Consider the following 55121-nt stretch of genomic DNA (forward strand, 5'->3'; position numbering starts at 1 on the left):
CCCTCCCAGATGTGCTCGGCACGCTGGGACAGGCAGAAGACCGCACCGCGCGGCGTCTGCAGCACCTTGCCCGCACCGCAGATCAGCTGCCGGGTGACCAGGAACGGGATGAGGACGTCGGCGAGCCGGCCGAACTCGCCGTGCCGCGACACGAGGTAGTTCTCGTGGCAGCCGTAGGAGTTGCCGGCCGAGTCGGTGTTGTTCTTGAAGAGGTAGATCTCGCCGGCGATGCCCTCGTCGTGCAGACGCTTCTCCGCGTCGACGAGGAGGCCTTCCAGGATCCGCTCACCGGCCCGGTCGTGGGCGACCAGATCGGTGACGGAGTCACACTCGGGGGTGGCGTACTCAGGGTGGGAACCGACATCGAGGTAGAGGCGTGCGCCGTTGCGGAGGAACACGTTGCTGCTGCGCCCCCAGGACACCACTCGGCGGAACAGGTAGCGGGCCACCTCGTCGGGCGACAGCCGCCGCTGCCCCCGATAGGTGCACGTGACTCCGTACTCGGTCTCGAGGCCGAAAATTCGCCGTTCCATGACGAAACACTACCGGCCTGAACCGGGTCAGCGGCAGTCACATCACGCGCTTTCCTCAGCACACTGTGTCCACCGGCCGGATGATCCGGTTCGGGGCACCGTCCACCCGCGACCTCCGGGCGGCCGGTACCCTCCCGGGATGATCGATGCCGGGAACGTGGTCGAACGCTTCAATGCCGCATGGGAACAGGGCGATCTGGCGGCGGTGACCGCCTGCCTGGCCACGGACGTGACCTACTCCCCCAGCGCATGGGACGGCCCGGCGGTCACCGTGCACGGGCGCGAGGCGGTCGCCGCGGTCTTCGCCGGGCAGCTCGGGCCCGGGGACGGCCCGGCCCTGGGCGCCGTCCACGTCGCCGGGGACCGGGTCGGCTGCGAGTGGCAGTGGCCGCCGGCCGCGGACGGCACGACACTGCGAGGCCTGGACGTCTACCTCGTCCGGGACGGTCTGATCGTCGCCAAGGACGTCTTCAGCAAGGTCGTCGCGCGATAGCGGGCGACCCGGGCTCGCACCCCGGGCCCGGGTCGCCCCGCGATCACTACTCGGTGTCCTCCGACGCGGCCGAGATGGTCGGCTTCGCCTCGGCCGGCGCGGGCGGAGCCGCGTCGACGTCGCCCAGATCGGCCTCGGGCACCGACTCGTGGCCCAGCAGAGTGGTCAACGCCGGCCCGGCGAGCCGGCGGAACGCCCGGCCCGGCCGGCGGCGGTCGAGCACGGCCACCTCGAGCTGCTTCGGGGTCAGCGTGCGGGTCTGCCCGTTCTCCCCGCCGACGCTGCCCAGTGCCTCGGCCGCCAGGGTGAGCGCCGAGGTCAGCTCCGCCGACGCGTCGTGCCGGTCACGCAGGACGCCGGCGATCGCCTCGGCCTGGCCACCCATCGCCATGAACCCCGGCTCGTCCATCACCGAGCCGTCGTAGGTGATGCGGTACAGCTCGTCGGCCTCGGGCGAGGCGCCGACCTGCGCCACGCAGATCTCCACCTCGTACGGCTTCTGCGTCTCCGAGAAGATCGCACCGAGCGTCTGTGTGTAGGTGTTGGCGAGCGCCCGCGCCGTCACGTCGCGACGGTCGTAGCTCAGGCCGACCATGTCGGCCATCCGGACGCCGCCGCGCCGCAGAGCCTCGAACTCGTTGTACCGCCCGACGGCGGCGAACGCGATCTTGTCGTAGATCTCGCTGATCTTGCGAAGGGTGGTGATGTTCTCGGCGACGAGCAGGATGCCGCCCTCGTACGTCAGCACCACGGCCGACCGGCCGCGGGCGATCCCCTTGCGGGCGTACTCGGAGCGGTCCCGCTGGACCTGCTCCGGTGATGCGTAGAACTGCATGGCCACGGTGGCTACTCCTTCTCCAGAGATACGGATCGAACAGAGATGCGGACCAAGCGGATCAACCGCCCGGGTTCTCCGTGCGACCCGCGACGACCCGCTCGGCCACCGTGGTGATCTCTTCGTCGCTCAGCCGGTGCGTGCCGGCCGCCGTCGCGGTCATCACCACCGGATAGATCTTGCGGATGACGTCCGGCCCGCCGGTCGCGGTGTCGTCGTCGGCCGCGTCGTAGAGCGCCTCCACGGCCAGGGTGATCGCGTCTTCGGTGCTCACGCCGGGCCGGTACCGCTTCTTCAGCGCCGACTTGGCGAACAGCGAGCCGGAGCCGATCGCCTCGTAGCCGGTCTCCTCGTAGAGGCCGCCGGCCACGTCGAAGCTGAAGATCCGGCCGGCGCGGGTCACGTCGCCCGGGGTCAGGTCGAAACCGGCGAAGAGCGGGACCACGGCCAGGCCCTGCATCGCCGCGCCCAGGTTGCCGCGCACCATCGACGCCAGACGGTTCGCCTTGCCGTCCAGCGAGAGCATCGCGCCCTCGATCTTCTCGTAGTGCTCGAGCTCGACCTGGAACAGGCGGATCAGCTCGATGCCGATGCCGGCCGTCCCGGCGATGCCGATCAGCGAGTACGCGTCGGCGGGGTGGACCTTCTTGATGTCCCGGCTGGCGATGAGGTTCCCCATGGTCGCCCGGCGGTCACCGGCCATCACCACGCCCTCGGCCGTCGCGATCGCGATGATCGTGGTGCCGTGCGGGGCGATGTCCGCGGAGAGCCCGGGCGGAAGCGGCCGGCGGCCCGGAAGCAGTTCCGGGGCGGCCTGGCTCAGGAACTGCGTGAAGGAGGACGTCCCCGTGCTGGTGAAGAAATCCGGTAGACGCCCGGATGGATCGAAGCCCGTCGCCACGTGGTTCCTTTCAGGTACGTGCAGTTGACGCACAATATCCCGCCACACCCTGCGGGTGCGATCAACGCCATCGACATGTGTTGAGGAAACGGCGGACGCCGCCATCGCGGCGGCGCCCGATCATTCAAAAACGGACAAAGCTCTCACTGGCCGCCTTTTTGGACGTACCCCCGGACAAACTCCTCGGCGTTTTCCTCAAGGACCGAGTCGATCTCGTCCAGCAGGTCGTCGACGTCTTCAGTGATCTCCGCGTGCCTTTCGGCGACCTCGGGATTGGCCTCGACGGTGACGTCCTCGGTTTCCTGGTCGCTGCGGCCCTTCTCGCTCTGCGACTGACCACCGGTGTCTCGGGTTGCCATGGATGTCCCCCTTCTCAGCCACCCGACGTCCTGCAACATCGGGTACGGAAAACCTACCTCGCGCCTGTGACAAAACACCCCGCCGGTACGGGTGTTTTCTCATCGACTGGTGATCACCTCAAGCAGGTCCTTCGCGCTCTCGCAGGTGTCGAAGAGCGCGCCGACATGCTTGCGGGTGCCACGTTCCGGCTCCATCATCGGCACCCGGACCAGCGACTCCCGGCCGATATCGAAGATCACCGAGTCCCAGCTCGCCGCGACCACTTCGGAGGCGTACTGCGCCAGGCAGCGGCCACGGAAGTACGCGCGGGTGTCCTCCGGAGGCTCGTACATCGCGCGCTGGGTCAGCTCGGGGTCGAGCAGGGTCTTCATCGACCCGCGTGCGACCAGACGGTGGTAGAGGCCCTTCTCGGGGCGCACATCGGAGTACTGGAGGTCGACGAGCTGGAGTTTCGGCGAGGACCAGCCGAGGTTCTCCCGCTCGCGGTAGCCCTCCAGCAGCCGCAGTTTCGCGACCCAGTCGAGGGTGTCGGAGCAGAGCATCGGGTCGCGGCCGAGCTTGTCGAGCACGTCCTCCCAGCGGTTCAGGACGTCGACGGTCTGCTCGTCGGCGTCGACACCCAGACGGTCGTCGACGAACTGGCGGGCCCGTTCGTAGTACGCCCACTGCAGATCCAGGGCCGTGAGCCGGCGGCCGTCACGCAGCCGCATCAGGTGCGCCAGGGTCGGGTCGTGGCTGACGGCCCGCAGCTCGGAGACCGGGTCGGCGATGCCCAGCTCGCCGGTGAACACCTTCTCCTCGATCATGTTGAGGATCAGGGCGGTGGTGCCCACCTTGAGATAGGTGGAGATCTCGGAGAGGTTCGCGTCGCCGATGATGACGTGCAGGCGGCGGTACTTGTCGGCGTCGGCGTGCGGCTCGTCGCGGGTGTTGATGATCGGTCGCTTGAGAGTCGTCTCCAGTCCGACCTCGACCTCGAAGAAGTCGGCACGCGAGGAGATCTGGAAACCGGCGCCACTGCCGTCCTGCCCGATGCCGACACGGCCGGCGCCGCAGAAGATCTGCCGGGTGACGAAGAACGGCGTCAGGTGGGCGACGATGTCGGCGAACGCGGTCTGGCGCCGCATCAGATAGTTCTCGTGTGCGCCGTACGACGCGCCCTTGTTGTCGGTGTTGTTCTTGTAGAGCTGGATGCGGTGCGCGCCGGGAATGGTGGCGGCCCGCCGTGACGCCTCGGCCATGACACGCTCGCCGGCCTTGTCCCACTTGACGATGTCGAGCGGGTTGGTGACCTCGGGAGTGCTGTACTCCGGGTGGGCGTGGTCGACGTAGAGCCGGGCGCCGTTGGTCAGTATCACGTTGGCCAGGCCGAGGTCCTCGTCGGCGAGGGCTTCGGCGGGGTCGTAGGCCGCGCCGGAATAGGTGAACCCGCGCGCGTCGCGCAGGGGGGACTCCTCTTCGTAGTCCCAGCGCGCGCGGCCGTTGCGGTTGAGCTCGGGGCGGGCGCCATAGGCGTTGACCACCTGGGAGGACGTGACCATCGGATTGGCGCCGGGCTGGCCGGGCACCGAAATGCCGTACTCGACCTCGGTCCCCATAATCCGTCGAACGCTCATGCGACCACCCTGTCCGCCACGAAGCTACGCCTGCTCATGCATCGAGCCTAGACGCTCTCATATCGCTTTCCGAAGCGCGCAGTACGCGCGTCCATACCTTCCGTGGCGATTTCGATCACCGTGAGGCGGCGGCCGAGCGCCTGCCCGGGCAGTTCGACGAGGCGGTGACCGGCCCAGGCTGCGCCGAGTGCGCCGGCCGTGAAGGCGACCGCGATGAGCAGCGGCTGGTCGAAGAGCCGGTTCATCACAGCGAGTACCGGAATGTGAAGCAGATAGAGCGAATAGCTGACTGTCCCGAGCCATCCGAGGACGGCCGGCACACGCCGGTCCCGGAGCACGAACGCGATCGCGAACGTCCCCGCGACGGCCGCCGCCACTCCCGGTTCGAGATGGACCGCGACTCCGGCGCACACCAGGGCGAGACTCATCGCCGCGACCGGGCGCCCGATCTGCCGGTGCTGCAGCCGGTAGATCACGGTCCCGGCGAACAGAACCGCGAGCATCTGGACGGCCTGCGCCGATGACGCGCTGGTCACCTGATCGCTGGCATGGCCGTTGAGAAGCGGCAGGGCGGTCGCGCAGATCCCGCCGGCCGCGGCCGCCAGCACCAGACGCCTCCGGCCAGTGAGGTACGCGCAGAGCCCGCCGGCCAGAAGCACCAGGACCGCCACCGCCGTGATCCGGCGCTGCCCCGCTCCCGCGCCGAACAGGTCCCCCGGCAGCGCCGCCCCGGCGCCGAGCGCGGCAGCCGTGAGCCCGGCCGCCCACCAGGCGCTGACACGGTGCCGTCGCCAGGCGAACAGCCCCGCCACGATCAGGTAGAAGACCATCTCGAAGGACAGGGTCCAGAAGGGCCGGAGAACCCCGCGGGTGCCGGTCAGATCCTGCAACATGGTGAGGTGCCCGGCGATCGTGGCCGTCGTCTCCGCGCCGAGCTGCCCGGGCAGGCGCACCACCCCGGCCGCGCCGAGAGCGAGCCCGGCCACGACGGCGAGGAGATAGGCGGGGTAGATCCGGAAGATCCGCCCGATCCAGAACCGGCGCAGCGAACCGTGCCGCTCCAGGCTCATCGGAATGACGTAGCCGCTGACCAGGAAGAACAGCAGGACGCCGTACTTTCCCAGGTCGAAGATCTCGAAGAGGCGCAGGTGCCGCTCGGAGCCGAGGACGACGGGACTGAGGTGGAACACGGCGACGGTGACCGCGGCCCAGCCGCGTAGTGCGTCGAGCCAGGCGAGACGGGTCATAACCGATGAACGAGGGCGGGGCCGGAGGGTTTCCCCTCCGGCCCCGCCCCGTGGCGATTACAGGTACTGGCCGGTGTTGCTGGCGGTCTCGATGGACCGGCCGGCCTCGGCGCCCTTGCCACCGGAGACGAGCGTGCGGATGTAGACGATCCGCTCGCCCTTCTTGCCGGAGATGCGCGCCCAGTCGTCGGGGTTGGTGGTGTTCGGCAGGTCCTCGTTCTCCCGGAACTCGTCGACGCAGCTGTCGAGCAGATGCTGCAGCCGGAGGCCCTTCTTGCCGGAGGTGAGGAACTCCTTGATCGCCATCTTCTTGCCGCGGTCGACGATGTTCTGGATCATCGCGCCGGAGTTGAAGTCCTTGAAGTACAGGACCTCCTTGTCACCGTTGGCGTAGGTGACCTCCAGGAAGCGGTTCTCCTCGGTCTCCGTGTACATCCGCAGGACGACCGCCTCGATCATGGCGGCGACCGTGGCGTCCCGGTTGCCGCCGTGCTCGGTGAGGTCGTCCCCACTGAGCGGCAGTTCCGAGAGGATGTACTTGGCGAAGATGTCCTTCGCCGCCTCAGCGTCCGGGCGCTCGATCTTGATCTTCACATCGAGACGGCCGGGGCGCAGGATGGCCGGGTCGATCATGTCTTCCCGGTTGGAGGCGCCGATGACGATCACGTTCTCCAGGCCCTCGACACCGTCGATCTCGCTGAGAAGCTGCGGGACGATGGTGTTCTCGACATCGCTGGAGACGCCGGAACCACGGGTCCGGAAGATCGAGTCCATCTCGTCGAAGAACACGATCACCGGGGTGCCCTCGCCGGCCTTCTCACGGGCCCGCTGGAAGACCAGGCGGATGTGCCGCTCGGTCTCGCCCACGTACTTGTTCAGCAGCTCCGGACCCTTGATGTTGAGGAAGTAGCTGGTGTGCTTCTCCTCACCACGCCGCTCGGCGATCTTCTTGGCCAGTGAGTTGGCCACCGCCTTCGCGATCAGGGTCTTGCCGCAGCCGGGCGGGCCGTAGAGCAGGATGCCCTTCGGCGGCCGCAACTGGTGCTCCCGGAACAGGTCGGCGTGCAGGAACGGCAGCTCGACCGCGTCGCGGATCTGCTCGATCTGCGAGTGCAGGCCACCGATGTCGGAGTAGTCGACGTCGGGGACCTCCTCGAGGACGAGTTCCTCGACCTCGCTCTTCGGAATCCGCTCATAGGCGTACGCCGAGCGCGGCTCGATCATCAGCGAGTCGCCGGCGCGCAGCTTGGTGATATCGAGCGAGTCGGCGAGGAAGACGATGCGTTCCTCGTCGGAGTGCGACATCACCAGTGCCCGGTCGCGGGGACCGCCGGACGGGTTGTCCAGGATCTCCTTGAGCAGGACCACCTCGCCGGTGCGCTCGAACCCGAACGCGTCGACGACGTTGAGCGCGTCGTTCAGCAGGACCTCCTGGCCCCGCTGAAGCTCGTCGGCCGCGAGCGACGGTGAGACCGCCACCCGCAGCTTGCGGCCGCCGGTGAACACGTCCACCGTGCCGTCCTCGTGCGCTGACAGGAAAACGCCGTAGCCGCTGGGCGGCTGGGCGAGCCGGTCAATCTCTTCCTTGAGAGTGACGATCTGGGCGCGGGCTTCCTTGAGGGTCGCCACGAGCCGCTCGTTGTTCTCGGTCACTCGGGAGAGCTGCGCCTGCGTTGCCGCGAGCCGTTCCTCGAGCTGCCGGACGTGTCGGGGGCTCTCGGTCAACTTCCTCCGCACCAGAGCGAGTTCCTCTTGCAGGAACGCGACCTGACTCGAGAGATCGTTGGCCTCTTTCTCCCATCGTGCGGCGCGGGAGTCCGCTTCGTCGCTACGTGCCACGTCCCACCTCCCCGGGGGGCTCGAACGTCTTGGTTCAACACTAGCCGTTCAGAAACCGTTTTTGACCCATGCAACACCCTCGTCACCGACTCTTGATCGATTGGTGCGACCGCACCTGAGCCGGTCGGACAGAGTTCCGGTACCGTCGGGCCTCACCGGTTGTGGGAGGTAGACGTGTCCGCTGACACTGATGAGCTGCGGGTCTGGATCGATCAGGACCTGTGCACCGGTGACGGACTCTGCGTTCAGTACGCCCCGGAAGTGTTCGAACTGGACATCGACGGCTTGGCGTACGTGAAAGACGACACCGGCGAGTTGCTCCAGGCGCCCGGGGTCCGGGCCGGTGTGCCGGCGCGGCTGTTGCTGGAGGTCATCGATTCGGCCAAGGAGTGCCCCGGCGACTGTATCCACGTCGTGCGGGTGGCCGACGACGTGGAGGTCGCCGGCCCCGACGCGCTGGAGTGAGCTCCGCCCGGCGGCGAGGCGGGCGCCGCCCGCGGGAGTGAGCTCCGCCCGGCGGCGATGCGGGGCGCCTCCGCCGGCGCTGGAGTGAAGGTGAATGAATTACAGGGTGGGGCGCCCGACCAGCGACGCCACCACCCGGGAGAACTCCTCCAGCCGGGCGATCTGCCCCGCCCCGCCGTCGTCCAGCGTCTTGCCGAACCGCAGCGCGTCGTGCCGCAGCGGGGCCCGGCCCTCGTCCTCGCCCACACCGGGCGGGGGCACCGCGTCGTCGACCGAACTGAGCAGCAGATAGACGTCGATACTGTCGACCCGGGCCTGCCCGTTCGACGTGCGGGTGAGCCGCCGACGGCAGCCCACCTCGGTGACCGTGGACAGCGGCACCACCCGCAACGACGACGTCATCGCGCCGACCGGGCCGTCGCCGGGCGCCACGTCCTCGCCGTGCCACAGCACCAGGCGGCTGCCGTCACAGACCACGACCTCCTGCCACACCCCGTTCACCTCGTTGACGAAGCGCTCCAGGGTGAAGCACAGCACCTGCGCGCCGCGCAGCACGCCGAAGAGGGCCTCCAGGGCCACCTCGGGGTCGCGCAGGTAGGCACGGGCCGCGGAGTCCAGGTCAGGATAGGGCGACCAGTCCGGAAAGACCGCCGGCATCTCGTTGCTGCCACCGAACGGTGGAGAACTCATCGCGCCACTCCTGTCGTCCCGATCGGAAACCCATCGAAACCTATCGGACCCGGTCGGGACGGTCACTCACCGGTCTGCTCCTCGCGCTGTGCCGCCAGGGCGGCCAGCGTCGCCTTGCGGGCCGCGTACGCCTCGGCGCCCTTGCTCGGTTTGCGGCGCCGCGGCGGCGCGGTGACGCCGGGGGCGAGCTTGCGCGCCGACACCAGGAACGCGGTGTGCGCGATCATGCGGTGGTCCGGCCGGACCGCCAGCCCGTCGGCGTGCCAGTCGCGCACCAGCGACTCCCAGGCCCGCGGCTCGGTCCAGCCGCCCCGCTCACGCAGCGCCTCGACCAGCTCGGACAACTGCGGAGTGGTCGCCACATAACCGACGAAGACGCCGCCCGGGATGAGCGACTTCTCGACCATGTCGAGAGCCTCCCACGGGGTCAGCATGTCCAGGACGATCCGGTCGAAGCCGGTGATGTCGTTGTCGGCCACGTCACCGTTGTGCAGATGCCAGGCCGGGTGCGGGCCACCGAAGAACGCCTCCACGTTCTTCCGGGCGATCGCCGCGAAGTCGTCGCGCAGCTCATAGCTGTGGACCTCGCCGGAACTGCCGACGGCCCGCAGCAGCGAGCAGGTCAGCGCGCCCGAACCGGCACCGGCCTCGAGGACCTTCGCGCCGGGGAAGACGTCGCCCATCGCGACGATCTGCGCCGCGTCCTTCGGGTAGATCACCTGCGCGCCGCGCGGCATCGACAGCACGTAGTCGCTGAGCAGCGGGCGCAACGCGAGGTACGCGGTGCCGCTGGCCGCGGTGATGACGCTGCCGTCGGGCAGGCCGATCAGCTCGTCGTGCGACATCGCGCCGCGGTGCGTGTGGAACGCCTTGCCGGGTTCCAGCACGATCGTGTGCATCCGCCCTTTCGGGTCGGTGAGCTGAACGCGGTCGCCCGCCCGGAACGGTCCGCGGTGCGCGGGCACCGAGTCGTCGACGACGGTGGCTGGGGTTGTGGTCACTGATCTTCTCTCAGGAGTGCTGATTTCGGCTCGCCCGCCGCGGTTCCAGCACGGCGGCCACGTCGGCGACCCGCAGGACGCCCACGACATCCTCGCCTGCGGTCACCAGGTACTGCGCACCCGGGTGGGCCTGCAGGGCGCGGATCACCTGCTCACCGGTCAGTCCGAGCGGCAGCGTGGTCAGCGCGTCACGGGACCGGGCCACGCTCTCCACGCTCACCCAGGGCCGCCGGTCGACCGGAACGCGCTCGGCGGCGACCGGATCGACCAGCGCGGTGAGGCTACCCGCCGAGTCCGCGACCGCCAGCACCACGTCCGGCCGTGGGTCCTCGGCGCGGCGCCGCTGCGCCTCACCCAGCGGCGTGCCGGCGGGCACCGCCAGCAGCGGCCGGACCAGTGTGCCCAGGTCGACCATCGGAAACCGCCCGGTCATCCGCCCCAGCCGGATCGACTGGCCCGCGCCCTGCCACAGGGTCAGCGCCACCAGCAGCACGAAGACCAGCCCCAGCACGGTGATCAGGCCCGCCTGATGGAGCACCACGGTCACCGCCGTGGTGACCAGCGCCAGCACCCGGCCGGACCAGCCGGCCACCACCGTCGCCCGGTTCCGGTCCTTCAGCACCGCCCAGAGCAGCGCCCGCAGCGCCCGGCCACCGTCCAGCGGCAGCCCCGGCAGCACGTTGAAGAGGGCCACCAGCACGTTGCTCAGCGCCAGCTGGAAGGCGATCTCCCCGGCCACGGTGCGGTCCGGCAGCAGCCAGGCGGCCACCGTCGCGATCCCGCCGAGCAGCAGCGACACCGCCGGCCCGGCCAGCGAGACCAGGGCGTCCACCCGCGGGACCGGAGCGTCACGGTCCATCTCGGTCCAGCCGCTGAGCAGTTCCAGAGTGATCCGGCGCACGCCGATGCCGAACCGGCGGGCGGTCAGCGCGTGCCCCAGCTCATGCAACAGCACCGAGCCGACCAGACAGACCACGAAACCCAGGCCGACGACGTACGCCCAGGGCTGCGCCAACCCGAGCTCGGCGCGGGCATAGTTGCCGTAGACCACCGTGACCAGCACCGCGAGCAGCAGCATCGAGGCGTTCGCATGCACCGGAATGCCGGCGACGTGCCCCACCGGCCGCCCGAACCCCGGCGACGGTGACGGCTGCGGACCCCCGGACGGGCCCCGCGGTGCTCGGCTCTGCTCCACGCGATCGATGCTACGGACACGCCCGCACCGGACCCACCCCGCATTTTTCGTCGTACCTCTGGCCTAGCCTCTGTGACATGACGGCGTTCTCTCCCACGGCGGCCCAGCCGGTCTCCCCGCCTCCACAGCCCGGCGACCCGGCCCCCGGCGACGCCCCCGACCCGGGGCCCGGCCGGAGCCGGCGCCCGGAGACCCCGGCCGGGCCGTCGCTGTCGCCCTCACGGGCCGCCGACTTCAAGACCTGCCCGCTGCTGTTCCGCTTCCGCACCGTCGACAAGCTGCCCGAGACGCCGTCGGCCGACCAGGTCCGCGGCACGCTGGTGCACGCCGTCCTGGAGCGCCTGTTCGACCTGCCGGCCGCCGAGCGCACGCCGGAGTCCGCGGCCGCCCTGGTCGCCCCCGAGTGGGACCGGCTGATCACCGCCGAGCCGGCCCTGGCCGTTCTGTTCAACGGCGAGCCACCAGCTCAGGACCGCCCGGCCCCGGCCCCTCGGCGGGCCGACTCCGGCGCGATGCGTGATCCCGCCGCGGTCGAGGCCGAGATCGACGCGACCGGGCAGGCCGCCCTCATCGACGTTCCGGCCGGCGAGGAAGAGGCCGCCCGGATCGCCGCTTTCCTCGCCGGAGCCACCGACCTGCTGGCTGGCTACTTCGCGGTGGAGGACCCGCGCCGCCTGCAGCCCGCCGAGCGGGAGACCCTGATCTCCACGACGATCGGCGACGAGCTGTTGCTGCGCGGTTACATCGACCGGCTCGACGTCTCCCCCGCCGGCGACCTCCGGGTGGTCGACTACAAGACCGGCGGCGCGCCCCGCGAGGCGTTCGAGGGCCGGGCGCTGTTCCAGCTCAAGTTCTACGCCCTGGTGCTGTGGCGTGCCCGGGGCGTCGTCCCCCGAGCCTTGCGCCTGCTCTATCTGAAGGACGCCGAGGCCCTCGACTACAGCCCCGACCCGGGCGAGCTGGAGCGCTTCGAGCGCACCCTGATCGCCCTGTCCCACGCGATCGAGCGCGCCAAACGCGATCGCGACTTCCGCCCGAAACCGAGCCGTCTCTGCGGCTGGTGCAGCCACCAGAGCCTGTGCCCCGAGTTCGGCGGCACCCCGCCGCCCTTCCCCGAGAGCGCCCCGGCCGTCGATGTCACCGCCGACCAGGAGCCCGACCGGGTCGGCACCGTCCTCCGGGACGGTCCCCTTGGCTGACGCCCCGCACCGCACCGGCGCCTCCGGCGGACGTCAGCGGGCCGGCTTCGCTCGCAGGCGGCGGGCCGCGCGGTGACCAGGCCCCTGCGCGTGCTGGTCGCGGACGCCGCTCCGCTTCAGCGTGCCGGCCTCCGGGCGGTCCTCGGCTCCGCGCCACCGGAGATCGTCGTCGCCGGGGAGGCCGGTGACGGGGTGGAAGCGGTCGACCTGGCACGACGGCTGCTCCCCGACGTGCTGATCACCGAGGTCGCGCTTCCCCGGGTGGACGGCCTGGCCGTGACCCGGGCGGTCACCGAGGCACGGCTGGCGGTCCGGGTGCTGGTCATGACCGAGCGCGACACCGACGACGAGGTGGTGGCCGCCATCGCCGCCGGAGCCGCCGGTTATCTCTGCAAGGACGCGCCACACGACGATCTGATCGCCGCCGTCCGCGCCGTCGCGGTGGGCGGCGCCGTCATCGCCCCCGCGGTGCTGGCCCGGGTCCTGACCCGTCTCGCCAGTGTGCTGCCGCCGGTCGCCGACGGCACACCGATCTCCCGGCTCAAGCCGCTGACCGGCCGCGAACGCGAGGTTCTGGTGCATGTGGCGCGCGGCCGCACCAACAGCGAGATCGCCGCGATCCTCGGCGTCAGCGAGACCACGGTGAAGACCCACGTCGGCCACGTCCTGACCAAGTTGCGCCTGCGCGACCGGACCCAGGCGGTCGTCCTCGCCTACGAGACGGGCCTGGTCCGCCCCGGCGTCTGAGCCCCTTGCGGCTTCGGCATCTGGCACGGGCGCCGAAGCCGGACCGCGGGGGCGCTGGGAACAGCGGCGTCCCCGCGGCGTCGGCCGGATCAGCCGTGCCGGGATCGCAGGAGGCCGGCCAGGTACTCGAGATCCACCCCGGTCAGCGTGGACCGCAGGTGCACCCCGTCGACCGGCTCCAGCGCGAGCTCGGCAGGCACCGCGAGCACCCGCGCCCCGGCGGCGAACGCGCTGGCCACCCCACTGGGCGAGTCCTCGATCGCCACACAGGACGAGATCGGCACACCGAGGAGGGCGGCCGCGGTCCGGTACGGCTCGGGGTCGGGTTTGGGCCGCTCCACCTCGTCGCCGCAGACCACCACGTCGAAGTTCTCGGCGCCGAGGGTCTTGAGCGCCACCTCGACCAGCCGCCGCCCGGTCGAGGTCACGAGCGCCGTCGGAATGCCCGCCGCCCGGACCGCGAGCAGCAGTTCCATCGCTCCGGGCCGCCACACCAGGCCCTCGGAGAACAGCTCCTGCACCCGCGTGGTCAGCCACTCCACGTCCGGCGCCTCGGGCCGGCCGGGCTGGCCGAGGTCGTCGCGGAAGAGCCGCATGCTGGTGGCCATGCTGGTGCCCACCATGGCCAGGCGGGCGGTGTCGGAGAGGACGCCACCGGCGTGGACGGCGAGCTCGGCCAGGGCGATGCCCCAGACCCGCTCGCTGTCGACCAGCGTCCCGTCCATGTCGAAGAGCACGGCGGCAGGATTCACCGTGCCATTCTGGGACGCCCCCAGCCCCTCACCGCACCGAATGTGACGGTGCCCTCAGCGCCCACCGGTTACCGGAGACGGCTTCCTCAGAGTCCACAGGGCGTCAAGGACTGTTCATAGCCGTCGGCGAACGCCTGAAAGCGCTGCGCGGGCGAGCCGTGTGCGCCGGGCGCGAACCACGGCTGGCCGGGATCGTCACCGACCGCCACCAGGCCGTCGGCCAGTTCCTGGGTGTCGCCGTCGTCCATCCGCAAGGCGCCGTCGCGGGCCTGGTCACCGATGAACGCGCCGGCCATGCAGTCGGCTTGCAGTTCCTGCTCGATGGTGAACTCCTTGCGGATGCCGAGCCGAGCCTGGATGCCGTGCGCGTACTCATGGCCGAGCAGGTAGTAGACGAAGGAGTCACCGATCTGCTGGAACGCGGCGAAAGCCCAGTTGACGTCGTAGGCGATGAAGTCCCCGGCCGAGCAGTAGACGGCGTTGTTGCGCGGCAACGGCTGTCCGCCGCAGCTCACCTCGCCGTCCCGCTCGTACGGTATGACCTGCTGAACGGGCTGGAACCCGGAACCGAGCCGCGACGCCCAGTACCGCTCGGCGACGTTCTGTGAGGCGCGCATGTCCCGGGCGAACTCCTCGGGCGTGTCGGTGCCCTCCGGTCCCTGGTCGGTGGATCGGCTGGCGGCCGGTGTCACGGAGCGTCCCGGTCCGGCCTGTTGCTGCTGTCGCACGGGCAGGCAAGCGCCCGCCAGAAGAACGGCTGAGAGGGCGGCGAGAAGGGCCGGGAGCGGTGCTGGTCGAGAGCGCATACGGGCCTCCAGGACGGGGCTTCCACGTTAGACCCGATCGACCAAGATCAACGGAGTCAGGGACTTCCCTGAGAGGTCCCTGGGTGCCACCCCCAGGGAAATCTCCGCGTCGGCCTCCCCCGCCGGACGGAGGCCGGACACCGGATCCACCGAAACACTGAGCCGGACGGAAGACAACACCACAGGGGGAGACGGACAGTGGCAGCGACGAATACCGGCGGGCCGGTGGCGGCGCGGGCGGACGGCATCTGGAAGGTCTACGGCTCCGGCGAGGCACGGGTGGTGGCGCTACGGGGGGTCAGCGCCGAGTTCGGCCGGGGCCGGTTCACCGCCATCATGGGGCCGTCCGGCAGTGGCAAGTCGACGCTGATGCACTGCCTCGCCGGCCTGGACACGGTCGACGAGGGCGCCGTGCACGTCGGCGGCACCGAGATCAGCACCCTGAAGGACAAGGCACTGACCCGCCTGCGCCGGGACCGGGTCGGGTTCATCTTCCAGCAGTTCAACCTGCTGCCGACGCTGAGCGCGGCGGAGAACATCAAACTGCCGCTGGACATCGCCGGCCGCAAGGCGGATCCGCAGTGGTGGGACACGGTGATCGACACGGTGGGCCTGCGGGATCGCCTCGGTCACCGGCCCAGCCAGCTCTCCGGCGGCCAGCAGCAGCGGGTGGCGTGCGCGCGGGCGCTGATGGGCCGCCCCGACGTGATCTTCGCGGACGAGCCGACCGGCAACCTGGACTCCCGCTCCGGCGCCGAGGTCCTGTCGTTCCTGCGGTCCAGCGTGCGCGAGCACGGCCAGACCATCGTGATGGTCACCCACGATCCGGTGGCGGCGAGCTACGCCGACCGGGTGGTGTTCCTCGCCGACGGCTCCATCGTCGACGAACTGGCGAACCCGACCGCCGACACCGTTCTGGACACGATGAAGCGCCTCGACCCGCGTACCGACCCGGTGATGCTCTGATGCTGCGCGCCACGCTGAAGAGCCTGCTGGCCCGTAAGTTGCGGCTGGTCCTGTCGGGGCTGGCGGTCATTCTCGGGGTGATGTTCGTGTCCGGCGCGCTGGTGCTCACCGACACCCTGAACCGCACCTTCGACTCGATCTTCGCGGACGCCTATTCGGCGACCGACGTCTCGATCGCCGCCAAACCCAAGGTCGCGGTCGCCGAGTTCGACGGCGAGGAGGTTCCCTCGCCGCTTCCGGCCTCCGTGGTCGAGACCGTCAAGAGCCAGCCGGGGGTACGCTCCGCGACCGGCCGTGTCGACGCCGACGGGGCCCGCGTGATCGCCGCCGACGGCAAGGTCCTGACGTCGTTCGGCCCGCCACGGATCGGCACGAACTGGACCGGCACCGACGAGATCATGGAGATGCGGTCCGGCCGCGGTCCGGAGGCACCCGGCGAGATCGCCATGAACGCCACCACCGCCGAACTCGCCGGCTTCCGGGTCGGTGACCGAGTGTCCGTACTCACCCTCCAGCCGAAACGCGAGTTCACGCTGGTCGGCGTCTGGGGTTACACCGGCGGCAGGGACAGCGTCAGCGGTGTCCAGGAGGTCGCCTTCACCACCCCGGTGGCCCAGGAGCTGATGCTCGGCGCCAAGGACGTGTTCAGTTCGGTGACGGTCCGCACCGCTGACGGCGTCACGCCGGAGCAGCTGCGCGACCGGCTGGCACCGGTCGTCGGCGACGGCTACGAGGTGAAGACCGGCACTCAGCTCGCCGACGAGAACGCGGCCGGCCTCAAGGAGGGCATCGGCTTCTTCAACCAGATCCTGCTCGGCTTCGCCGGGGTGGCCCTGTTCGTCGGCATCTTCCTGATCCTGAACACGTTCTCGATCGTGGTCGCCCAGCGCACCCGGGAACTGGCCCTGCTCCGCGCGATGGGCGCCAGCCGCCGCCAGGTGATCAACTCGGTGCTCGTGGAGGCGGTCGTGGTCGGGCTGATCGCCTCGGTCCTCGGCCTGGCCGCCGGCGTCGGCGCGGGCGCCGGGCTGGGCGCCCTGTTCAGCAGGATGGGCGGCGGCATGGACCTGGCGCCGATCGGGGTACCGCTTCCCGCCGTGATCAGCGCGTTCACGGTCGGCATCGTGGTCACGGTGCTCGCCGCGGTGCTGCCCGCGCTGCGCGCCTCGCGGATCGCTCCGGTCGCCGCCATGCAGGAGGTGACCATCACGGACCGTCCGCTCACGAAGCTCACCGTCGCGGGTTCGGCGGTGACGGCTGTGGGCGCCACGACACTCGGCCTCGGCCTGTTCGCCGACGCGGGCGACGCCACACTGTGGCTGATCCTCGGCGGCGTGCTCGTCACGTTCATCGGGGTGGCGCTGCTCACCCCGCTGATCAGCCGCCCGGTGGTGTCCCTGCTCGGCCGGCTGTTCTCCTGGTCGGTGCCGGGACGTCTGGGCCGGCTCAACTCCGGCCGCAACCCGCGCCGGACAGCCATCACCGCGGCCGCCCTCATGGTCGGCATCGCCCTGGTCACCGGCGTCACCGTGGTGATGGACTCGGCGAAGAGCAGCCTGCAGGCCGAGGCGGCCCGCATCCTGAAGGCCCAGATCATGATCAGTGGCGATCAGGGCGGCGCCCGGCCGCCGACCTATGACCCGGCGGTTCTGGACGAGGCCGCCGCGATCCCCGGCGTCCGTGCCGCCGCCGGCCTCTACAACGACGTGGTCGCGATCGGCGCCGACAGCGACTACGTGGCCGCGGCCGAGGACCTCTCCGTGCTGGCCGAGGCCTACGGCACCACCGCCGCCAAGCTCACCGCCGACCAGATCGCCGTCAGCGAGCCGGAGGCGAGCGAGCGCGGCTGGAAGACCGGCACGCCGGTCACGATCCAGACCTCGCGGGGCGAGCCGCACACGTACACCGTGGCCCAGGTGTTCCCGGAGAACGGCCTTCCCAAAAACATCATCCTGCCGGCCGAGGCGATCAAGAGTTTCGGCATCGCGCAGCCGGTCCTCGGTTTCATCCGCCTCGACGAGGGTGTCACCGTCGCCTCGGTGCTTCCGCAGGTCAAGGCGCTGCTGGCGGACAGTCCCGAGGTCACCGCCACCGACCAGCAGACCTTCGTCGACGACCAGGCGGCCGTCTTCGACGACCTCATCGTGATGATCCAGATCCTGCTGGGCCTGGCCATCCTCATCGCCATCCTGGGCGTGATCAACACTCTCGCCCTGTCGGTCCTGGAGCGCACCCGCGAACTCGGCCTCCTCCGGGCCGTGGGCCTGGGCCGGGCCCAGACCATGCGCATGATCACCGTCGAGGCCGTGGTGATCGCCGTCTTCGGCGCGCTCCTCGGCGTCGCGGTCGGCGCGGGCATGGGCAGCGCGGTGGCCCACGCTCTGGAGAACGACGGCATCACGCAGATCGTCCTGCCCTGGTCCCGGATGGCCACCTACCTGGTGCTGGCCGCCCTGGTCGGCGTGGTGGCGGCCGTCCTGCCGGCGATCCGGGCCGCCCGCCTGAACGTCCTGAACGCCATCGCCCACGACTGACCCCACACGACGGCGTCCCTCCCGACCCGCGACTGCGGGCCCGCCGACGGGCGGCTCCGGCTTCGGCCGGGGCCGCCCGTTCCGTCGGCCCGCACGCACATGCCGCCCACTCCCACTTTCCGGCCCTGCCCGCCTCCTGCCCTGCCCGCCTCCTGCCGAGCTTGCTGCCGGCACGGCCCACCCAGGTCTTCCCCGGCTTGCTTCCGGCACAGCCCATCTCCTGCACCGCCGCTTCCGGCCGCGCGCACCTCCGGCACCACCCGCTTCCGGCCCAGCCCACTTCGTGCACCGCCCGCATTCGGGTCCCACGTACTTCAGCACCGCCCGCAACCCGCCCGGCCCGGCTTTCCGGCACCGTCCAGGCCCTGCACCGCCGCTTCCGGTCCCCCGGACTTCAGCACCGCCCACATCCCGCCCGGCCCACATCCCGCCCGGCCCGCATCCCGCCCGGCCCGCATCCGGCACCGGCCGGTTCCCCCGCCGTTCCCGCCGCGAGGGGAATGTCCGTCTACGAGCGCTCGGTGGCCGAGCCGACCTTGACTGGCTGGTCGTCGGTGCTGTCCCGAGCAGGGTGAGGCGGCACTCACGGCCGGCCGGCAGAACCGGCCAAGATCGCCCCAGTCCGTTACTCCTCTTCCGTGATCGCGGCCGCCATCGCCGGCTGTTGATCTGCTGACCGTGCGAGTTCGCGGTCAAAACGGGAGGCACTTCCGGGCTACGGCCGGTCGGCAGGACTTCGGCCGAGCCGTAGCGGGGACCCGTTCTCGCGTCTGGAAGGCACGTCCGGATACGGCCGGTTGGCAGGAGCACGGCCAAGCCGTAGCGGGGACCTGTTTCGCGTCTGAGAGGCACGTGTGGGCTACGGCCGGCGTGTGAGGACGGCGGTGGTCGTCGCTTGGGCGTGTCATCACGGTCGTGTCACCGGCTGCGCGTCGATTCATTCCTGACCGCTGCCCCGGGCAAGCCCGCCGGGATCCTGGGGATGCGGTCGGATCGTCGCGGTGCGTGTCCTCGGCGGCGGGGCGGGGTGGGCGGGAAGTGGGCAGCAGCCCGGTGGTCGCGCCGCGGTCTCGAGGCGGCTGGGCCTCGCGCGGATGACACGGGAGGTGTGGTTCGGCGGGGCGGCTTGGCTCGTACAAGACAGGGGTTGGAATAGGCCGGAAACCGGGAGCCCCCCACCCGCCCGGACCGACGCCTACGCCAGGCGTTCAGCCCGGCCGGAGCGAGAGGTCCGCAGAGGCGAGATCAGGAGCCGCGGCCGCCCACAAGGACCGCAGCTCCACGCCGCGGCGGGCAGGAGCCGCGGCCCTCGTGGGCGTCGGCTTCCCTCTCGGCGGGGAACGGGCTCTGGGTCAGGGCCAGGCGGGCCAGGCCACCCTCGAGCCGAAGAGGTCGGAGCTCGAAGAGAGCCGAAGAGGTCGGAGCTCGAAGACGTCGGAGCGGCCGCGAAGATCAGCCCGGCGATCTCCAGGACTTCGAGGTGGCGGGAGCTCGCCGGAAGGCTGATGGCGAGCGGCCCGGGCACCTGTCACACCTTGCTGGGGACGCGCCGGTGCAATTCGGCGAGGAGGACTTCCGGTCCCGGCGACATCAGGCCGACATCGATGATGTACGCGACCTCGCCGCCGCGGCGGCGGACCCGTGGTGGGCCGCCGGGTCCGGGGAGGACGGCGGCGTAGTCCTCGGCCACGGGGGTGATCACCAGCTCGGTGAACGGTCCGCGGCCACGCAGGGCGACCGCGGCGATGCCGGACCAGGGCAGGTGGACGGGGCGGCGGCCGGTGGCGGCGAAGTCGAGGCCGTGCACGGAGGTGTGCAGCCAGCCCAACCGGCGCCAGACGGTCAGCAGCGCCAGGGCGGCCAGGACCGCGGGGACGATCAGCGCGAACTCGGCGTGGATCACGATGTCGGCGGCCCGCGGGCGGTAGCCGGCGGCCGTCCTGATCAGCAGAGTGAGCAGCAGCATCGGCAGCCAGGTGGCGGCCAGGACCCACAGGGCGGTCACGTAGAACATCCCGCGCGCCTGGAAGAAGCTGACGGTGTCGTCAGTGGGTCCGAGCACCTGGTCCACATGGTCGGCCATATGCAGATTATGCCCCGGCATTTCAGGATCATCTGGACATCACGGGTAGTGAGCGCGGTTGATGCCCCGGGGCCCCCGGCGCGGCCGCCGGGTACGTTCCCGCACCCGCACGTAGGCTGTGTGCCATGACTGAGTTCGACGGCCTTCCGCTGCTCCGCTCCCCCGTGGCCATCGCCGCCTTCGAGGGCTGGAACGATGCTGCGGACGCTTCGACCGCGGCCGTGGAACACCTCGAGCAGGTCTGGGAGGCCCGCGAGGTCACCAGCATCGACCCTGAGGACTTCTACGACTTCCAGGTCAGCCGGCCCACCATCACCATGGCCGAGGGCGAGACACGGAAGATCGAGTGGCCGACCACGCGGTTCATGGTGGCCAGCCCGCCCGGCTCCGACCGTGACGTGGTGCTGATCCGCGGCATCGAGCCGAGCATGCGGTGGCGCACCTTCTGCGAATCGGTGCTGGAGATCTGCCACAGCCTCGAGGTCAACCGGATCGTGCTGCTCGGGGCCCTGCTCGCCGACGTGCCCTACACACGCCCGCTGCCGATCAGCGGCACCGCCACCGACCGCGAGACCGCCGAGAAGTACAAGGTCGTGCCGACCCGTTACGACGGTCCGACCGGCATCGTCGGCGTGCTGCAGGAAGCAGCCGGCCGCGCCGAGCTGGACGCGCTGTCGTTCTGGGTGCACGTGCCGCACTACGCCAACAACCCGCCCTGCCCGAAGGCGACGTTGTCGCTGCTCAGCCGCATCGAGGACGTCCTCGACCTGCCGGTGCCGATGGCTGACCTGGCCGAGCAGACCGATGACTGGGAGAAGCGGGTCCGAGCCGCCGCCGAGCAGGACGCGGAACTCGGGGAGTATGTGCGGGAGCTGGAGGAACGGGTCGGCGACGCGGGGATTCAGCCGCTGACCGGCGACGAGATCGCCAGCGAGTTCGAGAAGTACCTGCGACGGCGGGGCGGGTCGGCCGGCCCGACGGCCGGCTCCTGGTGAGACGCGCGTGAGGTGGGCGCCCTCAGCGGGGCGCCCACCTGCGCCACTCAGGAAGACTTGCCCATCGCCAGAACGCTTTCCTGGAAACCGGTCCACTCATCAGGTGTGAACACCAACGCCGGCCACTCCAGGTTCTTGCTGTCACGCAATTGAATGGTGCCGTCGATCTGCGCCACCTCGACACAGGCGCCGGCCGCACAGAAGGAACTGCGTCTCCACGTCTTTGTGGTCTCTGCCATCTCGAACCTCTCTCGCACCCAGTCAGGAACCCTTGTCCTGATCTCGGCCGGACGACGCCCTGGCGATTCGCGCGCGAAGATCATAGGCCCGCGACAGGATGAGCGCCCGGCTCGCTTCCTCGTCGAGCGACTGCAGCCAGTACCGCTCGAAAACCTCGTGGTGATACACCACCTCCGGGACGTCTTCGACCAGTTCATCCCGGATGTACGACTCCCTGTACAGCACCGCGTCGTCCGGATCGGCCCCCAGGTGCAGCACCATGAACGCTCCGAACGTGCCGATCAGCGCACCCTGGTCCATGGGGAGCACGTGCACATGGACGTTCGGCCGGAGGGACACCTCGGCCAGGTCGTCGAACTGGTCGGCGGCGATGGCCATGTCACCGACGACCCGCAACAGCGCCGCCTCGTCGAGCAGCAGGTAGTAATCGGGCGCACCGGCGCGATCGATCACCCGCTCGCGCCGGGCCATCCGCACCTCGCGGCGCACCGTGCGCCGTTCCTCGCTCAGATTGAGTTCGGCGCTGGCGAGCGTGGCGTCCGCGAAGGCCGCCGTCTGGAAAGTCCCGGGGATCAGGGTCGGCTGGTACTCGCGGATGGCTCGCGCCGCCAACTCGAACTGGAGAAGTTGCAGCAGGCCGGAGGGCAGGTGATCCCGGTGTTCGGGAGCCGTCCAGTAGCGTTCGCGGCGGGAGACACGGGCGTCCTCGACCAGCGCGGCGATCCGCTCCTCATCGGAGATCTGGTAGATGTCCACGAGCACGACCCGCAGGTCGGTCGGTGAGATGGTGACCTCGCCCAGCTCGATGCGCTGCACCTTGGAGAGCGACCACCCGAGCTTCTTGGCGACCTCGCTCTGGCTCAGCCCGGTGCGCTCACGGGCCGCGCGCAACGCCAGTCGCACCCGCCGTCGCGAGACAGCGGGCAGGTCGTCGCGCGCAGCCGACATCCGAGCCTCACTAAACGCTTAAATGCCGCCAATCGCCCTTGACAGCGACATCGCTGAGTGCCGCAACGCTCACGGCCTGCCGAAGAATACCGCAAGCCGCGCGCCGGTCACTCGATCAGGGCTCCCCGTACTCGAAGGAACGGACCAGACCCCGGCAGAACTCCGCGAACTCCCGCTCGTCGCGGGATGAGAAGACCTCGACGATCTCGCCCCGGTAGCCGGCCCGCAGCTGCCACCAGCGACCACCCCTCGGCCGCAGGCAGAACATGGCGCCGACCCCCAGCGCCGCCGACGTCACCGCGGTCAGCAGCATCGAGGCGGGACCTACGACGGGAACCGCGATAACCGCCGCGACCAGGGCCGACACTCCCGCGACATGCCGGCCGGCGTCAGCGGCGTCCGCATCGAAGCGGACGATGTGGACGTCGCTCATCTCGGCCACCAGGTACAGCCGGCGGTGCTCCTTCGCAACCTCGACGACGTGGTGCGTGATGAGGGCCCGTGGGCCTCGATAGAAGACTGGCAACTTCCACCCCTCCCCTCGCCTGACACGTCGGAGGAGGCGGCTCTCCTCCTCCCGGGACGAGAGGGCCGGGGACGCGGCCGCTAGCTCCTGCTCGCCGCGTTTTGGGGGCCTCGCATCCCTTAACGTCGATTCAGTATGGGGCTAACCGCCCATGACCGCCAGGCTGCAGAAAGCCTTGTAGCTGATAGGCGAATTCACTCATGGCTTTCACCGCGTGTCGAAGCGGCTGACCCGTCACTCCGTGCCGCATCCTAGGAACCTAGCTGGAAGGAGCCGGTCATGAGCATCAATCCGGGCGCCGCCGAGTTCCCGCATCGGCAGATCGCGTCCCAGCTGCGGGAACGCATCCGGCGCGGCGACTGGCAGCCGGGCGAGCGGCTGCCGTCCATCCCCGCCATGGCGGAGATGTTCGGCGTGGCCAAACAGACCGTGCAACGCACCGTCGACCAGCTGCGGGTCGAGGGCGTCCTGATCACCAAACCCGGTTCCGGTACGTACGTCCGCGGCACCCGCCGCCGCCTGAACCGTCTCTCCCGTGGCCGGTACGGCGCGCACCGCGGCTACCACGCCGACCTGGCCGCCCGCTACCGGCAGCAGCTCACCGGCGTCGGCCGGGAAGCCGCACCGCCCGAGGTCGCCGACGCGTTCGGCGTCCGAGACGGCACCGAGATGCTGGTCAGGCGGCATGTGGTGCGCACCGACGAGGCCACCGTCGAACTCGGCGCCTCATGGTTCCGGGTGACCGACGCGACCGGCACCCCGCTGGAACGCATGGAAGCGTTCGGCCGGCCGCTCTACCAGGAGGCCGAGGAGGTGCTGGGCCGCCGATACACGTCGGCCACCGACACCATCAGCGCCCGGCAGCCGAGTCGCGAGGAAGCCGAGATCCTGCAGATCCGGCCGGACACCCCGGTGCTGCATCTGCTGCACGTCGCCTTCGACGAGACCCGCAAGCCGATCGAAGTGGCGCAGGCGACCTGGCCGGGGCCGATGACCACCCTGACCGAGGAGTACCGGATCCCGGCGCCCGCCCCGGAACCCGACCCGGATCCGGGGCTCGCGCTGGCCTGACACCGCCTCTGGCGTCGCCTGTCAGCTACCCAGCAGATTGATCAGGGTGGCGGTGAACCGGTCCGGGTCCTCGGCCATCGGCCGGTGGCCCGCCTCCGGGAAGGTGACCAGGCGCTTGTCCGGCGACCGCAGGGCGGAATACCAGGTCGTGAACTCCACGGCCAGGCCGCGCATCTCGCGCCCGCCCTGCACGAAGTAGGCCGGAATCGCCAGGGCCGGGACCTCCCGGTGCAGGTCGGTGTCCTGCATCCGGGGATACAGGGCGGCCCAGGTGTCCAGCATCGCCGTCATGGTGTGCGCCTTCTGCAGCAGCGTCAGCTCCTCGGCGTCCAGGTCGAACGGCGGATCCGGCAGGCCGTACGCCCGCGTGGCATAGAGATGGAACGGCTCATAGGAGTAGACGTCACTCCACGGCGGCGGCCCCTGCGCCTCCAACTGCCGCACCACGTCGCCGCGGCCGTCGGCCCGCGCCCAGGCCAGAATGTCGGTGTAGAAGATCCGGTCACTCGCCCGCAGGTTCACCGCCTGCCCGGTGCCGACATAGGCGCGGTAACGCTCCGGATGCCGGTGCGCGGCCAGGGTCGCCGGAATCGAGCCGCCGGAATGCCCCACCAGCACGATCCGGTCCTGATCGAACCGCTCCCGGAGATGGTCGGTGACGGCGAGCACATCGGCGATCTCGGTCTCCAGGCTGATGGCCGGGTGGCCGCCGAGCGCCGGATAGGACGCTCCCCCACCCCGCCGGTCCAAGGTGGCCACGACGAAACGGTCCTCCAAGCCGGGCAGGCGGCGCATCGTCGAAGTCTCCGAACCACCGGGCGGGCCCGGTACGTAGAGCAGCACCGGCAGGCGGGCGTCCCGGCCACGGATCATCAGGGCGAGGTCGCCGGCCCGTGTCAGCTCGGCGACACCGCCCGGAATCGGCTCGGTCCGGGCCGGCACCGCGACAGCCACCGTGATCACGACCGTCACGAAGGCCGCGAAGTCGGTCACGATCCGGCCGCTGACCCGTTTCCACCGGCTGCGGCCCGGGCGGCGATGGGCGTAGGCGGCGCCGACCGCCATCGGGAGCAGAGACAACAGGCCGTGCATGCCACGGCCGGTGACCAGCACCAACACTCCCATCGCACTGAGGCGCGGCAGGTCGGCGGACGGGCCGGGAACGCTCATTCTGGTCAGTTCGAGGGCAATGGCGTACGCGAGCGGGGCGCCGGCGATCGCCCACCGGGAGCGGGCCGCCCGGCCCGCCAGAACGCCGACGCCAGCACTGATCGCGATCGACCAGAGCGCTTCCGCACCGGTGAGCGGGCCGCGCGGCGTCCAGAGGCCGGCAGCCACACCCCAGGCCGCCGCGACGAGAAGAGCGCCGCCGATCCGGGCGGCGGGGTGAATCCGGGCAAGTGCAGTCATGCCGGAGAGCATCGACCGCGAACCGGCCCGTCCACAGCGGCCGGTGGCATGGCTCCGGCCCATACTTTGGTAGGTCCCGAACCGTCGACGGATCCCCCTAGTCTTGCGGGCATGCTGTTCGCGCTCCTGGTGCCCGACCCCAGCGCCCGCCGGGCCGCGACCCGGAACCGGCTCGCCGACACCGTCGCGATCGGGCTGGCCCTGACCTACGGGCCGGTGATGATGCTGCTGGGCGACGCCACCCGGCCCGGCCCGGCGATCCCCTGGCAGGCCGACCTGGCACTGGGGGTCGCCGGCGCGTTCGCCCTGCTCGCCCGCCGACGGCACCCGCTGGAAGTCACCCTCGCGCTGCTGCCGCTCGGGGCGATCTCGGTGACCTCCACCGGCCCGATCATCGTGGCGCTCTTCACCGTGGCGATCCGGCGGCGACCGGCGCTCCTGCTGGTGCTCGGCGCGATCAACATCGGCACCGGCGGCGTCTACTACCTGCTGCACGACCACCCGTCCTCCGGCATCTGGATGGACCTCCTGGTGCGCACGGTGGTCACCGCGGCGGCGTTGGGCTGGGGCCTGTTCGTGCAGGCGTACCGGCGGCTCACCACGTCGCTGCGCGACCACGCGACCCGGCTGGAAGCCGAACAGGAGTTGCGCGAGGACCGCGCCCGGCTCACCGAGCGAGCTCGCATCGCCCGCGAGATGCACGACGTCCTGGCCCACCGGATGTCCCTGATCAGCCTGCACGCCGGGGCCCTCGAAGTGCGCCTCGACGCCTCGCCGGAAGAACTCGCGACCGCCGCCGGGGCCATCCGGAGCAGCGCCCACGAGGCGCTGGAGGAACTGCGCTCGGTGATCGGTGTGCCGAGCGGGCGGCCGGAGCCGCCACAGCCCGGCCTGGCCGACATGGCCGGACTGATCGGCAGCGCCCGGGCCGCCGGCATGACGATCGACTACACCGACGACCTGCCACCGGACGGGCCACCCGCCCAACTCGGCCGGACCGCGTACCGCATCGTCCAGGAAGGGCTGACGAACGCCCGCCGGCACGGATCAGAGGCGGCCGCATCCGTGCGCTTGGCGGGCGAGGCCGGTCAGGTCCTGCGCATCACCGTCATCAACCCCCTTTCCGGTACGCCCAAAGCCCAGTCCCCCGCCTCCGCCTCCGTCCCTGGCTCTGGCTCTGGCTCCGTCCCTGGCTCTGGCTCTGACCTCGGCGTAGGCCTTGGCTCCCGTCCGGGCCCGGTTTCCGGTCCCGGCCTTGGAGTTCGCCCGGATCGCAGTTCCGGCCCTGGAGCAGTTCTCGACCGTGGCTCCGGTCCCGGCGGCGGCCTCGGTCTGGTCGGCATCCGGGAGAGGGTGGCTCTTGCCGGCGGCCGCGTCACCCACGGTGCCGGTGACCGCGAATTTCGTCTGGAGGCCGAGCTGCCGTGGCCGAAGTGAGGACAACCCCATCACCCGGCAGCGGTCCGTGTCTCGGCGCGGCCGGGAGTGAACGGCCGATTCGGCTAGCGATCGTGGACGATGACCCGCTGGTCCGGGCCGGCTTGCGGATCCTGGTCGGCGGCTCGCCGGACATCGAGGTGGTCGCCGAGGCCGGCGACGGCGCCGAGGCCATCTCGGTCGCCGACGCGCACTGGCCGGACGTCATCCTGATGGACATCCGGATGCCACGGGTCGACGGGCTCGTGGCCACCCGCCGCATCCGCAGCAGAGCGGGCGCACCGCAGGTGGTCGTGCTCACCACGTTCGACGCCGACGAATACGTCCTCGAGGCGCTGCGGGGCGGGGCCAGCGGATTCCTGCTCAAGGACACACCGCCACGGGAGATCCTGGCGGCAGTGCGTTCGGTCGCGTCCGGAGCGGCCACCCTCTCCCCCACCGTCATCCGCCGCCTGATCGACCACGTCGCCGACCCGGAGGCCGGCACCCGGCGAGCCCATGCCCGGACCCGGCTGACCGCCCTCACCGACCGGGAACGCGAGGTGGCGGTCCTCGTCGGCCAAGGAAGTTCCAACGCCGAGATCGGCGCTGAACTCGGGATGGGCCTGCCCACAGTCAAAGGCCACGTCTCGCGGCTGTTGAGCAAACTCGCCCTGAACAACCGCGTCCAGATCGCCATCCTCGTCCACGACGCCGAACTGGTGTGACCGCCCTCCGGTCGAACTGACCGCGCCCGAGCAGCAAACCCGGCCGAGCAATGCTCAGCCTTCCGCAAGATCAGTCGAACGGTGAGGAGCGGGCCTCAAATCTCAGAACACGGGTGCGACGCGAATGCCCTGAGCAGACAATGGGTGCGGTGTGGGCAGCACTGCCGAAACCGGCGTGACGGCACCACCGGTCTGACGGAACCAACCGGAAGCCGCACTGCCGGGCCGAGGACGGCTACAGCCTCGGGTCGGAAGTTCGCGAGCCGACCTGGAGGCGACGCCGACCTGGAGGCGACGCCGACCTGACAAGTCCCAGAACACAAGGGACGCCGGAGGGCAACGCACCCCCGGAACGCACGGCACGCCGCGAACGCAAGGCAAGCACGGCACGCGACACACGCTCGGAAGGGCAACACACACGCGGAACGCAACGCGCGGAACGCCTGCTCGGACCGCCGCGCACGCCGGAACGCCAGGTTGGTCCGGAAAGGACGCTGATGTGGCAGGCCAGGCCGGGGGCAGAAGGCTACACCGGCTCGGAAGGCGACCCGGCCCAGAAAAGACTGAGGCCCGGGGCGCCAACAGGCGCCTCGGGCATCAGTCAGTGATTACAGCGGACCCTTGCGGGCCTGGCTACAACCCGGCTCAGAGGATGTCGATCGGGCTGTCGATCAGACCGACGTTGACGAGGCCGTTCTGGTTGATGGCCTTGTAGGAGTTGACGTCCCCACCGTAGCCGTAGCCGCCGCCGTAGCCGCCACCGTAGCCGTAGCCACTGACCGGGACAACCGCGACGGGCGCGTAGTGGTCGTAGCCGTAGCCGGCGACGTAGCCGTTCCCCTTGCACTTGCCGTCGGCGGCCTGGGCGGGCGCAGCCATGGCGAGCGTGGCGCCGGTGGCCAGGAAGAGACCGCCGAGGTACAGAGCCGTGCGACGCATGATGTTTCCTTTCAAACGGTTGGATTGCTTGGGGAAAATTCTGGACTGCCGACACCCGTTTCGCGGGGATTTGACCGAATAAAACGCCCTCTTTCATCATTTCGTGGTTTAGGAGGCGAAAAACGGAAAATCGGGCTAAGGTCTCGCGGGGCATTGCGGCCTAGCCTCGAAAAGGGCCGCCGGAAACGCGAGAATGAGCCCTCGAACGCGAAAAACCCCGCCCGGAACACCGGGCGGGGGCATCGCGAAATGGGTTACAAACGCACTCCGAGCAGGGCATCCACTGTCCGCACCATCAGCTCGGGGGCCGACGTGTCGTCTCCGGCACCGATCAGGGCCGCATCGGCCCACGCGTCGACAAGTGCCAGCGCACCCGGCGTGTCGAGGTCGTCGGCGAGCGCCTCACGCACCGCGCCGAGCAGACCCGCACCGGACGGGCCGGACGCGACGGCCGCCGCCTCGCGCCAGCGGGCCAGCCGCTGCTGACCGGTCTTGAGCACCTCATCCGTCCAGTCGCGGTCGGTGCGGTAGTGGCCGGAGAGCAGGCCCAGCCGCAGCGCCATCGGGTCGACGCCGTCGCCGCGCAGGCGCGACACGAACACCAGGTTGCCCCGGGACTTCGACATCTTCGCGCCGTTCAGCCCGATCATCCCGGCGTGCACGTAGTGCGCGGCGAACGGCTCCGCCCCGGTCAGCACCTCGGCGTGCGCGGCCGAGCACTCGTGATGCGGGTAGAGCAGATCGTTGCCGCCGCCCTGCACGTCGATGGTGTCGCCGAGCAGGCCGAGCGCGATGGCGGCGCACTCGATGTGCCAGCCGGGACGGCCGGGGCCGAGGTCGCCGCCGTCCCACACCGGCTCGCCCTCGCGGGCGCCACGCCACAGCAGCGGGTCCAGCGGGTCGCGCTTGCCCTCGCGGTCCGGGTCGCCGCCGCGCTCGGCGGACAGGACGAGCATCTCCTCCCGCGACAGGTGCGACTCGTAGCCGAACCTCGGCGCGGCGCTCAGGGAGAAGTAGACGTCGCCGGTGCCGTCCTCGAGACGGTAGGCGGCGCCCCGGGACACGAGTTCCTGAACGTGGGTGACGATCGCCGGGATGGACTCGACGGCGCCGACGTAGTGGGCCGGCGGGATGATCCGCAGCGCCTCCATGTCCTCACGGAACAGGGCGGTCTCGCGCATCGCCAGGACGATCCAGTCCTCGCCGTCGCGTGCGGCGCGCTCCAGCAGCGGGTCGTCGATGTCGGTCACGTTCTGCACGTAACGCACGTCCAGCCCGGTGTCGCGCCACATCCGGTTGACCAGGTCGAAAGTGATCATCGTGGCGGCGTGCCCGAGGTGGGTCGCGTCGTACGGAGTGATCCCGCAGACATACATAGAGGCGCTGCCGGCAGGGGTGCTGGGCTGCGCCGACTCCCGTGCCGTGTCGTAGAGCCGCAGCGGCGATCGCTCGAGCGAGCCCGGCAAAGTGGGTACGTCGTGACCGGTCCAAGCATCCATGCACCGGAGCCTAACCAGCGCCCCCGGAAGCAGTCGGCGGAGCGTGAGCTAAACCTCTAGATCGGCGGCCAGGGAATAGCCGGCCAGTCCGTCGGCGGCTGCGGGAACCGCCCGGCCCGCAGGAGCCGTTTGACCCGGAGCGCGACGTGTTGCACCTCGGAAACGGTCAGGTGCTCTTCCAGCGAGGCGCCGAGCGGCCCGCCGAGGAGCGAGCCGAGCCGGTCGAGCACCTCGACGGCGTCCTCCGGCAACGGCTTGCCGGTCCAGCCCCACAGGACCGTCCGCAGCTTGTTCTCCACGTGGAAGCTCACGCCGTGGTCGACGCCGTGCACGCCGCCGGTGGACGGGTAGAGCACGTGCGCGCCCTTGCGGTCGGCGTTGTTGATGACCGCGTCGAAGATCGCGAGGCGGGCCAGGCGCGGGTCGTCGGCGTGGGCCAGCGCGAACGCGTCGCCGTCGTCGTCACGGGCGGCGGCGACGGGAAACCAGCCGGCCGGCACGTCGTAGGCCGGGACGAACCCGATCAGCGCGGGCACCTCGGCCGGCTCGTCGATCCAGAGTTGCAGCGCGCCGGGACCGAGCGGCCCGTCCCGCAGGACGGTGGGTGGCACCACGTCCCACCCGGTGGCCTGGGACACCAGATAGGCGGAGATCTCACGCCCGGCCAGTGTGCCGTCCGGGAAGTCCCACAGCGGTCGCTCGCCCCGGACCGGTTTGTAGACGCAGCGGCGAGTCAGCCCATCCAGACTGATCTCGGCGCGCAGGGTGGTGTTGGAGGCGTCGGTGAGACGCCCCTCGATCTCGATCCGGCCCCGCTCCAGCAGTGCGAGCGCGTCAGCCTCGGCCAGCACGGAGGTGGGCTCCGCCGTCACCGGTGGTAACCGTTGTGCCGGGGACAGAGATGGCCGGCCGGGTCGAGCGGCTGGCCGCAGAGCGGGCACGGTGGCCGCCCGGCGGCGACCACCCGCCGAGCACGGTCGATGAACGCGCGGGTCGCCTCGGGGGTCAGCCGCACCCGCAGCCGGTCGAGATCGTCGTCGGGCTCGTCGTCATCATCGTCGTCGTCGGGCTCGTCGTCATCGTCGTCGTCCTCGTCGAGCGGGTCACCGATCAGGTCGGGTTCCGGCTCGCCGGCCTCGATCGCCTCGATGACGACCGTGCCGGTGTCCACGTCGAAGGCCAGGCCCAGGGTGCCGACCCGGAACTCCTCGTCGACCGGAGTGTCGAGAGGCTCGTTGTCGTGCACCGGCAGCAGGGTCTCCTCCGGCAGCGCGACACCGAACCGCTTGCTCGCCTCGAGCAGGAGCTCTTCAAGCTTCTCGGCGAGCAGCGACACCTGGACCTTCTCCAGCGCGACGCTGATCACCCGACCGCCGCCGCGGGCCTGGAGGAAGAAAGTGCGGTCCCCCGGCTCGCCCACCGTTCCGGCGACGAACCGCTCCGGCGGCTCGAAGGCATGCACTTGGTGGGTCATGGAGACAACCCTAGCCATCCGCGCCGACAACCGCGCGGGCCACCGTACCGGGTTCGCCGAGGGCGCAAAGGGGTACACCCAGCGGCGATGCACCGATCACGGAGCGTTGTCAGACGCCCCCTCCAGCGCCTCCGCCGACGGCCGCGTCACTCTCTTCGGACTTCTCCCGGCCGTCGATTTTGCGGGGTACGAGCGAGCCCAGCTCCCCCGTCTCGTTGACACGGACCACGAACGGCCGCGTGGAGGTGTACCTGATGACCGTGATCGATGCCGGGTCGGCCACGATCCGCTGGAACTGGTCCAGGTGCAGACCGAGCGCGTCGGCCACGATGGCCTTGATCACATCACCGTGGCTGCACGCCAGCCAGATCGACTCCGGCCCGTGCTCGGCGGTCACCTTGGCGTCCCACGCGCGGATGGTGGACACCGCGCGGGCCGACATGTCGGCCATCGCCTCGCCGTTGGGGAAGACCACGGCACTCGGGTGGTGCTGGACGACCGGCCAGAGCGGGTCCGTGGAGAGCTCCTTGAGCGGCCGGCCCTCCCAGTCGCCGTACCCGCACTCGATCAGGCCGTCGTCGATGACCGGCTCGGACTCCGGCAGGGCCAGCTCGACGGTCTGCCGGCAGCGGATCAGCGGGCTGCTGACGACGGTGGCGAGCGGGAGCTCCCGCAGCCGGCCGGCGGCCCGGGCGGCCTGGGCGCGGCCGGTGTCGTCGAGTTCGACCGGCAGCCGGCCGGCGAGTTCACCGGTCGCGTTCGCGGTGGTGCGGCCGTGCCGGAGCAGCAGGACGGTGGCCACTAGTTCGCCACACCGGATTCGGCGTACGCCTCGGCGACGACCCGGAGCGTGTCGAGGCCGCTCTTCAGATCGCCGACATACGGGCTGACCGACAGGGTCCCGACGCCGGCCGCCGCGTACTCCCGCAGGCGCTTGATCACGTTCTCCTTCGTACCGAGGATGGAGGTCCGCTCGATGAACTCCCGCGGCACCGCCGCGGCCGCCTCGGCCGGCCGCCGGCTCAGGTAGAGGTCCTGCACAACCTTCGCCTCGTCGGCGTAGCCCATGCGGACCGCGAGGGCGTTGTAGAAGTTCTGCTCCCGGCTGCCCATGCCGCCGACGTAGAGCGCCGCGTAGGGCCGGACCACGTCGGCGCAGGCCGAGAGGTCGTCGCCGAGCACCACCGGCACCGAGGCGACCACGTCGAACCCGGTCAGGTCGCGCCCGGTCCGGGCCCGGCCGGCCTCGATGTGCCGCAGATGGTCGGCCGCGGCGTCGGGGGCGAAGAAGATGGCGAGCCAGCCGTCGGCGATCTCGCCGGTCAGTTCCAGGTTCTTCGGGCCGACCGCGGCCAGGTAGACCGGGAGGTCGGTGCGGAGCGGGTGGAATCCCAGCTTGATCGCCTTGCCGGCGCCACCGGGCAGCGGCAGCTCGTAGTGCTCGCCCTGGTAGGACACCGGCTGCCGGGCGAGCGCCATCCGGACGATGTCGACATACTCCCGGGTGCGGGCCAGGGGCTTGGCGAACCGGACCCCGTGCCAGCCCTCGGAGACCTGCGGGCCGGAGACGCCGAGCCCGAGCCGGAACCGGCCGCCGGAGAGCGTGTCCAGGGTGGCGGCGGTCATCGCGGTCATCGCCGGGGTGCGGGCCGGGATCTGCATGACCGCGGCTCCGAGGTCGATCTTCTCGGTCTGGCCGGCGATCCACGCGAGCATGCTGACCGTGTCCGAGCCGTACGCCTCGGCGGCCCAGACCACGGAATAACCGAGGCGATCGGCCTCCCGTGCCATCGCCAGATGGTCGGCGGGTGTGCTCCACGCCGTCTGATAGCCGAGGTTTAGTCCGAGCCGCACGTGCCTGTCCCCCTCAGATCTTGGGTGTCAGCAGCAAGCCTACTGATCGGCGACAGCGGCGTTTCGGTCCGGTAACCGACCCAGCCGGGTGAGGCCTGAGCATTTCGCGGGACAGGCACTCTGAATAAGGTTCACTCATGCATCAGCGACCGCTCGGCCGAAGCGGGCTAGCGGTTTCGCGGCTCGCTCTCGGCACCATGACCTGGGGCCGGGACACCGACCCCGACGACGCGGCGGATCAGCTGAAGATCTTCCTGGAGGCGGGCGGCACACTGATCGACACCGCCGACGTGTACGGCGACGGCGACGCCGAGGCGGTGATCGGCTCCCTGCTCGACCATCTGGTCCCGCGCGACGAGATCGTCATCGCCACCAAGGCGGGCCTCACCCCGCACCGGTACCGCCCGCGCGACGCCTCCCGGGGCAATCTGCTGCGCTCGCTGGACGCGTCGCTGCGTCGGCTCGGCACCGACTACGTCGACCTGTGGCAGATCCACGGCTATGACGCGCAGACCCCGTTCGAGGAGACTCTGGCCGCCCTCGACCACGCGGTGGCCAGCGGCCGGGTTCGTTACGCCGGGGTGTCCAACTTCGCGGCCTGGCAGACCGCGCGGGCCGCGACCTGGCAGTCGGCGTACCCCGGCCGGGCGCCGATCGTGGCCGCCCAGATGGAGTACTCGCTGCTGGAGCGCGGCATCGAGCGGGAGATCCTGCCGGCCGCCGCGGCCCTCGGGTTCGGGGTGCTGGCCTGGTCGCCGCTGGGCCGTGGCGTGCTCACCGGCAAGTACCGCAACGGCCGGCCGCTCGACTCCCGGGCGGCGACCGAGCACATGGGCGCGTTCGTCCGCGACTATCTGGAGCCGCGCAGCTCCAGCATCGTGGAGTCGGTGGTGACCGCGGCGGCCGGCCTGGGCGTCTCGCCGCTGGAGGTGGCGCTGGCCTGGATCCGGGACCGGCCCGGGGTGGCCGCCCCGATCCTGGGCGCCCGCACGTCCGGGCAGTTGCAGGGCGCGTTGCGCAGCGAGCAGCTCACCCTGCCCGCGGAGATCGCGATGGCTCTGGAGGACGTGTCGGCGATCGAGGTCGGCTATCCGGAACGCGAGGGGACCGGGCACCCGCACTCCTACTACGGATGAGGCGGGCGCTGGGTCCCCTGTTCTCCGCCGCCACCTACCGGCGGGTGGTGTTCCTGCTGCTGGGCGGGGTGCTGCTGCTGCCATACACGCTGGGTGCGGGGTTGCTGGCGCAGACGGTCGCCGAGGACGCGCCGAACCGGGGCGGAGCGCTGGCGGTCATCCTGTTCGCCGCGCTGATCGCCGCGGTTCCACCGTTCCTCGGCGGCACCCGGGAGCTGGAGATCGTCGCGGCCCGGGCGCTGCTCGGCGCCGATCTGCCCGGCCCCGGGCCCGCGGGGCCGCTCGCGCTGGAGACCCGGCTGCGGAGCGCGATCTGGTTCGGTCTGCACCTGGTCGGCGGAGGGTTGATCGGCGTGCTCGGCGCGGTCGCGATCCCGGTGGCCGCGATCGCCTTCGCCGAACGGCTGGGCCTGAGCGAGGGCGCCCTCACCGGCCTGGAGCTGGGCCCGCTACGGTCGGCCGGGCCGTGGTGGTGGGCGCTGATCGGACTGGCCCTGCTGGCCGGCACGCTCTACGCCGCGGCCGGCCTGGGCCGGCTCGCCGCCACGATGGCGCCGGTGCTGCTCGGACCGTCCCCGGCCGAACGGCTCGCCGCGGTCGCCGAGCGCGAACGCCGGCTGGCCGAACGCAACCGGCTGGCCCGTGAGCTGCACGACTCGGTCGGCCATGCGCTGACCGTGATGACCCTGCAGGCCGGCGCGGCCCGGGCGGTGTTCGGCGCCGACCCCGATTTCGCCCGGCAGGCGCTGTCCGCGATCGAGGAGACCGGCCGGGCCGCCGCCGCCGAACTGGACACGGTGCTGGGCGTGCTGCGCGACGACCCCGACGGCGCGGACGGCCGGCGGCCCGCGCCCACACTCGCCGACCTGGGCCGGCTGCTCGCCTCCGGGACGGTGGACGCCGACGTCGGCCCGGTCGGCGTGCCGCCGCCGGTCTCCCGGGAGGCGTTCCGCATCGTGCAGGAGTCACTGACCAACGCGGCCCGGCACGGCGCCGGGCCGGCCACGTTACGCATCCGTCAGGAGGACGACCTGGTGATCGAGGTGACGAACCCGCGAGCGGGCGACGCCGTGAGGCGCGGCGGCGGCCACGGCATCGAGGGGATGCGGGAACGGGTCCGGCTCCTCGGCGGCGAACTGACCGCGGGACCCGACGGCGACCGCTGGCGGGTCGTCGCCCGGCTGCCGGCGGCGGATCCCCGATGACCTCGGTGCTGATCGCCGACGACGACGCGCTGGTGCGGGCCGGGCTGCGGGCGATCCTCGGCGCGGAACCCGGCCTCACCGTCGCCGGTGAGGCCGCCGACGGCGCCGAGGTGCTTCCGGCCGCCCTGCGCCTGCGGCCGGACGTGGTGCTGATGGACGTGCGGATGCCCCGGATGGACGGCATCCAGGCCACCCGGCTGCTGCTCGAACGATTCGCCGAACCGCCCCGGGTGCTGGTGGTGACGACCTTCGCCAACGACGAGTACGTCTACGAGGCGCTGCGCGCCGGTGCGAGCGGCTTCCTGCTCAAACGGGCCCGCCCGGAGCAGATCGCCGACGCGGTACGGGTGGTCGCGCGCGGCGACTCGCTGCTGTTCCCGGAGGCGGTGCGGCGACTGGCCGCGGCGTACGGCCCGCCGGACGGCCGGGTCGGCGCGGCCCGGCTGACCGCGCGCGAGGGCGAGGTGCTGACCCTGATGGCCGAGGGCCTGTCGAACGCCGAGATCGCCGAGCGGCTGGTGCTCGGCGTGCAGACGGTCAAGACGCACGTGGCGGCGATTCTCGGCAAGCTGGGCGTACGCGACCGTACCCAGGCGGTGGTGGCGGCCTACCGCTCCGGATTCGTCTCCCTCTGAGGAGGGAGCGGGACCACTCGCGATGGGGATCCGTCCGCGCGCCGCCTCGGCGAGGGTCGATGTATGACCCAGACAGCACAGAGAGCGGCGGCCGGATGGGCCGCCGGCTACGGCACCCTCGCCCTGGTGTGGGCGGTGACCGGCCGGGGCTACCCGTACGGACCGGCCGCGCCGCACAACGACGCGAGCGTGCTCCGGGCGGTGCCCGCCGACGTGGGCGCCCCGGTCTTCGCGGCGGTGCTGCTGACCGCCGCGGTCGCGCTGATCGCCCTCGGCCCGGGTGGCCCGCGCCGGCCTCTGGAGAGAATCCTGACCGGCTACCTGTGGGTGGTGGCGGCCGCGCTGCTGCTGGTGGTGCCGGACGTCCGGCTACTGACGGTGGCCGGCTACCTGCCGGTCATCATCGGTGGACTGCCGTTCGGGTGGCCGCCGATCGACTACGGCGACGTGTTCACCTGGACGCTCGCGAACGAGGCGCTGGCCGTCGCCGGCGGTGTGCTGATCGCCCGGGCGGTGCTGCGCCGGCAGCGGCACTCGTCCGGCGCGTGTGTGGATTGCGGCCGCACCGGCGACCCGTCCGGCTGGACCGCCCCGGCGGCGGCCGCCCGGTGGGGGCGGGCCGCCGCCTGGACCGCCGCGGTCATCCCGGCGCTGTACGCGGCGGTCCGCCTGGCCTGGGCGGCCGGTTACCCGCTCGGGATCACACCGGAGTTCCTCGCCGAGATGCGGCGCACCGGCCTCGTCTGGGCGGGCGCCGGGCTCGGCGTGTTCGCGCTGGCCGGCGCGGTCCTGACGCTGGGCCTCACGCAGCGCTGGGGCGAGCGGTTCCCGCGCTGGATGCCGTGGCTGGGCGGCCGCACGGTGCCGATCAGGCTGGCTACCGTCCCGGCGGCGGTGGTGGCCGTGTTCGTCTGGTCGGCGTCGGTGTCGCTCTACACCGGGGACGGCTCGGAGGCGCTGTTGCGTGGCACGGACCTGCTGTCCCGGCTGCCGATGCTGTTGTGGCCGCTGTGGAGCGTGGCGCTGGGAGCCGCCGCCTACGGTTACCACCTGCGCCGCCGCCCACCCTGTGAGCAGTGCGGAAATGCGACCGGCGCCACCGGGAAGGGTCTGGTGCACCGCCACCGGCCGAGCGCATATTAGATCGCATGGACTACGAATACGCGCCGCTCCGGTTGCCTTCGAATGTCGATCGTCTGACCGCGGCGGCGCAGCTCGCCATTGCGGCCGAGTTCTCCGGGTGGGAGCTGGCCAAGGTCCAGCTCTTCGCCGACGGCACGCGGAAGGTCATGCTCCGCCGTCGCCGCCAGACGACCCCCCAGCCCGGCCTCAGTTACTGAGAAGGCCCGCCCGCTCGCAGCGGACGGGCCTTTCCGATCTCAGTGCTCGACGGCCCTCAGTGGCTGTGGCCCGCGTGGTCGTGGTGGTCGTGGTCGTCCTCGTCGGGCAGGAACGGGTGCTCGTCGAGACGGCCGACCAGCAGGTCGGTCTCGACCGGCGCGAACGGCCCCGAGCCGTCGGCGTCGTCGAAGGCCTCCAGGTCGAGCGCCTCGGCGACCTCGGTCACCGTGAGCAGGCCGTCGAGCGGCTCCAGCTCGGGCACGTCCAGCGAGGCCAGCGAACCGTCACCGGCCTGCAGGAGCTCCAGCACGGCTTCGCCGACCGACTCCACCGGACCGGCGTCCTCCTCCTCCGGCACGGAGGCGCGCCGGGCGGCCTCGGCGACCCGCAGCAGCGCGGACACGCTCGGCACGCGGTAGTCACGGCGCTGCCGGACCGACACCACCTGCGGGTACGGGTCGGCGCCCGCACCGGCCGCGCCCTCGGTGAGCTGGCCGAACCGGCGGTCCGTCTCGTCCGCGTCGATCGACTCGACGTCCCACGGTGTGACCTCACCGAAGGCGTCGAGCAGCTTCTCGTCGTACGCGAAGGAGGCGTTGTTGAGATCGACGTACGCCTGCCAGACGTCGTCGTCGTCGATGCGGCCCGCAGCCGTCTTGACGGCAGCGAGGTGCGCCCGCGCCGCCTCGATCACCCGTTCGAGGGCGACATCGAGATCGGCGTTCTGGTCGGTCATTGGATGGGGGTCCTTCCGATTTCAGCTGTTTCGGAGCAAACGATCGAGCACGCGCACGCCGAACTTTAGTCCCTCCACCGGAACTCTCTCGTCGATGCCGTGGAAGAGCGCACTGAAGTTGAGGTCGGGCGGGAGGCGCAGTGGCGCGAAGCCGAAACACCGGATGCCGAGCGTCGCGAAGGCCTTGGCGTCGGTGCCACCGGACATCAGGTACGGCACGGTACGCGCTCCCGGATCCTCGGCGCGCAGCGCGGCCCCCATCGCGTCGACGAGGTCGCCGTCGAAGGCGGTCTCCACGGCGGACTGCTGGTGCATGTGCTCGATCTCGATGTCCGGCCCGATCACGTCGCGCAGTTCCCGCAGGAACGCGTCGGCGTGTCCGGGCAGGGTGCGGCAGTCGATGGTGGCCGACGCCCGGCCGGGGATGACGTTGTCCTTGTAACCGGCTTCCAGACGGGTCGGGTTCGCGGTGTTGCGCAGGGTCGCCCCGATCACGTTGGCGATCGGACCCAGTTTGGCCACCGCGAGCTCCGGCTGGTCCGGGTCCAACTCGATCTCCAGGGCGTCGCTGACCTGCTCCAGGAAGGCGCGCACGGTGGGGGTCACGATGGTCGGGAAACGGTGCCGGCCGACCCGGGCGACGGCCTCGGCCAGCGCGGTGACCGCGTTGTCGTCGTGGATGAAGGAGCCGTGCCCGGGCCGCCCGGTCGCGTGCAGGCGCAGCCAGTCGAGGCCCTTCTCGGCGGTCTGCACCAGATAGAGGCGCAGGTCGTCGTTGACGGTGTACGAGTACCCGCCGACCTCACCGATCGCCTCGGTGCACCCCTCGAACTCGCTCGCGTGGTTGGTGACCAGCCACTGGGAGCCGTACTCCATGCCGGCTTCCTCGTCGGCGGTGTACGCCAGGACGATGTCACGCGGCGGGGTGTAGCCGACGCGCTTCCACTCCCGGACGACGGCGAGGACCATCGCGTCGAAGTCCTTCATGTCGACCGCGCCGCGGCCCCACAGGTAGCCGTCCTTCTCCTCGCCGGCGAACGGCGGCACCGACCACTCGCTCGCGTCGGCCGGCACCACGTCGAGGTGGCCGTGCACGAGCAGCGCGCCCCGGGAGCGGTCGGCGCCGGGGATCCGGGCGATCAGGTTGGCCCGTTTCGGCGCCGACTCGAGCAGCTTCGACTCGACGCCGACCTCGGCCAGTTTCTCCGCGACGTACTCGGCGGCGGCCCGCTCGCCCACGGTGGTCCGCGGGTCCCCGGTGTTGGTGGTGTCGATGCGGAGCAGGTCGCGGCACAGGCCGACGACCTCGCCCTCGGCGGTCGTCTTCATCCGCCCTTCTTATCAGGGAGACGTGACGTGCCGTCAGCCGCTCGGCCGGTGGCGGCCGGGGCAGGCGGACGGAGAAGGGGCCGCCGGGGCGCCCGGGGTTTGCGCGGAAAGCCCTGAGGGGTACCAGCGGGCCGTGTCTGATGTGAATCTTCCCCCGCTTCCCGCGGTCGGCGGCGAGACGCCCGGCCGCAGCATCGTCGACCTGATCGCCCAGCAGCACCGGGAGTTGCTGGGCCTGACCGACCGGCTCGCCGAGGCCCCGGACGACCCGGACGTCGCCTCGGTCCTGGTGGCCACGCTGTCCCGGCACCTGTGCGCCGAGGAGCAGTACCTCTACCCGGCGATCCGGACCGCGGTGCCCGGCGGCGAGCAGATCGCCGATCGGGAGCTCGCCGAGGATCAGGCGATCCTGGAGCGGCTACGTGATCTTGAACGCACCGGCTCCGGCCGGGGCGACCTCGCCGAGGCCGTGCGCCGGCATGTCGCGGCGGACGCCGAGGAGTTGCTGCCGCTGTTGGAGCAGATGGTTCCGGCCGAGGATCTGGTGCGGCTGGGCAACCGCTTCGCGACCGCCGAAGAGGCGGCGCCGACCAGGCCACATCCGGCGACGCCGTCGACGCCGCCGTGGAACAAGGTGGTGGATCCGATCGTCGGCGTGGCCGACAAGTTTCGGGATGTGATCTCCTCGCGCACCACATACGTGAGCGATCTGTAACTAAATGCAGGTTACGGCCGGTAAGCGCCGTGTGTCCTGTTCGTTCATACGTTTGTCACAGGTTACCGATCATTCCACGGCTCGCGCACTAGCGTTCGATCCCTTTCTAGTCCTAACGTCACGCTATGAACCTCGAGCTGCGGCATCTGAAGGTGGTCTGCGCCATCGCGGAGACCGGCAGCGTGACCAAGGCCGCGTCACAACTCGGCCTTGCCCAGCCGGCGCTCACCGCACAACTCCAGCGGATCGAGCGCACTCTGGGTGGCCCGCTGTTCGACCGTGACCGCCGGGGCGCGCGCCCCACAGCCCTGGGAGAGCTGGTGCTGTCCCGCGCCAGAGTGCTGCTGCCCGCGATGAAGGGCCTCCAGGACGAGGCGGCCAGGCTGGCCGCCGGCGGCGATCACGAGACGTTGACCAGGTACCGGATCGGCGCGGTCGGCGGACCGGTCGTCGCCCACATGGTGCACCGCCTGTCGGCTGCCCAGCCGGACGCGCAGATCTCCACCCACGCGTCCTACTACATCTCCGAGCTGGCCGGCATGGTGCTGGCCGGCAAGCTGGACTTCGCCCAGGTCGGCGTCTGCGGTGACGCCCTGCCCTCGGCGGAGTACGGCCTGGTCTGGCAGACCATCGGGATGGACGCCGTCTGTGTGCTGCTCCCCGACGACCACCCACAGGCCAAGAACGTCTCGGTCGACCTGGCCGAGATGTCCGACGAGCAGTGGGTCGCCGGCGCCGGCGGCGGCGGTTTAGGCGACAGCTTCGCCCCCGCCAGCGCCCCGGCCGGCGTCGCCCCGCGCCGGGTGCTGGAGACGGACGTGCGCAACTGCGTCGACATGGTCGAGCTGGGCCTCGCCATCGGCCTGTGCCAGCCGACGTTCCGGCCGCCGGTCGGGCTCGTCAGCCGCCCGCTGCGCGGTGCCCCGCTGCGCTGGCGGCTGGTGCTGGGCTGGCATCCGGAGTCACAGGCGTCCCGCAGCGCGCCCAAGCTGATGGACCACGCGCAAGAGGTCTACCAGGAGATCCTGGCCCGCAACGAGCCCTACATGCAGTGGATGCGCACCGACCAGATCGGCGGGAGCAGCCACCTCGCCGCGGCCTGACCACCTCGCCGCGTCGCGGCCTGACCACCTCGTTGTGTCGCGGCCCGACCGGCGAGGCCGTGGCCCGGCCGGCGAACAGGGGGCGCCGGACGGCGCCCCCTACCACCGAGAGTCCTCAGTGGGCCGCGGCGGTGAGCTCCACGTCGAAGGCCAGCTCACCGTCACGGGCATCGACCCGGACGGTACGGCCCGGCGCCAGATCGGCGGCGAGCAGCATCCTGGACAGCCGGTTGTCGAGTTCACGCTGGATGGTCCGGCGCAGCGGCCGGGCCCCGAACTCGGGCTGGAAGCCCCGCTCGGCCAGCCAGTCCACCGCCGCCGGGCTAACCTCCAGCTCGACGTCCTGGGCGCGCAGCCGGCCCCGGGTCTCCTCCAGCATCATCTCGGTGATCCGGTGCAGTTGGTCGCTCTCCAGCTGCCGGAAGATGATGATCTCGTCGATCCGGTTGATGAACTCCGGCCGCAGCTGTTCCTTGAGCCGCCGGTCGAGCCGCTCACGCAACTCGGCGTCGGCCGACCGCCCGGTGTCCGCGCCGCCGAACCCGACGCTGCGGCTGCTGCCGCTGATCAGGTCGGAGCCGAGGTTGCTCGTCATGATCAGCACGGTGTTCTTGAAGCTGATCGTCCGGCCCTGGCTGTCGGTGAGCCGCCCGTCGTCGAGCACCTGGAGCAGCATGTTGAAGACGTCCGGGTGGGCCTTCTCGATCTCGTCGAGGAGCACCACGCTGTACGGCCGCCGCCGCACCGCCTCGGTGAGCTGGCCCGCCTCGTCGTAGCCGACGTATCCGGGCGGGGCCCCGACCAGCCGGGACACCGTGTGCCGCTCCTGGAACTCGCTCATGTCGAGCCGGATCATCCGGTCCGGCTCACCGAACAGCGCCTCGGCCAGCGACCGGGCCAGCTCGGTCTTGCCGACGCCGGTCGGGCCGAGGAAGAGGAAGCTGCCGACCGGCCGGCCCGGGTCGCCGAGCCCGGCCCGTGACCGGCGCACGGCCTCAGCCACCGCGCCGACCGCGTCCTGCTGCCCGATCACGTGCTCGTGCAGGTGCTGCTCCAGGCGCAGCAGCCGGTCTCGCTCGGCCTCGGTGAGCTGGGCGACCGGGATGCCGGTGGCCCGCGACACCACCTCGGCGATCTCCTCCTGGGTCACCTGCGGCACCTCGTCGGCGAGCACGCCGGGCGAGGTGAGCTGGGCTTTCAGGGTGTGGATCTGGTCGCGCAGCTCGGAGGCCTGCTCGTAGTGCTCGGCGGCCACCGCCTGGTCCCGGTCGCGCGACAGCTGCTCCAGCCGGCGCTCCAGTTCGCGGCGGTTGGCGTCCGGAGTCTTGGTGCGCAGCCGGACCCGGGCCCCGGCCTGGTCGATCAGGTCGATCGCCTTGTCCGGCAGGAACCGGTCGGTGACGTAGCGGTCGGACAGCACCGCCGCGGCGTCCAGCGCCTCGTCGGTGATGCGTACCTGATGGTGTGCCTCGTAGTTGTCGCGGAGCCCGCGCAGGATCGCCACGGTGTCCTCCACGCTCGGCTCGCCCACCACGACCGGCTGGAAGCGGCGGGCGAGCGCCGCGTCCTTCTCGATGTGCCGGTACTCGTCGAGGGTGGTCGCGCCGATCACCCGCAGCCGGCCGCGGGCCAGGGCCGGCTTGAGCATGTTGCCGGCGTCCATGCCGCCGCCCTCGCCGCCGCCACCCGCGCCCACCACGGTGTGGATCTCATCGAGGAAGACGATCAGCCCGTCGCCGGAGGCCTGGATCTCCTCGATCACCTTCTTCAGGCGCTCCTCGAAGTCGCCGCGGTACTTGGTGCCCGCCACCATGCCGGCCAGGTCGAGTTGGACGACCCGCTTGTCCTGCAGGGGCAGCGGCACGTCGCCGTCCACGATCCGCTGGGCCAGGCCCTCGACGATGGCGGTCTTGCCGACGCCGGCCTCACCGATCAGCACCGGGTTGTTCTTGGTGCGCCGGGAGAGGATCTCGACGGCCTGCTCGATCTCGTCGGCGCGCCCGATCACCGGGTCGATCTCGCCGCGCCGCGCCGACTCGGTGAGGTCGACGCCGAACTGCTCCAGCGTGGGCGTCGGGGTGGGGTTGGGCCGCGGCACGCCCTGCCCGCCGCCGGACGGCTTGGGCAGCTCACTGTGATGCGGGATGTTGCGGGGGTCGACGATGCGGCCGGCGAGCAGGCGGCCCGCCGCGGAGTCGGTGTTGAGCCCGAGCGCCATCAGGATATGCTCCGGCCCGATGTAGGAGGCCCCCACCGCCCGGGAGATCTGCAGGCTGTCCAGCAGGGCGCGCTTGGCGGCCGGGGTCAGCGAGATGCTCTCCGGGAGCTGATGGGCGGCGACCTCAGGGCGGCCCAGCTCGGTGAGGAGCCGGTCCGGGTCGGCGCCGGCCCGGCGCACGGTCTGCTTCATCGCGTCCTGCTGGAGCAGCGCCCACAGCAGGTGATCGGTGTCGAGATCGGCGAGTGGCCGGTCGCCCGTGGCCAGCTCGGTGGCGCGGCGCGCCGCGTCGGCGAGCACCTGCCGGGCGTCGTTGCTCATGTAACGCGCGATGTCGAAACGCTGCGCCGACCGGCGCGGCTCGGCCGCACCGAAGAAGCGCGCGAACAGGTCGTCCCACTGACCGGGCGCAGCCGGCCCGAACGGTCCGATGGTCATCTGTCTCTCTTCTCCTGGTACCTGGTACCTCGGGCCGGGTCCGCCCGGCGAGGGCTGCCCGGCCATCGGACGGCGAACTCGTGCCGCCCGGGTGTTAGAAGCGCGTGAACCTGCCCCGTGATTCCCGGATCACGGAAAAAGTTGACACGACTACACTCAACTTCATGCCGGCCTCACAGGATCCACCCTCCCTCACCCCGGTCCTTCATGAGCCGGAACCGGCCGAACAGGGCGTCCCGCTGGTGATCGTGGACGGCGCGAACGTGGTCGGCTCGGTCCCGGACGGCTGGTGGCGTGACCGGGCGGGCGCGGCGGTCCGGCTCCGCGACAGCCTCGCGGCGGTTCCCGCCACCGGCCTGCCCGGCCTCCCGGCGCCGGTCGAGGTGGTCCTGGTGGTCGAGGGCCGGGCACGCGACATCCCGCAAGGTCCGCCCGGGGTGCGCGTCGAGCGCGCTCCCGGCTCCGGCGACGACAAGATCGTTGATCTGGTACGGGAAACCGCCGCGACCCGCACCACCGTGGTCGTCACCGCCGATCGCGGCCTGCGTCTCCGCGTCGTCGCGCTCGGCGCGCAATGCCGCGGCCCGTCCGCGGTCCCCCGCTGACCGATGCCCGACCCCACCAGCGCAGTGTCGCGGGGCCCGGAGTGCTGACGAGATCGCCGAGCGGAGACCCGGCGGGGACCTGGCGGCGACCCGCCGGGCTGACCCTCGCGCGAGGGCGTGTCGGCGCCACGGTGCGGTGATCCGCATGGCCCCGGAGGGCCCGCTTGATCCACTGTGGATCGTTTTCGGATACGATCTCACCAGGGCGATCTTCGGCGACCCGGAGAGAAGCGGCGTCGTGCCATGGCTGGCACAAGCTGTTAAAAAGGGGAACCGGAGGACGGCCGGACCGGAACCGGACGGTAGGCTGGCACCGCAAGTCGTAAACCCCCACAGGAGGCTGCCCGGGTGGCCAGTGTCGCCGAACTCAGAGCTGCCGTGGAGGCCGCGCTTCAGCAGGTCACCGAGGGGCAGCAGGCGATACAGGCGGCACGCGAGAAGATCGGTGAGGCCCAGCAGAGCCTGGCCGCCGCTCTCGAGGGCAGCGCCAACGACGCGGTGGGCGCCGCGCACGCCTCGCTCTCCCAGGCTGATCAGCAGCTGGAGGATTCGATGAGCGCGACCCTCGCGGCGGTCGAGCAGGCACACACCTACACGGCGAACCTCTGACGCGATGTCGCTGCTGCAGGAACTCGGCGCCCAGCTTCGCGCCACCGCCGACGATCTGCCGACCGGGCTGGTCGCCGTGGCGATGGACAAGCTCCGCAGCGCCACCGAGCTGCTCCGGTGGGTGCAGGAGGAGTCGAGCAGAGACATCGGCGTGCAACGGCTCGCCCACGCGACCGAGCACGCCGAGAACACCGCGGCCGCGCTCCGGGCCACCCAGGACGCGATCGACGCCTACCTCGCGGCGCTCGGCCTCTCCGGGACCCCCGGGGCCGCGCCGGGCCAGGAGTGGCGCACCGCGCTGCGCCGCGAGGAGGAGCGACCCCGCCCTCCCGAGCCGGAGCCGCAGCGTGAGGTCGCGAGCCTCGGCCCGTGGTGGCAGCAGCGGGTGGCCGTGCTGACCGGTGAGGCGCCGCCGACCGGCCGTGACGGCCCGCAACAGGGCGAGCCGGCCGACACGTCCGAGCTGCTGCGCCGGATCGCCGCCGGGGTGCGCGCCAACGACCGGGCCCGCCTCGGGCGGGAACTGCACGCCGTCAACGCCTCCACCGGGCTGGGCCTGTCCGCGGTCACGCCCCAGGTGCTGCACCGGCTCGCCGCCGACCTGCTCGGCCACGAGCCCCGCCCGGAGGACGTGCCCCGGCTGCGGACGGCCGCCGAGGGCCGGGTTCACGCGCTGCTGCCGGGCACCACACCGGACATGCTGGAGACCCTGCTGATGCGGGTCTGCCGGGTGCCGGTGCAACAGCAGCAACAACAACGTGGCGACCAGCCGGCCGCGCACCCGGCCGACAGCGCGGTCACCGCGAGCGTTCTCACCGGCGTGCTGCTGGCCCGGCTGGGCCGCGACGCCGGCTCCCTCGACCCGGCCGCGCCCGAACCGGTGCGGCCCGGGGCCGAGACCGCGGGACCGGCCCGCGACGGGGAGGGCCGGCGGTGAACCGGGGCGAGATTTCGGGAGCAACTGTGACGATGCCGGCGGGTCATGTCTGAGTCCACCAAACACCGGGTCATGGAGATCCGGGCCGGGCTGTCGCACGCTCTCGGTGCCGCGCAGATGGCGCTGGAGCGCGCTTACGAGGCCCGGGAGGCGGCGGAGGCCCGCTACCGGCGGATCGTGGCGGCGGCGACCGCCCGGCGGCGGAAACTGGCGGCGGCCCGCGACGAGCGTGTCCGCGAGATCGACACCTGGCACGACGGCGAGCTGGCCGCGCTGGCCGGAGCCGCCGCGGCCGCGGCCGACCGGGCGGCTCCCGGCGCCGCCGGCGAGCCGTGGCACAGCTGGGACCCGACCCCGCTGGAGAAGGCCGCCGAGTTGCGCGTCGGGCGGCTGATGCTGCCCGAGGCGCCGGTGCCGGCCCCGGTGCGCAACGAGCGCCCGGCCCGGCCCGGCGACGGCGAGCCCTGGACCGGCGGGGCCTGGGCCGGCGCTCCAGGCGAGGTCACCGAGGCGTGGGCCGGGCCGGACAGCGAGCCGCCCGACGTCACGGCCGGCCCGGTGATGGACGACACGCCGCCGGAGGTGCCGGCGCTGGTGCGCCTGCTCGACCACGGGCACGTGGTGGTCGAGGGCGACCGGCGGACCGGCGACGACGTGGTGGCGGGGCTGCTGCTGCGGGCGCTCGGCACGAGCGTGCCGGGCCAGGTCCAGATCATCGGGTACGACCCGGAGAACCTCGGTGGCGGTCTCGCCGGGTTCGCGCCGCTCGCGACCGCGGGAGTGCTCGCCTTCGTCGGGCCGGGCGGCCTGGAGAAACTGCTCGACGAGCTGGTCGGGCACGTCCGGCGGATCAACGAGACGGTTCTCGCCGGCGAGTACACCTCCCTGCGGGAACTGCACGCGGTGACGAAACGGCGGCCGGAGCCGTGGCGGGTGGCGGTGCTGCTCGGCGGCGGCGGGGAACCGAGCCGGCACGAGCGGTCCCAGCTGGACCGGCTGCTGCGGACCGGCGCGGCCTGCGGGGTGCACCTGGTGATCCGGGGCATCAGGGTGGCGCCCGGGCCGGGGATCGACGTCATCGTGGCGGCGCCCGGCGACGACGCCCGGATCGGGAGCGCCGGTGCTCTGCCCGTACGGCTGGATCCCGGGCCCACGCCGAGTGTGGTGACCGCGACGTGCCGGCAGATCGCTGAGGCGGTGGCCGCCGGGCCGGCGCCGGTGGCGCTGGACAGCCTCCTGCCGGAGGCCGGGGCGGAGTGGCGGGAGGTTTCCGCCGCCGGGCTGACCGCGCCGCTCGGCGACAGCCCACAGGGTCCCCGGGTGATGGTGACCTTGAGCGACTATCCGCCGCACGCGCTGATCGCCGGGCCGTCCGGCACCGGCAAGACCAACTTCATCTACGCCTGGATGGGGGCGCTGGCGGCCCGCTACTCCCCCGACGAACTGGCGTTCTACCTGCTCGACTTCAAGGAGGGGGTGTCGTTCGCCCGGTTCGCGCCCGGGCGGCGGGATCCGAGCTGGCTGCCGCACGTGCGGCTGGTCGGGGTGAACGTCAACACCGACCGTGAGTTCGGGCTGGCGCTGCTCCGGTTCCTCAGCGGTGAGCTGAAACGGCGTGCCGACGCGGCGAAACAGCACGAGGCCACCAACCTGGCCGAGCTGCGCGCCGAGGACCCGGAAGGGGCGTGGCCGCGGATCGTGGCGGTCATCGACGAGTTCCAGGTGCTGCTCTCCGGCCGGGACGCGGTCTCCGGCGAGGCCGTCGACCTGCTGGAGGACCTGGCCCGGCGCGGCCGTTCCCAGGGCATCCACCTGATCCTCGCCAGCCAGGACGTCTCCGGCATCGAGGCGCTGTGGGGCCGCCCCGCGCTGGTCGCTCAGTTCAGCCTGCGGATCGCCCTGCCCCGGGCCCGCCGGGTGCTCCCCGAGACCAACGGGGCCGCCGACTCACTGCCTCGCTACCACGCGGTCGTCAACGCCGACTCCGGCGCTCCCGAGGCCAACCGGGTGGTCCGGGTGCCGTCCGCCGGCGACCGCGACCAGTGGAGTTCACTCCAGCACCGGCTGTGGCGGCGGCGACCACCCGAGCTGGGGCCGCCCCGTCTCTTCGACGGCGACGTGGTGCCGCGCCTGGCGGACAGCCCCGACTACCGGGCACTGCGGGCCGCCGGATCCCAGGCCGCCCCGATCGCCCTGCTCGGCGAGACCATCGACGTGGCGGCACGCTCCGCGCGTACCGTGCTGCGGCGCGCGCCCGGCCGCAACCTGGCCGTGCTCGGCACCCGGGTGGACGAGGCGTGTGCCGTCCTGGCGACCGCGGGCCGTTCGCTGGCCGCGCAGTTCACCCCGGAGGGCGCCCGGTTCTCGGTGGTCTGCCTCGATACCGACGCCCGCACCGCGGCCGAGGCGCTGCACGCCCGCCTCCCGGACTGCGGGTGGTACGACCCGGAGAACGTGGACTGGCTGCTGGAGGACGCCGCGGCGGAGGCCACCGCCGCCTGGCCGGCCGACCGGCCGCACTTCATCCTGATCTACGCGGCCGACGCGCTGCCCGGCGGCAAGGCGGCCGGCGACCAGTTGCGGACGGTGCTGCGGCAGGGGCCGGAGCGGCGGCTGCACGTGCTCGGCTGGTGGCGTGGGGCCGGGCTGCTGCGCGACACCCTCGGCGGGCACGCGTCGCGGACCGACGCGATCGGCGCCTGGGTGGCCCTCGACGTGCACGGCAGCGAGTTGTCGCCGTTCTACCCCGGGCAGGGGGCGCCGAACTGGTACCCGCGGCCGTGGCGGGCCCTGCACTTCGACCGCTCGGTGCACCGCGGCGCCGAGGTGATCATCCCTTACGGAAGCTCATGAGCGAATTGCAACCGGCTGACTTCGACCGTGCCGACTACCGGACCGTGCTGCGCCGCCTCACCAGCCTGGACGAGAAGGCGACCGGGCTGCGCGAGGAGGCACGGCGCTGGTTCGCCGACCGGGCCGCCGCGGCCGACGCCGCCGTCCGGGACGCCGCCGGCGAGATGGAGGCGGCCGAGCAGGCGATCCGTGCCGCCCAGCGCGACCTGGAGCAGGTGGACGCCCGGGCGGCGGGCCTCTGGTCGGACTTCGTGCACCGGATCGGGCCGGCCGCCGAACGGTTCGGCCGGACCCTGCCGCCGGCCAGCATCCCCCGGCAGCGCGGCGACGAGGCGGGAGACCGGGCCGCCGCCGACTATCTGGACGAGGTGGAGAACCGGGTCCGGTACACCCCGCCGGCCCGGCCGATCACCTTCGGCACGAAGATCCTCTTCGGCGTTCTCGGGTTCGCCGGCGGGCTGCTCGGGGTCGTCGGCAACCTGCTGGTCCGTGGCAGCGGCACGGCCGCCGGTGGCGACTGGCGGCAGGCCGCTCCGGTGGTGGCGCTGCTGGTGCTGCTCTGCTGCCCGATCCTGGCGGTGGTGACGGCGAAACTGATCGCCGACCGCCGGGGTGTCGGCCTGGACACCTCGGCGGTCGTCACGGTGCTCGGCACCGGCCTGGTCACGGCCGTCCTGCTGTTCGCGGCGGTCCAGCTGGCCCAGTCCGCCTGAGTCTCTTCGCCGGCCCGGGACCCAGCCCGGTGTGGGGTGGGGTGGGGTGGGGTGGGGTGGGATGGGATGGGGTCAGTGCGGGCTGAGGTCGACCCGGCGCCGGGCCTCCTCCTGCAGGGCAGCGGGCACGTCGGGGCCGGTGTCACCGCCGCCGTGCGCCTCGTCGTACTCGTAGTCGCCGCCGGTCGCGTCGTTGAGCTCGTCGCGGGCGTCGTCGTCCGTCGTGTCGGTCATAGGTTCGGTTGTACCCGGGTATGACGACGGAATGCTGCGGATCGGGACATCGGGTTGGCAATACCGGGACTGGCGGCCGGACCGGGGGGCCGACGACACCGGCTATCTCTATCCGGCGGGGCTCCCCCAGCGGGCCTGGCTGGACCACTACGCGGCCCGGTTCGGCACCGTGGAGATCAACAACGCCTTCTACCGGCTGCCGGAACGGGACACTTTCACCACATGGCGGGAACAGACCCCGGACGGGTTTCTCTTCGCCGTGAAGATGAGCCGCTACCTCACCCACATCCGACGGTTACGGGAGCCGGCCGAGCCGGTGGCCCGCTTCCTGAGCCGGGCCGAGGCGCTCGGTGACAAGCTCGGGCCGGTGCTGCTGCAGCTGCCGCCGACGATGAAGGCCGACCTGGCCGCGCTGGACGACACCCTGCGGCTCTTCCCCGCCGAGGTGCGTGTGGTGGTCGAACCCCGGCACGCGAGCTGGTTCACCCCCGCGTGCGAGGAGTTGCTGCGACGGCACGGGGCCGCCCTCTGCTGGGCGGACCGGTGCGGGCGCCCGGTGACGCCCCTGTGGGAGACGGCCGGATTCGGATATCTGCGCCTGCATGAAGGGGCCGCGAAACCGTGGCCCCGCTATGGACGTGCGGCGTTGCGGTCGTGGCTTGATCGCATCGCCGCACCGGAAATGTTCGTGTTCTTCAACAATGATCCGGGCGGCGCGGCGGTGATCGATGCGGGCGTGATGGCGGCGGAAGCCGCCCGCCGCGACATCGACATGATCCCGGTCCCGCGGATTCGGCCGCGACCGGAATCCCGGTGATCGCCGCGATAAGCAATTGTTCAGGAATGGCGAATGTGGTGTGCGCCTCATCAGCGCGGTGAATGGCGATAACCGGGCCCGCCGCCTCGGCGGGCCCGGATGCGCGCCGTCAGCTCGCCCGGCGCTCCCGCACCTGCTTGCAGTTCACACACGTGGTCGCGGACGGGAACACTTCGAGCCGCTCGACCGGGATCGGGTTCGAGCAGCCCTCACAGTTGCCGTACGTCCCGTCGGAGAGCCGCTGCAACGCGTGCTCCGCCTGGGTCCGCCTGTCCAGCAGCGTCCGCAGCAGTGACGTCGCCGCGTCACGCTCCGCCGTCTTCGACCCGCTGTCGGCCTGATCGTCACCGGCGGCATCGCCGATCTCGACCAGCCTCAGCCGGGTGTTCTGGGCCACGGCCTCTTCGTACTCAGCGTCGAGCTCCTCGAATCGGCTCTGCAGGATCACCCGGATCTGCTCGAACTCCTCGGTCGAGCGCACCTTCGCCGTGCTCGCGCCCTTACCCGCAACAACCGCTCCGTTGACGAGCATGCAGTCCCCCTGCCCTTCCCTCAGCCCCAGCCGGTGGCCATCCGCCGGGTCACCCTCGCCCCGGGCCGGCTCGACATGTGGAGCCGGACGATACCCACCGCCGGAGATCCCAAACGGGACCCCCGCAAAAAAGTAACCGGAGCATAACTGTCGGTGTTCGAATCCGCCACGGACTCGGCAGGCGGGTCTTGTGCCGGGCGTCACGGGCCGGGCAGCACGAGCGCCGGACGGCGCGGGTCGTCGAGGCGTACGACCACGTCAGCGAAGGTTTCCGGCGCCACCTCCCCGGAGTACCGCCGGTACGCCGGAAGCGTCCAGGCGAGCTCTGGAGGGGTTTGCCGGGCCAATGCGGCGCCGGACACCGCAAGGTGGACGGAGAACTCGAACGGCAGCCCGGACCCGAGCAGCAGCGGACCGCTGACCAGCACGATCGCCCCGGCTGGGAGCTGCCGGTAGGGCGCGCGGGCCGACCGGTCCCGCCCCGCGTCCCAGAACCGCTCCAGGATCCGGCCGGAGCCACCCGGGCCCGCCGGGGCCAAGACCTCGCGCATCAGACCGGCCTCGTCGAACCAGCCGGTGTAGAACGAGTCCGGATTGGTCCTGCCGAACTCCAGGCGCAGCGATGCCGGGCGGAGGAAGTCCCTGGTGGAGACACGCACGGCGGGCCGGCCACGGACGCGCAGCGGGTCGACGAGGGCATCCGCGAGGCGCCCCGGATCGGCGGCGTCCGCGCCGTCCACGGCCACCCGGAGGCAACTGTCGGATTCCCGACTCGCCAGCCGTTCGAGTCGATCGGCGAGCTCGTCGACGAGCACGGAGAAGGAGACCGGACGCACCCGCATGCGTCTATGATCCTCTTCTCGCGGGCCCGTCTCGAGTCCGGTGGCGATGAGATCAGTCGTGCGGCATGATCGCGATGCGCGCGTCGTCGGCCAGCCGGTAACCCACCCCGTAAACGGTGGTGATCAGCGGCAGGTGGCCACCGAGCTTCAGGCGCAGGCGGCGCACGTGGACGTCCACGGTGCGCTCCCCGGCCCGCTCGTAACCCCACACGGCGGCCAGCAGCTGGGCCCGCGTGAAGACCCGGCGCGGACGCTCCGCCAGGTATTGCAGCAGGTCGAACTCGAGCCGCGTCAGAGGCAGCGCCTCGCCGTCCAGGAGGGCCTGGCGCGACGAGGTGAGCAGCCGCACCTCCGGGCCGTCCGGGAGCGCCTCGCCATCCTCAGAGGGCATCTCCGGCTCCATCACGGCCGGCGCCTGCTCGACGGTGACCGTGCCCTTGCTCAACTCGACCAGTTCGCGGACCGCGGCGAGCAAACGATGTGCCTGTGGTGAGACCACGTCGCCGGTGAGTGGAATGGCGAGCGTCACAGTCAGCGCGGGTTCCGCTGAACGGCGGGCAGAACCGCGACCCGGTCCGGCGGATCGACGATCGGCACGCGGCGACAATGCGCTGACCGGCATTGGTTATTCCCCCAGAATTTGCTGCCTCAAGCGAATATGACTGATCACTGTGCGTAAAGCGGGGTGAATATTTCCTGCCCTCCGGTTCGCGGGTCAAGTCGCCAACCACACTGTGGGAAAGACGTTCCATATTGTCGCACCCACCGCGAATTCATTCTGGGAACGCTTTCTGTCAGCCTCATTAAGCATTGCCAAACGTGGGTAGTGTCCGGACGTGACTCAGTTGGACGCAGAGACGATCGCGTACGCGCACCGCATGTTCGACCTGGCCCGTTCCGGGGCCACCGAGGAGCTGTCCGCGCAGGTGGACGCCGGTCTCCCGGCGAACCTCACCAACGACAGGGGCGACACCCTGTTGATTCTGGCGGCCTACCACAACCACACCGGCACGGTGGCCGCGCTGCTGGAGCGGGGCGCCGACCCGGACCGCGCCAACGACCGTGGCCAGACCGCGCTGGCCGCGGCGGTCTTCCGGCAGAACCCGGACGCGGCCGGGACGCTGCTGCGGGCGGGCGCCGACCCGCATGCGGGCGCGCCGTCCGCGGTGGCCACGGCGGAGTTCTTCAAGCTGCCGGAGATGGCGGCGTTACTGGCACGGGGCGCCGCTGACGCGGCGCCCCGTGATGAGAAGACCGGCCCAGAGTGAATCGGCCGGGGTGAGGCGGCCCGGGGTGAGGCGGCCCGGGGTGGATCAGCCGCCCGAGGTGAGGCGGCGGCCGACGGCCGCGATGAGGCGGTCCAACTCGGACCCGAACGGGTTGTCGTGCACCAGGTAGGTCCAGGTGGCGCTGGGGCGCACGATCTCGGCCCGGTCGGGCTGCCAGCCGTCGCTGAGGTCGACCTCCTCGAAGGTCTCGATGGTCTTCGCCTCGACCTGGGTGAGCAACTCCTGGAACGCCGGCACCGCCGCCCGGTGGAACTCGTCGAGCGGGTCCAGCTTGCCCAGCGCGCGCAGGTGCACACCCTCGCGGACCTCTGACAGGTACGCCAGGTGCTCGGCCCACAGCCGGTCGAGGTGGTAGAGGGCGATGGCCCGGGCCGCGTCGGACAGCACGTCCTCGTCGGTCTCCTTGGCCTTCTCCGCCGACTTCTCCAGCAGCATGATCGCCGCGACCTCGGAGGTGAGCAGGCGCTCCCGGCGCTCGGCCAGCAGCAGGCGCTGCTGCTCGATCACCACGCTGTACCGCCAGGTGTTCTTGTGGATCTCGTGGTTGACGCCCTCGGCGACCCGCTGGGCGTGCTCCACCGCGTAGTCCACCTGGGGGTCGTGCACGACGCCGTCCATGTCCATCCGCGGCGAGGCCGGGATGATGTCGCCGGCGTGCCGGTGGACCAGCTCGTCCTCCAGGCTGACGAAGAAGACCGAGGCGCCCGGGTCGCCCTGCCGGCCGGCCCGGCCACGGAGCTGGTCGTCGACGCGGCGGCTGTCGTGCCGGCCGGAGCCGATCACGTAGAGGCCGCCGAGGTCGACCACCTTCTCGCGGTCCTTCTCGTCGCTGCCGCCGAGACGGATGTCGACGCCACGGCCGGCCATCTGGGTGGAGACGGTGACCGCGCCGAGCGCGCCCGCCTCCGCGATGATCTCGGCCTCCTCGGCGTCGTTCTTCGCGTTCAGCACGTTGCACGGGACGCCGGCGTCGGCGAGCTGGCGAGCCAGCCGCTCGGACGCCTTCACGTCCAGGGTGCCGATCAGGACCGGACGGCCCTTCTCGTGGGCGATCTTGATCTCTTCGACCAGGGCCTCGTCGCGCATGTCGTGCACCGAGTAGATCCGGTCCGGGTCGTCCTCGCGGATGTTCGGGGTGTTCGGCGGGATCACCGCGACCTCGAGCTTGAAGTACTCCCGCAGCTGCTCGCCGACGTGCACGGCGGTCGCGGTCATGCCGCACACCGTCTGGTAGAGGGCGATGTAGGCCTGCACCGTGATGGTGTCGAGGACCTCGCCCTCCTGCGTGGCCGACAGGCCCTCCTTCGCCTCCACGGCCGCCTGCAGGCCGTCCGGCCAGCGACGCCGCTGGGCGACACGGCCGCGCATCTCGTCGATCAGCTCGACGCCGTCGTTGCGGACGATGTAGTCGACGTCGCGGCGCAGCAGCGCGTGCGCGTGCAGGGCCACGTTCACCGCGGAGAGGTGCTCGA

55 protein-coding genes (2 of these 55 cut by a window edge) are annotated in these 55121 nt (G+C 71.4%); 24 read left to right on the top strand and 31 right to left on the bottom strand.

All coding sequences use genetic code 11. The features are described from left to right. A protein-coding gene (pafA, locus tag QLQ12_RS16110) for a Pup--protein ligase (protein ID WP_282760737.1) crosses the window boundary here: on the bottom strand, positions 1-533 show its beginning. Its footprint begins 826 nt before the window's first position; the window shows 533 of its 1359 coding nt (coding positions 1-533); it begins with the start codon at positions 531-533; its stop codon lies beyond the left edge, outside the window. Positions 534-672: 139 nt separating this feature from the next. Between pafA and QLQ12_RS16115 the strand changes: the two genes are divergently transcribed. Continuing rightward, positions 673-1026 (top strand): nuclear transport factor 2 family protein, encoded by a 354-nt coding sequence (locus QLQ12_RS16115; RefSeq protein WP_282760738.1) that lies wholly within the window; start codon positions 673-675, stop codon positions 1024-1026. 46 nt (positions 1027-1072) lie between these two features. On the opposite strand, the gene prcA is transcribed toward QLQ12_RS16115, so the two are convergent. From prcA to arc, 6 genes are all read right to left on the bottom strand, one after another. Continuing rightward, complete coding sequence (gene prcA / locus QLQ12_RS16120; protein WP_282760739.1) at positions 1073-1867, bottom strand: proteasome subunit alpha; 795 nt, start codon at positions 1865-1867, stop codon at positions 1073-1075. 55 nt (positions 1868-1922) lie between these two features. Then, positions 1923-2762 (bottom strand): proteasome subunit beta, encoded by an 840-nt coding sequence (gene prcB, locus QLQ12_RS16125; protein ID WP_282760741.1) that lies wholly within the window; start codon positions 2760-2762, stop codon positions 1923-1925. Between the two features lie 143 nt (positions 2763-2905). Then, positions 2906-3121: a ubiquitin-like protein Pup gene (locus tag QLQ12_RS16130; protein ID WP_282760821.1), complete on the bottom strand. Its 216-nt coding sequence runs from the start codon at positions 3119-3121 to the stop codon at positions 2906-2908. Positions 3122-3220: 99 nt separating this feature from the next. Next, on the bottom strand, positions 3221-4738 hold the full coding sequence (gene dop / locus QLQ12_RS16135; protein WP_407651489.1) for a depupylase/deamidase Dop: 1518 nt from the start codon (positions 4736-4738) through the stop codon (positions 3221-3223). A gap of 47 nt (positions 4739-4785) precedes the next feature. Next, the gene (locus QLQ12_RS16140) at positions 4786-5985 is read right to left on the bottom strand and encodes an acyltransferase family protein (RefSeq protein WP_282760743.1); all 1200 of its coding nucleotides are present in this window, start codon (positions 5983-5985) and stop codon (positions 4786-4788) included. A 57-nt stretch (positions 5986-6042) separates the two neighbouring features. Then, positions 6043-7824, bottom strand: coding sequence for a proteasome ATPase (arc, locus tag QLQ12_RS16145; protein WP_282760744.1), 1782 nt, complete (start codon positions 7822-7824; stop codon positions 6043-6045). Between the two features lie 174 nt (positions 7825-7998). Here arc and QLQ12_RS16150 point away from each other — a divergent pair, with 174 nt between their 5' ends. Next, positions 7999-8289, top strand: a complete 291-nt coding sequence (locus QLQ12_RS16150) for a ferredoxin (RefSeq protein WP_282760746.1) — start codon at positions 7999-8001, stop codon at positions 8287-8289. 99 nt (positions 8290-8388) lie between these two features. On the opposite strand, the gene QLQ12_RS16155 is transcribed toward QLQ12_RS16150, so the two are convergent. The 3 genes from QLQ12_RS16155 to QLQ12_RS16165 form a co-directional block, all read right to left on the bottom strand. Beyond that, the gene (locus tag QLQ12_RS16155; protein WP_282760747.1) at positions 8389-8979 is read right to left on the bottom strand and encodes a hypothetical protein; all 591 of its coding nucleotides are present in this window, start codon (positions 8977-8979) and stop codon (positions 8389-8391) included. Between the two features lie 62 nt (positions 8980-9041). Then, positions 9042-9980: a tRNA (adenine-N1)-methyltransferase gene (locus tag QLQ12_RS16160; protein ID WP_282760748.1), complete on the bottom strand. Its 939-nt coding sequence runs from the start codon at positions 9978-9980 to the stop codon at positions 9042-9044. 10 nt (positions 9981-9990) lie between these two features. Continuing rightward, the gene (locus QLQ12_RS16165; RefSeq protein WP_282760824.1) at positions 9991-11058 is read right to left on the bottom strand and encodes a site-2 protease family protein; all 1068 of its coding nucleotides are present in this window, start codon (positions 11056-11058) and stop codon (positions 9991-9993) included. Between the two features lie 194 nt (positions 11059-11252). On the opposite strand from QLQ12_RS16165, the gene QLQ12_RS16170 reads away from it, so the two are divergent. Continuing rightward, positions 11253-12374 carry a RecB family exonuclease gene (locus QLQ12_RS16170; protein ID WP_282760749.1) on the top strand — a complete coding sequence of 374 codons (1122 nt, stop codon included), beginning with the start codon at positions 11253-11255 and terminating at the stop codon, positions 12372-12374. A gap of 72 nt (positions 12375-12446) precedes the next feature. Then, a complete protein-coding gene (locus tag QLQ12_RS16175) occupies positions 12447-13121 on the top strand; it encodes a response regulator (protein WP_282760751.1) in 675 nt (224 codons plus the stop codon). An 89-nt stretch (positions 13122-13210) separates the two neighbouring features. Here QLQ12_RS16175 and QLQ12_RS16180 read toward each other — a convergent pair whose 3' ends face one another. Together QLQ12_RS16180 and QLQ12_RS16185 are read right to left on the bottom strand one after the other, a co-directional pair. Next, complete coding sequence (locus QLQ12_RS16180) at positions 13211-13858, bottom strand: HAD family hydrolase (RefSeq protein WP_282760825.1); 648 nt, start codon at positions 13856-13858, stop codon at positions 13211-13213. 101 nt (positions 13859-13959) lie between these two features. Beyond that, positions 13960-14679 (bottom strand): neutral zinc metallopeptidase, encoded by a 720-nt coding sequence (locus QLQ12_RS16185; RefSeq protein ID WP_282760753.1) that lies wholly within the window; start codon positions 14677-14679, stop codon positions 13960-13962. 198 nt (positions 14680-14877) lie between these two features. Between QLQ12_RS16185 and QLQ12_RS16190 the strand changes: the two genes are divergently transcribed. Together QLQ12_RS16190 and QLQ12_RS16195 are read left to right on the top strand one after the other, a co-directional pair. Next, complete coding sequence (locus tag QLQ12_RS16190; protein WP_282760754.1) at positions 14878-15645, top strand: ABC transporter ATP-binding protein; 768 nt, start codon at positions 14878-14880, stop codon at positions 15643-15645. Continuing rightward, positions 15645-18179, top strand: a complete 2535-nt coding sequence (locus QLQ12_RS16195; RefSeq protein ID WP_282760755.1) for an ABC transporter permease — start codon at positions 15645-15647, stop codon at positions 18177-18179. Before QLQ12_RS16190 ends, QLQ12_RS16195 begins: the two co-directional genes overlap by 1 nt. Positions 18180-19707: 1528 nt before the next feature. Here QLQ12_RS16195 and QLQ12_RS16200 read toward each other — a convergent pair. Further along, positions 19708-20262 carry a hypothetical protein gene (locus tag QLQ12_RS16200; protein WP_282760757.1) on the bottom strand — a complete coding sequence of 185 codons (555 nt, stop codon included), beginning with the start codon at positions 20260-20262 and terminating at the stop codon, positions 19708-19710. A gap of 125 nt (positions 20263-20387) precedes the next feature. Between QLQ12_RS16200 and QLQ12_RS16205 the strand changes: the two genes are divergently transcribed. Then, complete coding sequence (locus tag QLQ12_RS16205) at positions 20388-21257, top strand: PAC2 family protein (protein WP_282760759.1); 870 nt, start codon at positions 20388-20390, stop codon at positions 21255-21257. A 47-nt stretch (positions 21258-21304) separates the two neighbouring features. On the opposite strand, the gene QLQ12_RS16210 is transcribed toward QLQ12_RS16205, so the two are convergent. The 3 genes from QLQ12_RS16210 to QLQ12_RS16220 all read right to left on the bottom strand — a co-directional run bounded on the left by QLQ12_RS16210 (position 21305) and on the right by QLQ12_RS16220 (position 22971). Then, positions 21305-21496 (bottom strand): DUF397 domain-containing protein, encoded by a 192-nt coding sequence (locus QLQ12_RS16210; RefSeq protein ID WP_282760760.1) that lies wholly within the window; start codon positions 21494-21496, stop codon positions 21305-21307. Between the two features lie 22 nt (positions 21497-21518). Further along, the gene (locus QLQ12_RS16215; RefSeq protein ID WP_282760761.1) at positions 21519-22445 is read right to left on the bottom strand and encodes a helix-turn-helix domain-containing protein; all 927 of its coding nucleotides are present in this window, start codon (positions 22443-22445) and stop codon (positions 21519-21521) included. 115 nt (positions 22446-22560) lie between these two features. Then, positions 22561-22971: a DUF6232 family protein gene (locus QLQ12_RS16220; protein ID WP_282760762.1), complete on the bottom strand. Its 411-nt coding sequence runs from the start codon at positions 22969-22971 to the stop codon at positions 22561-22563. Between the two features lie 279 nt (positions 22972-23250). Here QLQ12_RS16220 and QLQ12_RS16225 point away from each other — a divergent pair, with 279 nt between their 5' ends. Beyond that, positions 23251-24042: a GntR family transcriptional regulator gene (locus QLQ12_RS16225; RefSeq protein ID WP_282760763.1), complete on the top strand. Its 792-nt coding sequence runs from the start codon at positions 23251-23253 to the stop codon at positions 24040-24042. A 21-nt stretch (positions 24043-24063) separates the two neighbouring features. On the opposite strand, the gene QLQ12_RS16230 is transcribed toward QLQ12_RS16225, so the two are convergent. After that, positions 24064-25452, bottom strand: a complete 1389-nt coding sequence (locus QLQ12_RS16230; RefSeq protein WP_282760765.1) for an alpha/beta fold hydrolase — start codon at positions 25450-25452, stop codon at positions 24064-24066. A gap of 111 nt (positions 25453-25563) precedes the next feature. Between QLQ12_RS16230 and QLQ12_RS16235 the strand changes: the two genes are divergently transcribed. Together QLQ12_RS16235 and QLQ12_RS16240 are read left to right on the top strand one after the other, a co-directional pair. After that, complete coding sequence (locus QLQ12_RS16235) at positions 25564-26889, top strand: sensor histidine kinase (RefSeq protein ID WP_282760766.1); 1326 nt, start codon at positions 25564-25566, stop codon at positions 26887-26889. Next, positions 26886-27596, top strand: a complete 711-nt coding sequence (locus QLQ12_RS16240; RefSeq protein ID WP_328518282.1) for a response regulator transcription factor — start codon at positions 26886-26888, stop codon at positions 27594-27596. The genes QLQ12_RS16235 and QLQ12_RS16240 overlap by 4 nt, the downstream gene beginning before the upstream one ends. A gap of 645 nt (positions 27597-28241) precedes the next feature. Here the strand turns inward: QLQ12_RS16240 and QLQ12_RS16245 are convergent. The 6 genes from QLQ12_RS16245 to QLQ12_RS16270 all read right to left on the bottom strand — a co-directional run bounded on the left by QLQ12_RS16245 (position 28242) and on the right by QLQ12_RS16270 (position 33362). Continuing rightward, positions 28242-28535 (bottom strand): hypothetical protein, encoded by a 294-nt coding sequence (locus QLQ12_RS16245; protein ID WP_282760768.1) that lies wholly within the window; start codon positions 28533-28535, stop codon positions 28242-28244. 254 nt (positions 28536-28789) lie between these two features. Then, positions 28790-30034 carry a cysteine--1-D-myo-inosityl 2-amino-2-deoxy-alpha-D-glucopyranoside ligase gene (gene mshC / locus QLQ12_RS16250; protein WP_282760770.1) on the bottom strand — a complete coding sequence of 415 codons (1245 nt, stop codon included), beginning with the start codon at positions 30032-30034 and terminating at the stop codon, positions 28790-28792. Between the two features lie 56 nt (positions 30035-30090). Further along, a complete protein-coding gene (locus tag QLQ12_RS16255) occupies positions 30091-30906 on the bottom strand; it encodes an SCO1664 family protein (RefSeq protein WP_407651490.1) in 816 nt (271 codons plus the stop codon). Then, positions 30903-31508 (bottom strand): DUF3090 domain-containing protein, encoded by a 606-nt coding sequence (locus QLQ12_RS16260; protein WP_282760771.1) that lies wholly within the window; start codon positions 31506-31508, stop codon positions 30903-30905. Before QLQ12_RS16260 ends, QLQ12_RS16255 begins: the two co-directional genes overlap by 4 nt. 109 nt (positions 31509-31617) lie before the next feature. Further along, positions 31618-32310, bottom strand: coding sequence for an MSMEG_4193 family putative phosphomutase (locus tag QLQ12_RS16265; RefSeq protein WP_282760773.1), 693 nt, complete (start codon positions 32308-32310; stop codon positions 31618-31620). Next, the gene (locus tag QLQ12_RS16270) at positions 32310-33362 is read right to left on the bottom strand and encodes an LLM class F420-dependent oxidoreductase (RefSeq protein ID WP_282760775.1); all 1053 of its coding nucleotides are present in this window, start codon (positions 33360-33362) and stop codon (positions 32310-32312) included. The genes QLQ12_RS16265 and QLQ12_RS16270 overlap by 1 nt, the downstream gene beginning before the upstream one ends. Before the next feature lie 137 nt (positions 33363-33499). Here QLQ12_RS16270 and QLQ12_RS16275 point away from each other — a divergent pair, with 137 nt between their 5' ends. From QLQ12_RS16275 to QLQ12_RS16295, 5 genes are all read left to right on the top strand, one after another. Then, positions 33500-34498, top strand: a complete 999-nt coding sequence (locus QLQ12_RS16275; RefSeq protein WP_282760778.1) for an aldo/keto reductase — start codon at positions 33500-33502, stop codon at positions 34496-34498. Further along, positions 34495-35703: a sensor histidine kinase gene (locus QLQ12_RS16280; protein WP_282760779.1), complete on the top strand. Its 1209-nt coding sequence runs from the start codon at positions 34495-34497 to the stop codon at positions 35701-35703. Before QLQ12_RS16275 ends, QLQ12_RS16280 begins: the two co-directional genes overlap by 4 nt. Further along, the gene (locus tag QLQ12_RS16285; RefSeq protein WP_282760781.1) at positions 35700-36338 is read left to right on the top strand and encodes a response regulator transcription factor; all 639 of its coding nucleotides are present in this window, start codon (positions 35700-35702) and stop codon (positions 36336-36338) included. The genes QLQ12_RS16280 and QLQ12_RS16285 overlap by 4 nt, the downstream gene beginning before the upstream one ends. A 63-nt stretch (positions 36339-36401) precedes the next feature. Next, positions 36402-37481 (top strand): hypothetical protein, encoded by a 1080-nt coding sequence (locus QLQ12_RS16290; RefSeq protein WP_282760783.1) that lies wholly within the window; start codon positions 36402-36404, stop codon positions 37479-37481. 5 nt (positions 37482-37486) lie between these two features. Continuing rightward, the gene (locus QLQ12_RS16295) at positions 37487-37678 is read left to right on the top strand and encodes a DUF5703 family protein (protein ID WP_282760785.1); all 192 of its coding nucleotides are present in this window, start codon (positions 37487-37489) and stop codon (positions 37676-37678) included. Between the two features lie 56 nt (positions 37679-37734). Here QLQ12_RS16295 and QLQ12_RS16300 read toward each other — a convergent pair whose 3' ends face one another. Then, positions 37735-38415, bottom strand: a complete 681-nt coding sequence (locus QLQ12_RS16300) for a hypothetical protein (protein ID WP_282760787.1) — start codon at positions 38413-38415, stop codon at positions 37735-37737. Positions 38416-38436: 21 nt separating this feature from the next. After that, positions 38437-39744: a M20/M25/M40 family metallo-hydrolase gene (locus QLQ12_RS16305; protein WP_282760788.1), complete on the bottom strand. Its 1308-nt coding sequence runs from the start codon at positions 39742-39744 to the stop codon at positions 38437-38439. A gap of 133 nt (positions 39745-39877) precedes the next feature. On the opposite strand from QLQ12_RS16305, the gene QLQ12_RS16310 reads away from it, so the two are divergent. Further along, a complete protein-coding gene (locus QLQ12_RS16310; RefSeq protein ID WP_328518283.1) occupies positions 39878-40459 on the top strand; it encodes a hemerythrin domain-containing protein in 582 nt (193 codons plus the stop codon). A 125-nt stretch (positions 40460-40584) separates the two neighbouring features. Further along, entirely contained in the window at positions 40585-41562 is a 978-nt protein-coding gene (locus QLQ12_RS16315; RefSeq protein ID WP_282760789.1) for a LysR family transcriptional regulator, read from the top strand. A 115-nt stretch (positions 41563-41677) separates the two neighbouring features. Here QLQ12_RS16315 and QLQ12_RS16320 read toward each other — a convergent pair whose 3' ends face one another. Beyond that, complete coding sequence (locus QLQ12_RS16320) at positions 41678-44218, bottom strand: ATP-dependent Clp protease ATP-binding subunit (protein WP_282760791.1); 2541 nt, start codon at positions 44216-44218, stop codon at positions 41678-41680. Positions 44219-44382: 164 nt separating this feature from the next. On the opposite strand from QLQ12_RS16320, the gene QLQ12_RS16325 reads away from it, so the two are divergent. From QLQ12_RS16325 to QLQ12_RS16345, 5 genes are all read left to right on the top strand, one after another. Next, a complete protein-coding gene (locus QLQ12_RS16325) occupies positions 44383-44823 on the top strand; it encodes a hypothetical protein (protein ID WP_282760793.1) in 441 nt (146 codons plus the stop codon). Positions 44824-45171: 348 nt separating this feature from the next. Next, a complete protein-coding gene (locus QLQ12_RS16330; RefSeq protein ID WP_282760794.1) occupies positions 45172-45432 on the top strand; it encodes a hypothetical protein in 261 nt (86 codons plus the stop codon). A 4-nt stretch (positions 45433-45436) separates the two neighbouring features. Beyond that, positions 45437-46369: a hypothetical protein gene (locus tag QLQ12_RS16335; RefSeq protein ID WP_282760795.1), complete on the top strand. Its 933-nt coding sequence runs from the start codon at positions 45437-45439 to the stop codon at positions 46367-46369. 45 nt (positions 46370-46414) lie between these two features. Beyond that, positions 46415-49222: an FtsK/SpoIIIE domain-containing protein gene (locus tag QLQ12_RS16340; protein ID WP_282760796.1), complete on the top strand. Its 2808-nt coding sequence runs from the start codon at positions 46415-46417 to the stop codon at positions 49220-49222. Next, positions 49219-49935 carry a hypothetical protein gene (locus QLQ12_RS16345; RefSeq protein WP_282760797.1) on the top strand — a complete coding sequence of 239 codons (717 nt, stop codon included), beginning with the start codon at positions 49219-49221 and terminating at the stop codon, positions 49933-49935. The genes QLQ12_RS16340 and QLQ12_RS16345 overlap by 4 nt, the downstream gene beginning before the upstream one ends. A 72-nt stretch (positions 49936-50007) precedes the next feature. Here QLQ12_RS16345 and QLQ12_RS16350 read toward each other — a convergent pair whose 3' ends face one another. Continuing rightward, positions 50008-50169 (bottom strand): hypothetical protein, encoded by a 162-nt coding sequence (locus QLQ12_RS16350; RefSeq protein ID WP_282760798.1) that lies wholly within the window; start codon positions 50167-50169, stop codon positions 50008-50010. Between the two features lie 31 nt (positions 50170-50200). Here QLQ12_RS16350 and QLQ12_RS16355 point away from each other — a divergent pair, with 31 nt between their 5' ends. After that, on the top strand, positions 50201-50986 hold the full coding sequence (locus QLQ12_RS16355) for a DUF72 domain-containing protein (protein ID WP_282760800.1): 786 nt from the start codon (positions 50201-50203) through the stop codon (positions 50984-50986). Positions 50987-51095: 109 nt separating this feature from the next. Here QLQ12_RS16355 and QLQ12_RS16360 read toward each other — a convergent pair whose 3' ends face one another. The 3 genes from QLQ12_RS16360 to QLQ12_RS16370 all read right to left on the bottom strand — a co-directional run bounded on the left by QLQ12_RS16360 (position 51096) and on the right by QLQ12_RS16370 (position 52982). Beyond that, entirely contained in the window at positions 51096-51518 is a 423-nt protein-coding gene (locus QLQ12_RS16360) for a TraR/DksA family transcriptional regulator (RefSeq protein WP_282760801.1), read from the bottom strand. A 200-nt stretch (positions 51519-51718) separates the two neighbouring features. Beyond that, positions 51719-52360 (bottom strand): nucleoside/nucleotide kinase family protein, encoded by a 642-nt coding sequence (locus QLQ12_RS16365; protein ID WP_282760803.1) that lies wholly within the window; start codon positions 52358-52360, stop codon positions 51719-51721. A 52-nt stretch (positions 52361-52412) separates the two neighbouring features. Then, entirely contained in the window at positions 52413-52982 is a 570-nt protein-coding gene (locus QLQ12_RS16370; protein ID WP_407651491.1) for a winged helix-turn-helix domain-containing protein, read from the bottom strand. A 256-nt stretch (positions 52983-53238) separates the two neighbouring features. Here QLQ12_RS16370 and QLQ12_RS16375 point away from each other — a divergent pair, with 256 nt between their 5' ends. After that, positions 53239-53628 carry an ankyrin repeat domain-containing protein gene (locus QLQ12_RS16375; RefSeq protein ID WP_328518285.1) on the top strand — a complete coding sequence of 130 codons (390 nt, stop codon included), beginning with the start codon at positions 53239-53241 and terminating at the stop codon, positions 53626-53628. 45 nt (positions 53629-53673) lie between these two features. On the opposite strand, the gene secA2 is transcribed toward QLQ12_RS16375, so the two are convergent. Continuing rightward, positions 53674-55121 carry the 3' portion of an accessory Sec system translocase SecA2 gene (secA2, locus tag QLQ12_RS16380; RefSeq protein WP_282760807.1) on the bottom strand. 844 nt of this gene lie beyond the right edge of the window, so the window shows 1448 of its 2292 coding nt (coding positions 845-2292); the start codon falls outside the window, past its right edge; the stop codon is at positions 53674-53676.

The organism is Actinoplanes sandaracinus (genome assembly GCF_030009775.1).
Lineage (GTDB): Bacteria > Actinomycetota > Actinomycetes > Mycobacteriales > Micromonosporaceae > Actinoplanes > Actinoplanes sandaracinus.

Excerpts from the sequence above, each read along its gene's own strand:
- QLQ12_RS16115 (WP_282760738.1), top strand. The coding sequence starts at position 673 with ATGATCGATGCCGGGAACGTGGTCGAACGCTTCAATGCCGCATGGGAA.
- QLQ12_RS16130 (WP_282760821.1), bottom strand. The coding sequence starts at position 3,121 with ATGGCAACCCGAGACACCGGTGGTCAGTCGCAGAGCGAGAAGGGCCGC.
- dop (WP_407651489.1), bottom strand. The coding sequence starts at position 4,738 with ATGAGCGTTCGACGGATTATGGGGACCGAGGTCGAGTACGGCATTTCG.
- QLQ12_RS16140 (WP_282760743.1), bottom strand. The coding sequence starts at position 5,985 with ATGACCCGTCTCGCCTGGCTCGACGCACTACGCGGCTGGGCCGCGGTC.
- QLQ12_RS16155 (WP_282760747.1), bottom strand. The coding sequence starts at position 8,979 with ATGAGTTCTCCACCGTTCGGTGGCAGCAACGAGATGCCGGCGGTCTTT.
- QLQ12_RS16165 (WP_282760824.1), bottom strand. The coding sequence starts at position 11,058 with ATGCTGCTGCTCGCGGTGCTGGTCACGGTGGTCTACGGCAACTATGCC.
- QLQ12_RS16170 (WP_282760749.1), top strand. The coding sequence starts at position 11,253 with ATGACGGCGTTCTCTCCCACGGCGGCCCAGCCGGTCTCCCCGCCTCCA.
- QLQ12_RS16185 (WP_282760753.1), bottom strand. The coding sequence starts at position 14,679 with ATGCGCTCTCGACCAGCACCGCTCCCGGCCCTTCTCGCCGCCCTCTCA.
- QLQ12_RS16195 (WP_282760755.1), top strand. The coding sequence starts at position 15,645 with ATGCTGCGCGCCACGCTGAAGAGCCTGCTGGCCCGTAAGTTGCGGCTG.
- QLQ12_RS16200 (WP_282760757.1), bottom strand. The coding sequence starts at position 20,262 with ATGGCCGACCATGTGGACCAGGTGCTCGGACCCACTGACGACACCGTC.
- QLQ12_RS16205 (WP_282760759.1), top strand. The coding sequence starts at position 20,388 with ATGACTGAGTTCGACGGCCTTCCGCTGCTCCGCTCCCCCGTGGCCATC.
- QLQ12_RS16210 (WP_282760760.1), bottom strand. The coding sequence starts at position 21,496 with ATGGCAGAGACCACAAAGACGTGGAGACGCAGTTCCTTCTGTGCGGCC.
- QLQ12_RS16215 (WP_282760761.1), bottom strand. The coding sequence starts at position 22,445 with ATGTCGGCTGCGCGCGACGACCTGCCCGCTGTCTCGCGACGGCGGGTG.
- QLQ12_RS16225 (WP_282760763.1), top strand. The coding sequence starts at position 23,251 with ATGAGCATCAATCCGGGCGCCGCCGAGTTCCCGCATCGGCAGATCGCG.
- QLQ12_RS16230 (WP_282760765.1), bottom strand. The coding sequence starts at position 25,452 with ATGACTGCACTTGCCCGGATTCACCCCGCCGCCCGGATCGGCGGCGCT.
- QLQ12_RS16235 (WP_282760766.1), top strand. The coding sequence starts at position 25,564 with ATGCTGTTCGCGCTCCTGGTGCCCGACCCCAGCGCCCGCCGGGCCGCG.
- QLQ12_RS16245 (WP_282760768.1), bottom strand. The coding sequence starts at position 28,535 with ATGCGTCGCACGGCTCTGTACCTCGGCGGTCTCTTCCTGGCCACCGGC.
- mshC (WP_282760770.1), bottom strand. The coding sequence starts at position 30,034 with ATGGATGCTTGGACCGGTCACGACGTACCCACTTTGCCGGGCTCGCTC.
- QLQ12_RS16260 (WP_282760771.1), bottom strand. The coding sequence starts at position 31,508 with ATGACCCACCAAGTGCATGCCTTCGAGCCGCCGGAGCGGTTCGTCGCC.
- QLQ12_RS16275 (WP_282760778.1), top strand. The coding sequence starts at position 33,500 with ATGCATCAGCGACCGCTCGGCCGAAGCGGGCTAGCGGTTTCGCGGCTC.
- QLQ12_RS16280 (WP_282760779.1), top strand. The coding sequence starts at position 34,495 with ATGAGGCGGGCGCTGGGTCCCCTGTTCTCCGCCGCCACCTACCGGCGG.
- QLQ12_RS16285 (WP_282760781.1), top strand. The coding sequence starts at position 35,700 with ATGACCTCGGTGCTGATCGCCGACGACGACGCGCTGGTGCGGGCCGGG.
- QLQ12_RS16290 (WP_282760783.1), top strand. The coding sequence starts at position 36,402 with ATGACCCAGACAGCACAGAGAGCGGCGGCCGGATGGGCCGCCGGCTAC.
- QLQ12_RS16295 (WP_282760785.1), top strand. The coding sequence starts at position 37,487 with ATGGACTACGAATACGCGCCGCTCCGGTTGCCTTCGAATGTCGATCGT.
- QLQ12_RS16300 (WP_282760787.1), bottom strand. The coding sequence starts at position 38,415 with ATGACCGACCAGAACGCCGATCTCGATGTCGCCCTCGAACGGGTGATC.
- QLQ12_RS16305 (WP_282760788.1), bottom strand. The coding sequence starts at position 39,744 with ATGAAGACGACCGCCGAGGGCGAGGTCGTCGGCCTGTGCCGCGACCTG.
- QLQ12_RS16315 (WP_282760789.1), top strand. The coding sequence starts at position 40,585 with ATGAACCTCGAGCTGCGGCATCTGAAGGTGGTCTGCGCCATCGCGGAG.
- QLQ12_RS16320 (WP_282760791.1), bottom strand. The coding sequence starts at position 44,218 with ATGACCATCGGACCGTTCGGGCCGGCTGCGCCCGGTCAGTGGGACGAC.
- QLQ12_RS16325 (WP_282760793.1), top strand. The coding sequence starts at position 44,383 with ATGCCGGCCTCACAGGATCCACCCTCCCTCACCCCGGTCCTTCATGAG.
- QLQ12_RS16335 (WP_282760795.1), top strand. The coding sequence starts at position 45,437 with ATGTCGCTGCTGCAGGAACTCGGCGCCCAGCTTCGCGCCACCGCCGAC.
- QLQ12_RS16340 (WP_282760796.1), top strand. The coding sequence starts at position 46,415 with ATGTCTGAGTCCACCAAACACCGGGTCATGGAGATCCGGGCCGGGCTG.
- QLQ12_RS16345 (WP_282760797.1), top strand. The coding sequence starts at position 49,219 with ATGAGCGAATTGCAACCGGCTGACTTCGACCGTGCCGACTACCGGACC.
- QLQ12_RS16350 (WP_282760798.1), bottom strand. The coding sequence starts at position 50,169 with ATGACCGACACGACGGACGACGACGCCCGCGACGAGCTCAACGACGCG.
- QLQ12_RS16355 (WP_282760800.1), top strand. The coding sequence starts at position 50,201 with ATGCTGCGGATCGGGACATCGGGTTGGCAATACCGGGACTGGCGGCCG.
- QLQ12_RS16360 (WP_282760801.1), bottom strand. The coding sequence starts at position 51,518 with ATGCTCGTCAACGGAGCGGTTGTTGCGGGTAAGGGCGCGAGCACGGCG.
- QLQ12_RS16365 (WP_282760803.1), bottom strand. The coding sequence starts at position 52,360 with ATGCGGGTGCGTCCGGTCTCCTTCTCCGTGCTCGTCGACGAGCTCGCC.
- QLQ12_RS16370 (WP_407651491.1), bottom strand. The coding sequence starts at position 52,982 with ATGCCGGTCAGCGCATTGTCGCCGCGTGCCGATCGTCGATCCGCCGGA.
- QLQ12_RS16375 (WP_328518285.1), top strand. The coding sequence starts at position 53,239 with ATGTTCGACCTGGCCCGTTCCGGGGCCACCGAGGAGCTGTCCGCGCAG.